General features: G+C 71.5%; 48 protein-coding genes and 2 pseudogenes (2 of these 50 running past the window's edge). 23 read left to right on the top strand and 27 right to left on the bottom strand.

Translation table 11 applies throughout. The annotated features are described in order from the left end of the window. The 3 genes in view from ACIBN2_RS31105 to ACIBN2_RS31095 are tightly spaced (at most 38 nt apart) and all read left to right on the top strand, a layout consistent with a single transcriptional unit that may run on beyond the window. Positions 1 to 1,082 carry the 3' portion of a Gfo/Idh/MocA family protein gene (locus ACIBN2_RS31105; RefSeq protein ID WP_399139306.1) on the top strand. 70 nt of this gene lie to the left of the window's left edge, so the window shows 1,082 of its 1,152 coding nt (coding positions 71-1,152); the start codon falls outside the window, past its left edge; the stop codon is at positions 1,080 to 1,082. After that, positions 1,079 to 2,245, top strand: coding sequence for a dihydrodipicolinate synthase family protein (locus ACIBN2_RS31100; RefSeq protein ID WP_399139304.1), 1,167 nt, complete (start codon positions 1,079 to 1,081; stop codon positions 2,243 to 2,245). The genes ACIBN2_RS31105 and ACIBN2_RS31100 overlap by 4 nt, the downstream gene beginning before the upstream one ends. A gap of 38 nt (positions 2,246 to 2,283) precedes the next feature. Continuing rightward, a complete protein-coding gene (locus tag ACIBN2_RS31095) occupies positions 2,284 to 3,078 on the top strand; it encodes a sugar phosphate isomerase/epimerase family protein (protein ID WP_399139594.1) in 795 nt (264 codons plus the stop codon). Positions 3,079 to 3,291: 213 nt separating this feature from the next. Here the strand turns inward: ACIBN2_RS31095 and rbsD are convergent, their stop codons facing one another. The 7 genes and pseudogenes from rbsD to ACIBN2_RS31060 all read right to left on the bottom strand — a co-directional run bounded on the left by rbsD (position 3,292) and on the right by ACIBN2_RS31060 (position 10,245). Further along, positions 3,292 to 3,681: a D-ribose pyranase gene (gene rbsD / locus ACIBN2_RS31090; RefSeq protein ID WP_399139302.1), complete on the bottom strand. Its 390-nt coding sequence runs from the start codon at positions 3,679 to 3,681 to the stop codon at positions 3,292 to 3,294. Continuing rightward, entirely contained in the window at positions 3,678 to 4,673 is a 996-nt protein-coding gene (locus tag ACIBN2_RS31085; RefSeq protein ID WP_399139300.1) for a ribokinase, read from the bottom strand. Before ACIBN2_RS31085 ends, rbsD begins: the two co-directional genes overlap by 4 nt. Before the next feature lie 88 nt (positions 4,674 to 4,761). Continuing rightward, entirely contained in the window at positions 4,762 to 6,708 is a 1,947-nt protein-coding gene (locus ACIBN2_RS31080) for a substrate-binding domain-containing protein (protein WP_399139298.1), read from the bottom strand. Next, positions 6,698 to 8,218: a sugar ABC transporter ATP-binding protein gene (locus ACIBN2_RS31075; RefSeq protein ID WP_399139297.1), complete on the bottom strand. Its 1,521-nt coding sequence runs from the start codon at positions 8,216 to 8,218 to the stop codon at positions 6,698 to 6,700. The genes ACIBN2_RS31080 and ACIBN2_RS31075 overlap by 11 nt, the downstream gene beginning before the upstream one ends. Then, complete coding sequence (locus ACIBN2_RS31070; RefSeq protein ID WP_399139296.1) at positions 8,215 to 9,243, bottom strand: LacI family DNA-binding transcriptional regulator; 1,029 nt, start codon at positions 9,241 to 9,243, stop codon at positions 8,215 to 8,217. Before ACIBN2_RS31070 ends, ACIBN2_RS31075 begins: the two co-directional genes overlap by 4 nt. 252 nt (positions 9,244 to 9,495) lie before the next feature. After that, positions 9,496 to 9,806 (bottom strand): annotated as a pseudogene (locus ACIBN2_RS31065) (hypothetical protein); the annotation flags it as partial. A 22-nt stretch (positions 9,807 to 9,828) separates the two neighbouring features. Then, the gene (locus ACIBN2_RS31060) at positions 9,829 to 10,245 is read right to left on the bottom strand and encodes an ATP-binding protein (RefSeq protein WP_399139294.1); all 417 of its coding nucleotides are present in this window, start codon (positions 10,243 to 10,245) and stop codon (positions 9,829 to 9,831) included. 202 nt (positions 10,246 to 10,447) lie between these two features. Here ACIBN2_RS31060 and ACIBN2_RS31055 point away from each other — a divergent pair, with 202 nt between their 5' ends. The 4 genes from ACIBN2_RS31055 (at position 10,448) to ACIBN2_RS31040 (ending at position 15,277) form a co-directional block, all read left to right on the top strand. Then, entirely contained in the window at positions 10,448 to 11,284 is an 837-nt protein-coding gene (locus tag ACIBN2_RS31055) for a DUF5753 domain-containing protein (protein ID WP_399139292.1), read from the top strand. Positions 11,285 to 11,292: 8 nt separating this feature from the next. Further along, positions 11,293 to 11,478 (top strand): DUF397 domain-containing protein, encoded by a 186-nt coding sequence (locus tag ACIBN2_RS31050; protein WP_399139290.1) that lies wholly within the window; start codon positions 11,293 to 11,295, stop codon positions 11,476 to 11,478. Positions 11,479 to 11,507: 29 nt separating this feature from the next. Continuing rightward, the gene (locus ACIBN2_RS31045; protein ID WP_399139288.1) at positions 11,508 to 13,736 is read left to right on the top strand and encodes an ATP-dependent RecD-like DNA helicase; all 2,229 of its coding nucleotides are present in this window, start codon (positions 11,508 to 11,510) and stop codon (positions 13,734 to 13,736) included. A 251-nt stretch (positions 13,737 to 13,987) separates the two neighbouring features. Further along, positions 13,988 to 15,277, top strand: a complete 1,290-nt coding sequence (locus tag ACIBN2_RS31040) for a citrate synthase (RefSeq protein WP_399139286.1) — start codon at positions 13,988 to 13,990, stop codon at positions 15,275 to 15,277. Positions 15,278 to 15,862: 585 nt separating this feature from the next. On the opposite strand, the gene ACIBN2_RS31035 is transcribed toward ACIBN2_RS31040, so the two are convergent. The 3 genes from ACIBN2_RS31035 to ACIBN2_RS31025 form a co-directional block, all read right to left on the bottom strand. Then, positions 15,863 to 18,124 (bottom strand): heavy metal translocating P-type ATPase, encoded by a 2,262-nt coding sequence (locus tag ACIBN2_RS31035; protein WP_399139285.1) that lies wholly within the window; start codon positions 18,122 to 18,124, stop codon positions 15,863 to 15,865. 23 nt (positions 18,125 to 18,147) lie between these two features. Continuing rightward, a complete protein-coding gene (locus ACIBN2_RS31030; protein ID WP_399139283.1) occupies positions 18,148 to 18,387 on the bottom strand; it encodes a heavy-metal-associated domain-containing protein in 240 nt (79 codons plus the stop codon). Positions 18,388 to 18,521: 134 nt separating this feature from the next. Continuing rightward, positions 18,522 to 19,199 carry a TetR family transcriptional regulator gene (locus ACIBN2_RS31025; protein ID WP_399139281.1) on the bottom strand — a complete coding sequence of 226 codons (678 nt, stop codon included), beginning with the start codon at positions 19,197 to 19,199 and terminating at the stop codon, positions 18,522 to 18,524. A 124-nt stretch (positions 19,200 to 19,323) separates the two neighbouring features. On the opposite strand from ACIBN2_RS31025, the gene ACIBN2_RS31020 reads away from it, so the two are divergent. Next, positions 19,324 to 21,615: an MMPL family transporter gene (locus ACIBN2_RS31020; RefSeq protein WP_399139279.1), complete on the top strand. Its 2,292-nt coding sequence runs from the start codon at positions 19,324 to 19,326 to the stop codon at positions 21,613 to 21,615. Then, entirely contained in the window at positions 21,566 to 22,609 is a 1,044-nt protein-coding gene (locus ACIBN2_RS31015; protein WP_399139278.1) for a zinc-dependent alcohol dehydrogenase family protein, read from the top strand. Before ACIBN2_RS31020 ends, ACIBN2_RS31015 begins: the two co-directional genes overlap by 50 nt. Here ACIBN2_RS31015 and ACIBN2_RS31010 read toward each other — a convergent pair. From ACIBN2_RS31010 to ACIBN2_RS30995, 4 genes are all read right to left on the bottom strand, one after another. Further along, positions 22,590 to 23,156: a GNAT family N-acetyltransferase gene (locus ACIBN2_RS31010; RefSeq protein WP_399139276.1), complete on the bottom strand. Its 567-nt coding sequence runs from the start codon at positions 23,154 to 23,156 to the stop codon at positions 22,590 to 22,592. The two genes, ACIBN2_RS31015 and ACIBN2_RS31010, sit on opposite strands and share 20 nt — an antisense overlap. A 76-nt stretch (positions 23,157 to 23,232) precedes the next feature. Continuing rightward, the gene (locus tag ACIBN2_RS31005) at positions 23,233 to 23,442 is read right to left on the bottom strand and encodes a helix-turn-helix transcriptional regulator (RefSeq protein ID WP_399139274.1); all 210 of its coding nucleotides are present in this window, start codon (positions 23,440 to 23,442) and stop codon (positions 23,233 to 23,235) included. Between the two features lie 427 nt (positions 23,443 to 23,869). Continuing rightward, entirely contained in the window at positions 23,870 to 24,841 is a 972-nt protein-coding gene (locus ACIBN2_RS31000) for a helix-turn-helix domain-containing protein (RefSeq protein WP_399139272.1), read from the bottom strand. Positions 24,842 to 24,974: 133 nt separating this feature from the next. Further along, positions 24,975 to 25,895, bottom strand: a complete 921-nt coding sequence (locus tag ACIBN2_RS30995; RefSeq protein ID WP_399139271.1) for a sugar phosphate isomerase/epimerase family protein — start codon at positions 25,893 to 25,895, stop codon at positions 24,975 to 24,977. Between the two features lie 124 nt (positions 25,896 to 26,019). On the opposite strand from ACIBN2_RS30995, the gene iolC reads away from it, so the two are divergent. The 5 genes and pseudogenes from iolC to mmsA all read left to right on the top strand — a co-directional run bounded on the left by iolC (position 26,020) and on the right by mmsA (position 31,735). After that, positions 26,020 to 26,973, top strand: coding sequence for a 5-dehydro-2-deoxygluconokinase (gene iolC, locus ACIBN2_RS30990; protein WP_399139270.1), 954 nt, complete (start codon positions 26,020 to 26,022; stop codon positions 26,971 to 26,973). An 83-nt stretch (positions 26,974 to 27,056) separates the two neighbouring features. Beyond that, positions 27,057 to 27,932 (top strand): deoxyribose-phosphate aldolase, encoded by an 876-nt coding sequence (locus tag ACIBN2_RS30985; protein WP_399139592.1) that lies wholly within the window; start codon positions 27,057 to 27,059, stop codon positions 27,930 to 27,932. A 28-nt stretch (positions 27,933 to 27,960) separates the two neighbouring features. Then, positions 27,961 to 28,203, top strand: a pseudogene (locus tag ACIBN2_RS30980) (5-deoxy-glucuronate isomerase); the annotation flags it as partial. Between the two features lie 116 nt (positions 28,204 to 28,319). Next, positions 28,320 to 30,212, top strand: coding sequence for a 3D-(3,5/4)-trihydroxycyclohexane-1,2-dione acylhydrolase (decyclizing) (gene iolD / locus ACIBN2_RS30975; protein WP_399139268.1), 1,893 nt, complete (start codon positions 28,320 to 28,322; stop codon positions 30,210 to 30,212). Between the two features lie 14 nt (positions 30,213 to 30,226). Further along, positions 30,227 to 31,735, top strand: a complete 1,509-nt coding sequence (mmsA, locus tag ACIBN2_RS30970) for a CoA-acylating methylmalonate-semialdehyde dehydrogenase (protein ID WP_399139266.1) — start codon at positions 30,227 to 30,229, stop codon at positions 31,733 to 31,735. Between the two features lie 52 nt (positions 31,736 to 31,787). Here the strand turns inward: mmsA and ACIBN2_RS30965 are convergent, their stop codons facing one another. After that, positions 31,788 to 32,627, bottom strand: coding sequence for a hypothetical protein (locus ACIBN2_RS30965; protein ID WP_399139265.1), 840 nt, complete (start codon positions 32,625 to 32,627; stop codon positions 31,788 to 31,790). A 299-nt stretch (positions 32,628 to 32,926) separates the two neighbouring features. Between ACIBN2_RS30965 and ACIBN2_RS30960 the strand changes: the two genes are divergently transcribed. The 6 genes from ACIBN2_RS30960 (at position 32,927) to ACIBN2_RS30935 (ending at position 43,234) form a co-directional block, all read left to right on the top strand. Then, positions 32,927 to 34,330: an APC family permease gene (locus ACIBN2_RS30960; protein ID WP_399139263.1), complete on the top strand. Its 1,404-nt coding sequence runs from the start codon at positions 32,927 to 32,929 to the stop codon at positions 34,328 to 34,330. Positions 34,331 to 34,528: 198 nt separating this feature from the next. Beyond that, positions 34,529 to 37,258: a CocE/NonD family hydrolase gene (locus ACIBN2_RS30955; RefSeq protein WP_399139262.1), complete on the top strand. Its 2,730-nt coding sequence runs from the start codon at positions 34,529 to 34,531 to the stop codon at positions 37,256 to 37,258. Further along, positions 37,255 to 38,118, top strand: a complete 864-nt coding sequence (locus tag ACIBN2_RS30950; RefSeq protein ID WP_399139260.1) for an ABC transporter permease — start codon at positions 37,255 to 37,257, stop codon at positions 38,116 to 38,118. Before ACIBN2_RS30955 ends, ACIBN2_RS30950 begins: the two co-directional genes overlap by 4 nt. A 147-nt stretch (positions 38,119 to 38,265) precedes the next feature. Beyond that, positions 38,266 to 39,858: a von Willebrand factor type A domain-containing protein gene (locus ACIBN2_RS30945; protein WP_399139259.1), complete on the top strand. Its 1,593-nt coding sequence runs from the start codon at positions 38,266 to 38,268 to the stop codon at positions 39,856 to 39,858. An 86-nt stretch (positions 39,859 to 39,944) separates the two neighbouring features. Next, positions 39,945 to 41,864 (top strand): AMP-dependent synthetase/ligase, encoded by a 1,920-nt coding sequence (locus tag ACIBN2_RS30940; protein WP_399139257.1) that lies wholly within the window; start codon positions 39,945 to 39,947, stop codon positions 41,862 to 41,864. Between the two features lie 119 nt (positions 41,865 to 41,983). Then, positions 41,984 to 43,234 (top strand): glycoside hydrolase family 26 protein, encoded by a 1,251-nt coding sequence (locus tag ACIBN2_RS30935; RefSeq protein WP_399139255.1) that lies wholly within the window; start codon positions 41,984 to 41,986, stop codon positions 43,232 to 43,234. 3 nt (positions 43,235 to 43,237) lie between these two features. On the opposite strand, the gene ACIBN2_RS30930 is transcribed toward ACIBN2_RS30935, so the two are convergent. From ACIBN2_RS30930 to ACIBN2_RS30895, 8 genes are all read right to left on the bottom strand, one after another. Continuing rightward, a complete protein-coding gene (locus ACIBN2_RS30930) occupies positions 43,238 to 44,347 on the bottom strand; it encodes a GNAT family N-acetyltransferase (RefSeq protein ID WP_399139253.1) in 1,110 nt (369 codons plus the stop codon). After that, positions 44,344 to 45,012 carry a lipopolysaccharide biosynthesis protein gene (locus ACIBN2_RS30925; protein WP_399139252.1) on the bottom strand — a complete coding sequence of 223 codons (669 nt, stop codon included), beginning with the start codon at positions 45,010 to 45,012 and terminating at the stop codon, positions 44,344 to 44,346. Before ACIBN2_RS30925 ends, ACIBN2_RS30930 begins: the two co-directional genes overlap by 4 nt. Then, entirely contained in the window at positions 45,009 to 46,151 is a 1,143-nt protein-coding gene (locus ACIBN2_RS30920; protein WP_399139250.1) for a glycosyltransferase, read from the bottom strand. The genes ACIBN2_RS30925 and ACIBN2_RS30920 overlap by 4 nt, the downstream gene beginning before the upstream one ends. Next, complete coding sequence (locus tag ACIBN2_RS30915; RefSeq protein ID WP_399139249.1) at positions 46,148 to 46,939, bottom strand: polysaccharide deacetylase family protein; 792 nt, start codon at positions 46,937 to 46,939, stop codon at positions 46,148 to 46,150. The genes ACIBN2_RS30920 and ACIBN2_RS30915 overlap by 4 nt, the downstream gene beginning before the upstream one ends. Continuing rightward, a complete protein-coding gene (gene murJ / locus ACIBN2_RS30910) occupies positions 46,929 to 48,620 on the bottom strand; it encodes a murein biosynthesis integral membrane protein MurJ (protein WP_399139247.1) in 1,692 nt (563 codons plus the stop codon). The genes ACIBN2_RS30915 and murJ overlap by 11 nt, the downstream gene beginning before the upstream one ends. Next, the gene (locus ACIBN2_RS30905) at positions 48,617 to 49,846 is read right to left on the bottom strand and encodes an O-antigen ligase family protein (protein ID WP_399139590.1); all 1,230 of its coding nucleotides are present in this window, start codon (positions 49,844 to 49,846) and stop codon (positions 48,617 to 48,619) included. The genes murJ and ACIBN2_RS30905 overlap by 4 nt, the downstream gene beginning before the upstream one ends. A gap of 105 nt (positions 49,847 to 49,951) precedes the next feature. Continuing rightward, positions 49,952 to 51,412, bottom strand: coding sequence for an exopolysaccharide biosynthesis polyprenyl glycosylphosphotransferase (locus ACIBN2_RS30900; RefSeq protein ID WP_399139245.1), 1,461 nt, complete (start codon positions 51,410 to 51,412; stop codon positions 49,952 to 49,954). Between the two features lie 20 nt (positions 51,413 to 51,432). Beyond that, positions 51,433 to 52,557, bottom strand: a complete 1,125-nt coding sequence (locus ACIBN2_RS30895) for a glycosyltransferase (protein ID WP_399139244.1) — start codon at positions 52,555 to 52,557, stop codon at positions 51,433 to 51,435. 359 nt (positions 52,558 to 52,916) lie between these two features. On the opposite strand from ACIBN2_RS30895, the gene ACIBN2_RS30890 reads away from it, so the two are divergent. Further along, complete coding sequence (locus tag ACIBN2_RS30890; protein WP_399139243.1) at positions 52,917 to 53,246, top strand: hypothetical protein; 330 nt, start codon at positions 52,917 to 52,919, stop codon at positions 53,244 to 53,246. Between the two features lie 431 nt (positions 53,247 to 53,677). On the opposite strand, the gene ACIBN2_RS30885 is transcribed toward ACIBN2_RS30890, so the two are convergent. From ACIBN2_RS30885 to ACIBN2_RS30870, 4 genes are all read right to left on the bottom strand, one after another. Beyond that, positions 53,678 to 53,998: a hypothetical protein gene (locus ACIBN2_RS30885; RefSeq protein WP_399139242.1), complete on the bottom strand. Its 321-nt coding sequence runs from the start codon at positions 53,996 to 53,998 to the stop codon at positions 53,678 to 53,680. A gap of 59 nt (positions 53,999 to 54,057) precedes the next feature. Continuing rightward, a complete protein-coding gene (locus tag ACIBN2_RS30880) occupies positions 54,058 to 54,375 on the bottom strand; it encodes a hypothetical protein (RefSeq protein ID WP_399139241.1) in 318 nt (105 codons plus the stop codon). A gap of 62 nt (positions 54,376 to 54,437) precedes the next feature. After that, positions 54,438 to 54,758, bottom strand: a complete 321-nt coding sequence (locus ACIBN2_RS30875) for a hypothetical protein (RefSeq protein WP_399139240.1) — start codon at positions 54,756 to 54,758, stop codon at positions 54,438 to 54,440. Positions 54,759 to 55,213: 455 nt separating this feature from the next. Next, on the bottom strand, positions 55,214 to 55,600 hold the full coding sequence (locus ACIBN2_RS30870; RefSeq protein WP_399139238.1) for a hypothetical protein: 387 nt from the start codon (positions 55,598 to 55,600) through the stop codon (positions 55,214 to 55,216). A gap of 276 nt (positions 55,601 to 55,876) precedes the next feature. Between ACIBN2_RS30870 and ACIBN2_RS30865 the strand changes: the two genes are divergently transcribed. Both ACIBN2_RS30865 and ACIBN2_RS30860 read left to right on the top strand, forming a co-directional pair. Further along, positions 55,877 to 56,632 (top strand): beta-glucanase, encoded by a 756-nt coding sequence (locus ACIBN2_RS30865; protein WP_399139237.1) that lies wholly within the window; start codon positions 55,877 to 55,879, stop codon positions 56,630 to 56,632. Positions 56,633 to 56,738: 106 nt separating this feature from the next. Beyond that, positions 56,739 to 56,830, top strand: the beginning of a protein-coding gene (locus tag ACIBN2_RS30860) for a hypothetical protein (RefSeq protein ID WP_399139235.1). The gene runs 568 nt beyond the window's last position; only the first 92 of its 660 coding nucleotides appear in the window; it begins with the start codon at positions 56,739 to 56,741; the stop codon falls past the right edge of the window.

The following is a 56,830-nucleotide window of genomic DNA, read 5'->3' as shown; positions in this document are numbered from 1 at the left end:
TCCGCTCCATCCTGGCCATCCGCGAACAGGGCGGCCTGGACCTCGGTGACGGCGAGGTGCTGTGGCCGGAACCGGTCCTCGTCGGCCGCCGGGAGCACGCGCTGCGCGCGCTCGCCGAGCGGCACGGCCTGGAGCACTTCACGACCGACGTGGACACCGTCCTCGCCGACCCGTCCGTGGACATCTACTTCGACGCCCAGGTGACCTCGGCCCGCGAGGAGGCCCTCACGAAGGCGATCGCCGCGGGCAAGCACATCTACACCGAGAAGCCCACCGCCACCGGGCTGGCCGGTGCCCTCGAACTCGCCCGGCTCGCGCACGAGAAGGGCATCAAGCACGGCGTCGTCCAGGACAAGCTCTTCCTGCCGGGCCTGCTCAAGCTCAAGCGCCTCATCGACGGCGGCTTCTTCGGCCGGATCCTGTCGGTCCGCGGCGAGTTCGGCTACTGGGTCTTCGAGGGCGACTGGCAGTCCTCCCAGCGCCCCTCCTGGAACTACCGCGCCGAGGACGGCGGCGGCATCGTCGTCGACATGTTCCCGCACTGGGAGTACGTCCTGCACGAGCTGTTCGGCCGCGTGAAGTCCGTCCAGGCGATCGCCACCACCCATGTCCCGCAGCGCTGGGACGAGGACGGCAAGCCCTACGACGCCACGGCCGACGACGCCGCGTACGGGATCTTCGAACTCGACGGCGGCGCCATCGCCCAGATCAACTCCTCCTGGGCCGTGCGCGTCAACCGCGACGAACTCGTCGAGTTCCAGGTCGACGGCACGGAGGGCTCGGCGGTCGCGGGCCTGCGCAACTGCCGTGTCCAGCACCGCAGCATGACCCCGAAGCCGGTGTGGAACCCGGATATCCCGGCCACCTACTCCTTCCGCGACCAGTGGCAGGAGATCCCGGACAACGAGGAGTTCGACAACGGCTTCAAGGCCCAGTGGGAGCTGTTCCTGCGGCACGTGTACGCCGACGCCCCCTACCGCTGGGACCTGCTCGCCGGCGCCCGCGGCGTCCAGCTCGCCGAGCTGGGCCTGCGGTCCTCGGCCGAGGGCGCCCGTCTCGACGTACCGGAGATCTCGCTGTGACCATCCGACTCCCGGAGTTCAAGGACGGGTCCTTCCAGGGCGGGTTCAGGGCCTACGAGCCGCGCAGCGAGCCCCTGGTGGTGACCCCCGGGGCCCCCTTCGCCTCCCGCACGGTCTTCTCGGCGGCGCACGTCGTCGCCGACCCGTACGCGGACGGGTCGCCCGACGCGCCCGCCGCCGTCGACTGGGACGCCACCCTCGCCTTCCGCCGTCACCTGTGGTCCCACGGGCTCGGCGTCGCCGAGGCCATGGACACCGCCCAGCGCGGGATGGGCCTGGACTGGGCGGGCGCGGCCGAGCTGATCCGGCGTTCGGCCGCCGAGGCCAAGGCGGTCGGCGGCCGTATCGCCTGCGGCGTCGGCACAGACCAGCTCACCGCCGGGTCCCTCGCCGAGGTCCGCGCCGCCTACGAGGAACAGCTCGCCCTCGTCGAGGCGTCCGGCGCGCAGGCCATCCTGATGGCCTCCCGGGCCCTCGCCGCGGCCGCCTCCGGCCCCGAGGACTACCTGGAGGTCTACGGCCACCTCCTCCGCCAGGCCACCGAGCCGGTGATCCTGCACTGGCTCGGCCCGATGTTCGACCCGGCGCTGGAGGGCTACTGGGGGTCGGGCGACCTCGACGCGGCCACGGACACGTTCCTCGACGTCATCGCCGCGCACCCCGACAAGGTGGAGGGCATCAAGGTCTCCCTGCTGGACGCCGGGCGGGAGATCGGCGTCCGCCGCCGGCTCCCGCAGGGCGTGCGCTGCTACACGGGCGACGACTTCAACTACCCCGAGCTGATCGCCGGCGACGGGCAGGGCTTCAGCCACGCCCTGCTCGGCATCTTCGACCCGCTGGGCCCGCTGGCGGCCGAGGCGGTGCGCGTCCTCGACACGGGGAACGTGACCGGATTCCGCGAGCTGCTCGACCCGACGGTCGAACTCTCCCGGCACCTCTTCCAGGCCCCGACCCGCTTCTACAAGACGGGCGTCGTCCTCCTTGCCTGGCTGGCCGGCCACCAGTCGCACTTCACCATGGTCGGCGGCCTGCAGTCGGCCCGGTCGCTGCCGCACTTCGTCCGCGCCTACGAACTCGCCGACGGCCTGGGCCTGTTCCCCGACCCGAAGCTGGCCGAGGAACGGATGAAGAACCTGCTGTCCCTGTACGGAGTGAACCAGTGAGCGCTCTCGGTGACCTGTCCCGCTTCTCCGTCAACCAGATGACGGTGAAGCAGCTGTCGATGCCCGAACTGGTGTCTGCCTGCGTCGAGTTGGGTGTCCCGGGCGTGGGCCTGTGGCGCGAGCCGGTCCAGTCCTACGGCGTCGACGCGACGGCGAAACTGATCCGCGGCGCGGGCCTGGCCGTCACGACCCTGTGCCGCGGCGGCTTCTTCACGGCGATCGACCCGCAGGAGCGTGCCAGGGCGCTGGACGACAACCGGCGGGCCGTCGACGAGGCCGCGGCGCTCGGCACGGACACCCTCGTCCTGGTCTCGGGCGGCCTCCCGGCCGGTTCCAAGGACCTGCACGGTGCGCGGGAGCGCATCGCGGACGCGCTGGCGGTGCTGGGCCCGTACGCCGAGGAGCGCGGGGTGAGGCTGGCCATCGAGCCGCTCCACCCCATGTACGCCGCCGACCGCTGCGTGGTCTCCACCCTCACCCAGGCCCTCGACCTCGCCGAACGGTTTCCCGCCCACCAGGTCGGCGTCACCGTCGACACGTACCACATCTGGTGGGACGACACCGCGCCCGCACAGATCGCCCGCGCGGGCGCCGGCGGCCGCATCCACACCTTCCAGCTCGCCGACTGGACGACCCCCCTCCCGCAGGGCGTCCTCAACGGCCGCGGCCAGATCGGCGACGGCTCGATCGACATGCGCGAGTGGAAGGGCTACGTCGAGGCCGCCGGCTACACCGGCCCCATCGAGGTCGAGCTGTTCAACGACGGCCTGTGGGCCCGCGACGGCCGCGAGGTTCTGAGGGAGACGGCCCGGCGGTTCGTGGAGCACACATGAGCGGACGGGGGGCCGCGAAAAAGTTCTGAAGAATCTGAGGAAGCCGTACAACCCTTCCCCCACCTAGCGGGTCGTAATTGGCATCAGGACTTCTCGGAGGGGGATCTGGGGGGATCGCGGGGGTTCTGATGTTGGAGGGGAAAAGCCGAGGGGGCCCGGTCGACGGATCGGGCCCCCTCGAATTTGTGCCCCGCCGTCCGGCGGGGTCCGTCGTCAGAAGAAGACGCCGCAGCGCAGGAGCACGTTGGCGTACGGCTGCGCCTCTCCCGTCCGGACGATCAGACGCGCGCCGGCCGACAGCTCCTTGAGCCGCTCGTGCGACACCAGGCCGAGCCCGGGGAAGTGGCCGCCGAGCAGGGCCGCGGCCGGCGGGTTGGCGTCGTGGATCTCCGTCGCCGCCGTGGCGCCCTCCACCACCAGCTCGGCCAGCAGCCCGTCCAGCACCTCGGCGAAGGACGGCACCCCGGCGCGGAAGGCGAGGTCGACCACGCGCGGGCCCTTCGGGATCGGCATGCCCGCGTCGCAGACCAGGACGCCGTCGCCGTGGCCCAGCTCGGCCAGCGCGCCGGCGAGATGACGGTTCAGGATTCCCGCCCGCTTCACTGCACCCCACCCCGCTGAGGAGTTCCGGATGCGCTGCCCGGCCCGCTCTTCCTGTCGGGGGCCCGGGAGTTGTCCCCCGGGATGGCACAGCACAGCGCGTCGACCTCCTCGGCCGTCGGGAAGGACACCTGCGCCCCCTCCTTGGTGACGGCGGCGGCGCCGACCCGCGCCGCGTACCCGGCCGCCTCCGTCAGGGTCGAACCCGTCCCGAGCCGGTACGCCAGCGCCGCCGTGAACGCGTCGCCCGCACCCGTCGTGTCCACCGCGCCGACCTTCACCGAGGGCACCCGCGCGACCCCGTCCGCCCCGGCCACCAGCGCGCCCTCCGCGCCCAGGGTGACCACGACCGAACGCGGGCCCTTGGCCAGCAGCAGCCGGGCCCAGTCCTCCGGGCGGTCCGAGACGCACGCCTCGCCCAGGATCACCTTCGCCTCGTGCTCGTTGACGATCAGCGGGTCGCAGGCCGCCAGCACCTGAGACGGCAGCGGTCGCGGCGGGGACGGGTTCAGGACGAAACGGCTGCCCGGCGAGAGACAGCGGACGACCTCGGCCACCGTCTCCAGCGGGATCTCCAGCTGCACCGAGACCACGTGCGCGGCCTGGAACAGGCACGCGGCGGCCCGGACGTCGGCCGGCGTGAGCCTGCCGTTCGCGCCCGGTGACACCACGATGCTGTTGTCGCCCGAGGGGTCGACGGTGATCAGCGCGACGCCGGTCGGCGCCCCGCCCACCAGCACGCCCACCGTGTCGACGCCGGCCTCGCGCTGCGAGTCGAGCAGCAGCCTGCCGTACGCGTCGTCGCCGACCCGGGCCAGCAGGGCCGTACGGGCGCCGAGCCGGGCGGCCGCGACCGCCTGGTTCGCGCCCTTGCCGCCCGGGTGGACGGCCAGGTCGGAGCCGAGCACGGTCTCACCGGCGTCCGGCCGGCGCTCGACTCCGATCACCAGGTCGGCGTTGGCCGACCCCACGACCAGCAGGTCGTAGTCGTACATCAGAAGGACTCCCCGTACATCAACAAGACTCCCTGAGAGATCACCTGGGGCGGGCGGTCCCCCTGACCGCCCGCCCGTTTCCCCGTCGTCAGCCGCTGAAGCCGGCCACGTTGGCCTTCGTGACCACCTTCACCGGCACCTTCACCGTCTCCTCGACCTTCTTGCCCTGCTGGGCCTTCAGCGCGTTGTCCACGGCGATCCTGCCCAGCTGCGAGGGCTGTTGTGCCACAGATGCGTACAGAGTGCCCCCTTCGACCGCCTTGAGCCCGTCCGGGGTGCCGTCGAATCCGACGACCTGGACCGACTTCCCGGCCTTGGAGCCGAGCGCCTTGATCGCGCCGAGGGCCATCTCGTCGTTGGCGGCGATGACGCCCTGGACGTCCGGGTGCGCCTGGAGCAGGTTCGACATCACGTCGAGGCCCTTGGTGCGGTCGAAGTCTGCCGGCTGCTGCGCGACGACCTTCAGACCCGGGTAGGCCTTGAGACCGGCCGCGAAGCCCGCCGCGCGCTCACGGGCCGCGGACGTGCCCGCCTGGCCCTGAAGGATCACGATCTTGCCCTTGCCGCCGAGCTTGTCCCCGATCGTCTTCGCCGCCAGCTCGCCGCCCCTGACGTTGTCGGAGGCCACGAGGGCGTCCACGGCCGCCTTGTTGACGCCGCGGTCGACCGCGATGACCGGGATCTTCGCCTTGTCGGCCGCCTTCACGGAGTTGCTCGCCGCGTCCGAGTCCACCGGGTTGACGATGATCGCGCCGAGGCCCGAACTGGTGAAGTTCTGCAGCTGGTTGGCCTGCTGCGAGGCGTCGTTCTGCGCGTCGGTGACGGTCAGGTCCACGCCCAGCTTCTTCGCCTCGGCCTGGGCGCCCGCCCGGATCTGCACGAAGAAGGGGTTGTTGAGGGTGGACAGGGACAGGCCCATCTTCGGGTCGGTGGAGTTCGAGCCGCCGTGCAGGAACGAGGTCGCGCCCACCAGCGCCACGGTCACGACCGCGGCCAGTGCGTACGTCCCCGCCTGCTTGCCCTTGTTCCCGCCCGCGCCCGCGGCCACCGGGGTCGCCCCGGCCTTGCGCCGCAGCGTGTCCAGGAGCACCGCCAGCGCGATGACGACGCCGATGACGACCTGCTGCCAGAAGGCGGAGACGTTCAGCAGGTTGAGGCCGTTGCGCAGCACCGCCAGGATGAGCGCGCCGATCAGGGTGCCGGACGCCTTGCCGGTGCCGCCCGCGAGCGAGGCGCCGCCGATGACGACCGCGGCGATCGCGTCCAGCTCGTAGCCGTCGGCGGCCTGCGGCTGCGCGGAGGACAGGCGTGAGGCGAGCACGATGCCCGCGACCGCGGCGAACAGACCGGAGAAGGCGTAGATGGCGAGCTTCTGCTTCTTCACCCGCAGACCGGACAGGCGCGCCGCTTCCTCGTTGCCGCCGATCGCGTACATGGAGCGGCCGATGTAGGTCCGGCCGAGCACGAACGCGGCGATCAGCCCCATCACGATCATGACCAGCACCGGCACGGGCAGCCAGCCGCCGAGCGTGTCGCCGAGGTGCGAGACCGAGTCCGGGAAGGGGATCGGGGAACCCTCGGAGATCACCAGCGACAGACCGCGGGCCACCGACAGCATGGCGAGCGTCGCGATGAACGGCGGCAGCTTCCCGTACGCGATCAGGAAGCCGTTGACGAGGCCGGCCGCGATGCCGGTGAGGACGGACAGCACGACGGCCAGGACGACCGGTACGCCGTGCGAAGTGGCGCTCCAGGCGAGGACGGTGGCCGACAGGGCCGCCACCGAGCCGACCGACAGGTCGATGCCCGCCGAGACGATCACGAAGGTGACGCCGAAGGCGAGCACGGCGGTCACGGCCGCCTGCACGCCCACGTTGAGCAGGTTGTCCGTCGTCAGGAAGTCCCCGGACAGCGCCGACAGGGCGATGAGGAGGACGATCAGCGCGGTGAGCGCGCCGTTGTCGAGCAGCAGTCGGCGCAGGCCGCTGGTGGCGCCACCGGCGCCCGCCCGGCTCTTGAGCGTGTCAGTGGCCACGGCTGGCCTCCGTTCCGGTCGTGGGGTTGGTCACGGCGAGTGCCATCACGGCGTCCTGCGTGGCCTCGCCGGCCGCGAGTTCGCCCGCGATCCGGCCCTGGGCCATCACCAGCACGCGGTCGCTCATGCCGAGCACCTCGGGCAGATCGCTGGAGATCATGAGGACGGCCGCGCCCTGGGCGGTGAGTTCGTTGACGAGCTGGTAGATCTCGACCTTGGCGCCGACGTCGATGCCGCGCGTCGGCTCGTCGAGGATCAGCACCTTGGTGTCGGCGAGGAGCCACTTGCCGATGACGACCTTCTGCTGGTTGCCGCCCGACAGCGTCCGAACGTGCTGGCCGAGTCCGGCCATCCGCACGCCGAGCTGCCGCGCGATCCGCTCGGCCGCCCCGTGCTGCGCCCTGCGGTCGACGAGCCCCGCGCGCGTGGCGGCCCGCATCGTCACCAGGCCGAGGTTCTCCTCCACGGAAGCGTCCAGCACCAGCCCCTGGCCCTTGCGGTCCTCGGGCACCAGCCCGATGCCGGCCGCCATCGCGGCGTTGACGTCCCCGCGCCGCACCGCGGAACCGGAGACCTTCACGGCCCCCTTGTCGTACGGGTCCGCGCCGAACACCGCCCGGACGACCTCCGTACGGCCCGCCCCGACGAGCCCGGCGATGCCGACCACCTCGCCGGCGTGCACCTCGAAGCTGACGTCGTGGAAGACGCCGTCGCGGGTCAGGCCCTCGACGGTGAGCAACGCGGCGCCGGTGTCGGCCCGTTCGCGCGGGTACTGCTGCTCGATCGAGCGGCCCACCATGAGGCGTACGAGCTCGTCCTCGGGCGTGGCGGCGGGCACCTGCCCGACGGACTTCCCGTCCCGGATGACCGTGACCCGGTCGCCCAGGGCGGCGATCTCGTCCAGGTGATGGGTGATGAAGACGACGCCCACGCCGTCCTCGCGCAGCGTGCGCACGATCGCGAAGAGCTTCTCCACCTCCTCGGAGGTGAGCACGGCGGTCGGCTCGTCCATGATGAGCACGCGCGCGTTCAGGCTGAGCGCCTTGGCGATCTCGACCATCTGCAGGCGCGCGATGCCGAGTTCACGCACGCGCGCGCGTGGCGAGACGTTCACGCCGACCCGCTTCAGCAGGACCTCGGCGTCCGCCTCCATCCTCTTCCGGTCGATCATCCCGAAGCGGCGCGGCTGGCGCCCCAGGAAGATGTTCTCGGCGACCGTGAGGTCCGGTACGAGGTTGAACTCCTGGTAGATGGTGGCGATCCCGAGGCGCTCGGAGTCCTGCGCACCATGGATGCGCACCTCCTCGCCGCCCACGAGGATCCGGCCGGCGTCGGGCGTGTACGCACCCGAGAGCATCTTGATGAGCGTGCTCTTGCCCGCGCCGTTCTCGCCGAGGAGCACATGCACCTCGCCGCGGCGCAGACCGAAGTCGACGCCGTCGAGCGCGACCACTCCGGGGAAGCTCTTCCGTATGCCCTCGATGCGCAGCAACTCGTCCGCGTTGCTCACGACTGGCTCCTGTTCCTTGCGGGGTTCTCGGCGGGGTCCTCGCCGCAGGAGCGGCGTACGACGAGACGGGCGGGGAGGGTGACGGACTGCGGGGTCCGTCCCTCGATGCGGTCCACCAGGGCCCTTACGGCGGCCCGGCCCAGCTCGCCCGTGGGCTGGGCGACCGCGGTGATCGGCGGATCGGTGTGCACGAACCAGCGGATGTCGTCGAAGGCGGCCAGGGCCATGTCGTGCGGCACCCGCAGCCCGCGCGCGCGGAGCGCGTCCAGCGCGCCGAGCGCCATCAGGTTGTCGGCGGCGAAGACGACCTCGGGCGGCTCGGGCAGGTCGAGGAAGCCCTCGGTGACCCGCCGCCCGCTCTCGGCCTGGAAGTCGCCCTGCCCGATGTAGGCGTCGGGCAGTTCGAGGCCGTACGCGCCGAGCGCCTCCCGGAAGGCGTCCACCCGCTCCCGGCCGGTCGTGGTGGCGGCCGGGCCCGCGATGATCGCGAGCCGCCGGTGCCCCAGCCGGTGCAGATGCGCGACGAGGTCCCGTACGGCGGCCCGTCCGTCCGAGCGCACCACCGGCACGTCGACGCCCGGGATCCACCGGTCGACGAAGACCATCGGCGTCCCCGCGCGCGCGGCGTCCAGCATCAGCGGCGAGCCGCCGTCGGTGGGGGAGACGAGCAGGCCGTCGATACGGCGGTCCAGCAGGTTCCGTACGTGATGGTCCTGCAGATCGGGCCGCTCGTCGGCGTTGCCGATGATGACGCTGTAGCCGAGCGCGCGGGCCTCCTCCTCGACGGAGCGGGCCAGCTCGGTGAAGTAGGGGTTCAGCACGTCGCTGATGACCAGGCCCAGGGTGTGGGTCTGGTCGGTGCGCAGTGAACGGGCGACGGCGTTCGGGCGGTAGCCCAGCGCCTCGACGGCGGCCAGCACCCGCGTGCGTGCCGCCGCGCTCACCGACGGATGGTCGTTCAGCACCCGCGAGACCGTCGCGACGGACACACCGGCCTCGGCGGCAACGTCCTTGATGCCCGCCATCGACGCCCACCTCCTCGTGGAATCGTTTACAACGATGCGTCACGGAGGATTGGAATCGATTACACGGCGACAGTGCAAGACCCTGATACCGGATCGTGATGAACGTGCCCGGAGGGGCGGCGGGCCATCTCGTCATGGGGAGGTGCCGCCGGTCGCCGCGGCCCGGCACGGTGCCGGCGCCGTCCAGGGCCGGTCGCCGGCCTCACCGATGAGGCCGGGTGAGCGGCCGCGCGACATCGCACCGCGGGTTGCTCACTCCTCGGCGAACAACTCCGCCCCGTGCGTGGCACGTACGGCGCGCTGGGCCCACACCTCCAGCTGCGCCAGGTCCGTGCAGGCCATCACGCGCTCACGGACGGAGTCGGGCACCGGGATGACGCGCCACTCCAGGATGCGCAGTGTCATCTCCTGGCGGTCCTGAATCCGGCCTTATTCCAGGCCTTGTTCCCTGCCTTCCGCGCGTACTTGCTCCGCGAGAGGGTGTCGCCAGAAGTACTGGATCGCCGTCATCAGATCCTCCACATCTGCTTTGCCTGGGGATCGGCCAGGCAGGAGTCGACGAAAACCGCCTTTGTCGGCGACGACCTACGCCACCGCAAGTTCGCACCACACGTACTTGCCCCGGCTGCCGTGTCGCGACAGCGGGTGCCAGCCCCACAGGTCGGAGCAGGCCCGTACCAGCACCAGTCCCCGTCCTTCCTCCGCCTCGCCGAGGCGCGCCAACGGCACGGGCGGCTCGGGCGGTTCGGGGTCCGCGTCCCACGCCCCGATCCGCAGCGTGCCGGGCGGCGCCCAGCGGACCCGCAGGGCGGCCGGCCCCTTCGTGTGCCGTACGGCGTTGGTGACCAGCTCGGTGGCGAGGAGTTCGGCGACGTCCACGAGGCCGATCAGTCCGTGTGCGGTGAGGATCAGCCGGAGGGTGCGGCGACTGACGGTGACGGCGCGGAGGTCGTTGGGGATGGAGAGGCAGTACTCCCAAGGTTCGGTGGTGCTTTCGGGCATGCGTCAACTCCGGTTCGGTGGTGGGGGGTTGGCGGTGGCATCGCCGCGACCGTCCGGGCGAGCAGGACGGAGCGGTGCACTTCCGCAGCGTGTGCGTTGCGTCACCGACGGTAGGGGTTTCATGTAATCCAAGGCAAGCCGATCGCGTAATCTGACCCCGAACGAGCCTCAGTTCCGGACGGGTTGAACCAAGGAGCAGTCGATGGTCCTCAGGCGCGAACCAACCGCTCGCCAGATGCGCCTGGGAGCCGAACTGCGCAGGCTTCGCGAGGCGGCGGCGCTCACCGCCATCGAGGCGGCGGCCCTGCTCGGGGCGAACCGGGTCCAGATCAGTCAGATCGAGTCTGGGCTCGTGGGTGTGAGCGAGCAACGGGTGCGGCGCCTTGCATCCCATTACGCCTGTACGGACCAGGAGTTCGTCGACGCCCTGGCGGTGATGGCCGTCGATCGCACACGCGGTTGGTGGGAGAAGTACCGGGGTCAACTGCCCACATCGTTCCTGGACCTCTCCGAGCTGAACCACCATGCGTCGTTTCGGCGCGACGTCGCGATCCTGTACGTGCCAGGCCTGCTCCAGACAGAGGAGTACGCCCGGGCCGTCTTCTCCGGCAGGGTCCCCGAGCTCACCCACGAGGAACTCGAGTTGCGTGTCCGCCACCGCATGGCGGGCCAGGAGATCACCATCCCGTACGAGCTGGTGATCCACGAGTCGGCCCTACGGATCAGGGTCGGCGACCGCCCTGCCTCGCGCGCCCAACTCGGCAAGCTCCTGGAGCTCTCGGAAGCGGAGAACGTCACCGTGCGAGTCATCCCGTTCGACCTGGACGGCTTCTCCCGAGCCTCCAGCACGATGACGTACGTGGGCGGTCCCGTGCCCAAGCTGGACACGGTGGTCCGTGATGTGCCCCACGGCTCGGCCTTGATCGACTCTGCTTCACAGCTCGGCGCCTTTCGAACGCGCTTCCGTAAGGTGGAAGCCGTATCGCTCGACCCCGAGCGGTCACGCGACTTCATCAACCGGCTGGCGAAAGAGCTGTGAGGCACCCCATGGACAACTGGCGCAAGTCGTCCTACTCGGGCCCGGACGACGGCAACGAGTGCGTAGAGATAGCCACCACCCCCACCCGCACAGCCGTCCGCGACTCGAAGACCCCCACCCGAGCCACCCTCACCTTCCCCGCCCCCACCTTCACCACCTTCCTCGAAGCCCTGAAATCCGCTCGTCTCCGCTGAGTGTCAGTCCTCACCGGTACGGTCGGATCATGTCCAATCAGGCGGTGGTCGAGGGGGTCCTCGAACGCATCACGTACGCCAACGAGGAGAACGGCTACACCGTCGCCCGCGTCGACACCGGCAGAGGCGCGGGCGATCTCCTCACGGTCGTCGGCGCGCTGCTCGGCGCCCAGGTCGGCGAGTCCCTGCGCATGGAAGGGCGTTGGGGTTCACACCCCCAGTACGGCAAGCAGTTCACCGTCGAGAACTACACGACACTGCTGCCGGCCACCGTCCAGGGCATCCGGCGCTACCTCGGCTCCGGCCTGGTCAAGGGCATCGGACCGGTCTTCGCCGACCGCATCACCCAGCACTTCGGCCTGGACACCCTGCAGATCATCGAGGAGGAGCCGAAGCGGCTCATCGAGGTCCCCGGTCTCGGCCCCAAGCGCACCAAGAAGATCGCCGACGCCTGGGAGGAGCAGAAGGCGATCAAGGAGGTCATGCTCTTCCTCCAGACCGTCGAGGTGTCCACCTCCATCGCCGTGCGGATCTACAAGAAGTACGGCGACGCCTCGATCTCCGTGGTGAAGAACCAGCCGTACCGCCTCGCGGCCGACGTCTGGGGCATCGGCTTCCTGACCGCCGACAAGATCGCCCAGTCCGTCGGCATCCCGCACGACAGCCCGGAGCGCGTGAAGGCGGGCCTGCAGTACGCGCTGTCGCAGGCCACCGACCAGGGCAACTGCTACCTCCCGGAGGAGCAGTTGATCGCCGACGCGGTGAAGCTGCTCCAGGTCGACACCGGCCTGGTCATCGAGTGCCTCGCCGAGCTCGCGCGGGAGCCCGAGGAAGGCGAGGACCCCGGGGTCGTACGGGAGAAGGTGCCGGGCCCGGACGGCGGCGACCCGGTGACGGCCGTCTTTCTCGTGCCCTTCCACCGTGCCGAACTCTCCCTCTCCGCCCAGCTGTTGCGCCTCCTGCGCACGGAGGAGGACCGGATGCCCGGCTTCCACGACGTGGCCTGGGACAAGGCGCTGGGCTGGCTGAAGGACCGCACGGGCGCGGACCTCGCCCCGGAGCAGGAGGCCGCGGTCAAGCTCGCGTTGACCAAGAAGGTCGCCGTACTGACCGGCGGCCCCGGCTGCGGCAAGTCCTTCACCGTCCGCTCGGTCGTGGAGCTGGCCCGCGCCAAGAACGCGAAGGTCGTCCTCGCGGCCCCCACCGGCCGCGCCGCCAAGCGCCTGTCCGAGCTCACCGGCGCCGAAGCCTCCACCGTCCACCGCCTGCTGGAGCTGAAGCCCGGCGGCGACGCGGCGTACGACAGGGAGCGCCCGCTCCAGGCCGACCTGGTGGTCGTCGACGAGGCGTCCATGCTGGACCTGCTGCTCGCGAACAAGCTGGTCAAGGCGGTCCCGCCGGGCGCCCACCTGCTCTTCGTCGGGGACGTCGACCAACTGCCCAGCGTGGGGGCCGGCGAGGTCCTGCGTGACCTGCTCGCCGACGGCAGCCCGATCCCCTCCGTGCGCCTCACGCGCGTGTTCCGCCAGGCCCAGCAGTCCGGCGTGGTGACGAACGCCCACCGGATCAACTCCGGCCACCACCCGGTCACCGACGGAATGAAGGACTTCTTCCTCTTCGTCGAGGACGACACCGAGGAGGCCGGGCGGCTCACCGTGGACGTGGCCTCCCGCCGTGTCCCGGCCAGGTTCGGCCTCGACCCGCGGCGCGATGTCCAGGTCCTCGCCCCCATGCACCGCGGCCCCGCCGGCGCCGGCACGCTCAACGGCCTGCTCCAGCAGGCGATCACCCCGGGCCGGCCCGACCTTCCGGAGAAGCGGTTCGGGGGCCGCGTCTTCCGCGTCGGCGACAAGGTCACCCAGATTCGCAACAATTACGAGAAGGGCAAGAACGGTGTCTTCAACGGCACCGTCGGCGTTGTCACCTCGCTCGACCCGGTCGACCAGCGCCTGACGGTGCTGACGGACGAGGACGAGGAGGTTCCGTACGAATTCGACGAACTGGACGAGCTGGCCCACGCGTACGCGGTGACCATTCACCGCTCGCAGGGGAGTGAATATCCGGCGGTGGTGATCCCGGTCACCACCGGTGCCTGGATGATGCTTCAGCGCAACCTGCTCTACACGGCGGTCACCCGGGCCAAGAAGCTGGTGGTCCTCGTCGGTTCACGCAAGGCGATCGGTCAGGCGGTGCGTACGGTGTCCGCGGGGCGGCGATGCACGGCGCTCGACTTCCGGCTTTCTCCCAGACCTCTGTGAGAGCGCTTGCGACCTCCGTGGCGCCTTCGTGCGGCAGGCATCACAAAAAATGATCGATCAAATGAGTCGCGAAGGTCACAGAGCACTTCCGGATGGAGAAACAAGGGGGCAGGATGTGCAAGTTGGCGGCACTCAGTGCCGCCGATAGACCCGATGGTCGGCCCCGAGTGCACTCTCCTGAGCCAATTGGGGGATGGTAGAGACAGTCAGGGCAACCTCGAAGATGAGGCACTACGTCGGTGAGGGAAGACGTGAGCGACAACTCTGTAGTACTGCGGTACGGCGACGGCGAGTACACCTACCCGGTGATCGACAGCACCGTCGGCGACAAGGGCTTCGACATCGGGAAGCTCCGCGCCCAGACCGGTCTGGTGACGCTGGACAGCGGTTACGGCAACACCGCCGCCTATAAATCCGCCGTCACCTACCTCGACGGCGAGGCGGGCATCCTCCGGTACCGCGGCTACCCGATCGAGCAGCTGGCGGAGCGCTCCACCTTCCTGGAGGTCGCCTACCTGCTGATCAACGGTGAGCTTCCGACCGTGGACGAGCTCACCTCGTTCCAGAACGAGATCACGCAGCACACCCTGCTGCACGAGGACGTCAAGAACTTCTACAAGGGCTTCCCGCGCGACGCCCACCCGATGGCCATGCTGTCCTCGGTGGTCTCGGCGCTGTCCACGTTCTACCAGGACAGCCACAACCCCTTCGACGAGCGGCAGCGCAACCTCTCCACGATCCGCCTGCTCGCCAAGCTCCCGACGATCGCGGCGTACGCGTACAAGAAGTCGATCGGCCACCCGTTCGTCTACCCGCGCAACGACCTCGGCTACGTCGAGAACTTCCTGCGCATGACCTTCTCGGTCCCGGCCCAGGAGTACGACCTCGACCCGGTCGTCGTCTCCGCGCTCGACAAGCTGCTGATCCTGCACGCGGACCACGAGCAGAACTGCTCGACCTCCACGGTCCGTCTGGTCGGCTCCTCGCAGGCCAACATGTTCGCGTCGATCTCGGCCGGCATCAACGCCCTCTGGGGCCCGCTGCACGGCGGCGCCAACCAGTCCGTGCTGGAGATGCTCGAGGGCATCCAGACCAGCGGCGGCGACGTCGACTCCTTCATCCGCAAGGTGAAGAACAAGGAGGACGGCGTCCGGCTGATGGGCTTCGGCCACCGGGTCTACAAGAACTTCGACCCGCGCGCGAAGATCATCAAGGCGGCGGCGCACGACGTCCTGTCCGCGCTCGGCAAGTCCGACGAGCTGCTGGACATCGCGCTGAAGCTGGAGGAGCACGCGCTCTCCGACGACTACTTCGTCTCGCGCAGCCTCTACCCGAACGTCGACTTCTACACCGGCCTGATCTACCGCGCCATGGGTTTCCCGACCGAGATGTTCACGGTCCTGTTCGCCCTCGGCCGCCTGCCCGGCTGGATCGCCCAGTGGCACGAGATGATCAAGGAGCCCGGCTCCCGCATCGGCCGCCCGCGCCAGATCTACACGGGCGTCGTCGAGCGCGATTTCATCCCGGTCGAGGAGCGCTGACACCTGTCGTCGTGGGGCGCCGGCCGGCCGGTGCCCCGTCGCCGCCGGGTTGTTCCCTCCGCAGTGCCGCCCGATGGCGGCGAACAGGCAAAACAGAAGGCGCCCTGGCGCCGGTCCCCCCACGGGCCGACGTCCAGGGCGCCTTCCCATGTCCCGGTGCGGATTCCCCCCACGGGATCCGGCCGGGCGTCTGCGAGGACAGCGCCTGAATCGCTGTTGTGTGCGGTCTGCCGGGACAACGCACGCTCGGGAGGGCCGCTCAAAGCTCCCCGGTGTACGTGCCCCGGCAACGCACCTCTGAGGAAGTCCCCCAAGACATCCTCAGATGCCAGGAAACGCCCCCCAAGACGCTGCCTGACATCGTCAACTTAGACCTTCGTACCCCTTCAATGGTTACGTTCACATCACTGTGATCTGCGTCTCTTGCATATGTCCGTTAGATGCGCAAGAGCCCCGATACGCCGATCGGGACCCAAGCGTAAGGATGATGCGCGAGCCTTGTGAAGAGCTTATGTGAGCCTGGCCCCGGACTCCAGAGGTGCTCTTGCCTCGAGTTCGCCTAACCGCCGGTAACTTTGCCGCAGTTCAGTAGAACGTCCGCAGCCGGAGGCTGTTGGTCACCACGAACACGGACGAGAAGGCCATGGCGGCCCCGGCGATCATCGGGTTGAGCAGCCCGGCGGCGGCCAGCGGCAGCGCCGCGACGTTGTACCCGAAGGCCCATACGAGATTGCCCCTGATCGTGGACAGCGTCCTGCGGGAGAGCCGGATCGCGTCCGCGGCCACCCGCAGATCCCCGCGTACCAACGTCAGATCGGCGGCCTCGATCGCCGCGTCCGTCCCGGTCCCCATCGCCAGCCCCAGATCGGCCGTGGCCAGCGCGGCCGCGTCGTTGACGCCGTCGCCGACCATCGCGACGCGACGGCCCTCGGCCTGCAGCCGCCGTACGGCCTCGACCTTCTCCTCGGGCAGGACCTCCGCGATCACCTGCTCGATGCCGACCGAGCGCGCCACCGCCTCGGCCACCGCCCGGTTGTCCCCGGTCAGCAGCACCGGCGTGAGCCCCAGCGCGCGCAGCTCGCGCACCGCCTCGGCACTGGTCTCCTTGACCGCGTCGGCGACGGCGACGACACCGCGTGCCACGCCGTCCCAGCCGATCACCACGGCCGTACGTCCGCCGCGCTCGGCCTCGGCCTTCGCGCGGGCCAGTTCCTCCGGCAGTTCCGCGGCGTACTCGGCGAGCCGCCCCACGGACACCTCGCGGCCCTCCACACGCCCACGTACGCCCCGACCGGGCACGTTCTCGAACTCCTCGACCTCCGGGAGCCGTCCGGCATGCTCAGTGGCGCCCAAGGCGATCGCCCGGGCGACAGGATGCTCGGAGGCGTGCTCGACGGCGCCCGCGAGCCGCAGCACCTCCCTCTCGTCGGTTCCGGTGGCGGCGTACACCTCGTGGAGGGTCATCCGGCCGGTGGTGACCGTGCCGGTCTTGTCGAGCACGACGGTGTCCACGCGGCGCGTGGACTCCAGGACCTCGGGGCCCTTGATGAGGATGCCGAGCTGGGCGCCGCGCCCCGTGCCGACCATCAGCGCGGTGGGCGTCGCCAGGCCCAGTGCGCACGGGCAGGCGATGATCAGGACCGCCACGGCGGCGGTGAAGGCGGCGACCGCGTCACCGGTGGCGCCGAGCCAGGCGCCGAACGTCGCGACCGCGAAGAGCATGACGACGGGCACGAAGACCGCCGAGATCCGGTCGGCGAGTCGCTGCACCTCGGCCTTGCCGTTCTGCGCGTCCTCCACCAGCTTCGCCATCCGCGCGAGCTGCGTGTCGGCACCCACGCGCGTGGCTTCGACGACGAGCCGGCCCCCGGCGTTGACCGTGGCCCCGGTGACGGCGTCGCCCGTGGTCACGTCCGCCGGCACCGACTCGCCCGTCAGCATCGAGGCGTCCACGGCGGACGTGCCCTCGACGACGGTGCCGTCGGTCGCGATCTTCTCCCCGGGGCGTACGACGAAACGGTCCCCGACGGCCAGCCGGGACACGGGGACGCGGATCTCACGGCCGTCGCGCAGCACGGCCACGTCCTTGGCGCCCAGCTCCATCAGCGCCCTGAGTGCGGCACCCGCCCGCCGCTTGGAGCGGGCCTCCAGGTAGCGGCCGAGCAGGATGAAGGCGACGACGCCCGCGGCGACCTCGAGATAGATCGTGGAAGCCCCGTCCGTACGGGAGACGGTGAAGCTGAACTCGTCGCGCATGCCGGGCATGCCCGCGTCGCCGAGGAACAGCGCCCACAGCGACCAGCCGAACGCCGCCAGCGTGCCGACGGAGACCAGCGTGTCCATGGTGGCCGCGCCGTGCCGGGCATTCGTCCAGGCCGCCCGGTGGAAGGGCAGCCCGCCCCAGACGACGACCGGCGCGGCGAGGGTGAGCGCCAGCCACTGCCAGTCGTCGAACTGAAGGGCGGGGACCATCGACAACAGCACCACGGGGAGCGCGAGCAGGGCGGAGACCGTGAACCGCCTGCGCCAGGAGGCGAGTTCCGGGTCCTGCGGGGTCTCTTGAACGGCGGCGGGCTCCGCCTGCGGCGGAGGCGGCTCCTCCGCGGAGTACCCCGTCTTCACCACGGTGGCGATCAGATCGGCGACCTGGATGCCGGCGGGGTAGGTGATCCGCGCCTTCTCCGTGGCGTAGTTCACCGTGGCGGTGACGCCGTCCATGCGGTTGAGCTTCTTCTCGACGCGGGCCGCGCAGGAGGCGCAGGTCATCCCGCCGATGAGCAGCTCGACCTCGGAGCCGTCCGCGGCCGTGCGTATCGGTGCCGGTGTCGCTGCGGTGGTGCTGGTCATCTGGGGTACCCGGCCTCCTGTGGTCAGACCTGGCCGACGAGCTCGAAGCCGGCCTCGTCGACCGCCGCGCGTACGGCGGCCTCGTCGAGCGGGGCCGCGGAGACGACGGTGACCTCGCCGGACGCGGCGACCGCCGTCACGGAGGTGACACCGGGGAGCTCGGAGATCTCGCCGGAGACGGCACCCTCGCAGTGGCCGCAGCTCATCCCGCTCACCTTGTAGACGGCGGTGACGGTACCCGGGGTGTCGGTCTGCGCGGTCATGTCGTTCTCCTCGTCGAGGCTTGTGCGGCTTGCGGAACATGGGGGCCCACGGGGGCCCACCGCTTTCAGACTATACCCCTAGGGGGTACTTTTCCATCGTGGCGGCCGTGCTTCGGGGCGGGAGGGGCGACGAGTCAGGCGGGCCGGGTCGCGGTGGTTCCGGTGATGCCGAGCCGGTCGCCGACCAGGGGGCCGAGGTAGCCGATCAGAACCTTCTTGATCTCCTCGATGTACGCGTCGCGCTCGGCGCCCTCGTGGGAGAGGACCAGCTCCAGACCCGCCTTGTACACCCCGAGGCACACGTGCGCGGTCCGTGTGACGTCGGCCGGCCGGGCGTCCGGCAGCAGCGAGAGGAGCAGGTCCTCGACCCGGGAGATCAGCGTCGCGTGCAGGGCGTCGTGCTCCTCGGCGATCCGGCCCGGGATGTCGGGGCCGTGCATCAGCGCGAAGAACACCGGGTGGTCGCAGTTGAAGGCGATGAACCGGTCGACGGCGGCGCCGACCGCCTCCTCCAGCGGGGTCGCCGGCGCGACCGGGGCGAGCGCCTCGCCGTACGCCTCCCGCATCTCGTGCATCAGCCGGTCGCCCAGCTCGATCGCGATCGCTTCCTTGTTCGGGAAGAACTGGTAGAGCGTGCCGGGTGAGACGCCGGCCTCGCGGGCGATGGCGCTGGTGCTGGCGGCCGTGTAGCCCGTGGTGCAGAAGACCGAGGCCGCGGCCTCGAGGAGCTGGGTGATGCGGCGCTCGCCCCGGGCCTGGCGGCGGCGCGGCTGTTCCTTCTGCGGACTGTCCTTCTGTGAGTTGTCGGGCACGCGTTATCCCCAGATCTCCGTACGCCGTTGACAAACGCGAGCGGTCGCTCGCATTCTGGAGAAACACGAGTGATCTCTCGTGTTTCCAGTCTATGGTTTTCCTCGCTGAAGGGGACACCGCACGATGACCGAAGTCAACAAGCCACCACACCTGGGCGGCTGGACCCGCTTCGTCACCGCCCGCCCGCGGTTGTCGCTGCTCGTCGCCCTCGTGATCACCGCCCTCGCTGTGCTGGCCGGCAGCGGAGTCGCCGACCGCCTGGGCAGCGGCGGCTGGGAGGACCCGGACGCCCAGTCGACGTACGCGACCAAGGCGCTGGAGCGGGAGTTCCCCGCCTCCCAGCCCAACCTCCTGCTGCTCGTCGACTCCGGCCGCTCGTCGGTGGACGACCCGGCGGTGGCGGCCGAAGCCCGGCACCTCACCGAGCGCCTGGCAGGCGAGAAGGGCGTCACGGGCGTCGGTTCCTACTGGCAGGCCGACGCCTCGACGGCACCGTCCCTGCGCGCCGAGGACGGCCACGAAGCGCTGATCGCCGCGCACATCACGGGCGACGAGAACGCGATGGGCAGGACCCTGGACCGCATCGCGCCTGCCTTCCGGGGCGCCCATGGCCCGGTGGAGGTCAAGGTCGGCGGCATCGTCGCGGTGCGGCACGAGATGCAGACGACCATCAAGGAGGACCTGACCCGCGCCGAGCTGATCGCCCTGCCGGTCACGCTCGTGCTGCTGGTGATGGTCTTCGGCAGTGCCGTCGCCGCGCTGCTGCCGCTGGGCATCGGCATCGTCGCGATCCTGGGCACGAACGCGGTGCTGCGCGGGCTGACGGAGTTCACCGACGTCTCCGTCTTCGCGCTGAACCTCACCACGGCCCTCGGTCTCGGACTGGCCATCGACTACGCCCTGTTCATCGTCCGGCGCTTCCGCGAGGAGCTGTCCACCGGCGCCGAACCGCTGACCGCCGTGGCGACCACCCTGCGCACCGCCGGACGCACGGTCCTCTTCTCTGCGCTCACGGTGGCCGTCTCCCTGGCCGCGATGCTGCTCTTCCCGCAGTACTTCCTGCGGTCCTTCGCCTACGCCGGCATCGCCGTGGTGCTGCTGGCCGCCACGGCCGCGCTGATCCTGCTCCCGGCGGCCCTGATCCTGCTGGGACACCGGGTCAACTCCTTGGACCTGCGGCGTCTGCTGCGGCGTGGGGACCCGGCGCGGACCTCCGGCGAGGAGGGCACGGCCTGGGCGCGGGCGGCGACGCTGGTCATGCGCCGGGCCCCGCTCTTCGCCGTGGCGACCACCGCCGTCCTGATCGTCCTCGGACTGCCCTTCCTGGGCGTGAAGTTCGGCACCGCGGACGACCGCCAGCTGCCCTCGGGCGCCGAGTCCCACGTCGTGCAGCAGCACATCCGCGACGGCTTCCCGGGCAGCCCCGGCGGCGGCCTGGAGGTGCTCGCGGAGGGGAAGGCGACACCGGCGCAGTACGCGGCGTACAAGGCGCGTATGGCGGAGCTGCCCGGTGCGCTGCGGGTCGACGGCCCGCTGGTGAAGGGACGGTCGGCGTACTTCACCGTGCAGCCGAAGGGCGAGGCCGTCGACGACACGGCCCAGCGCCTGGTGGGCGAACTGCGCGCCGCGAAGGCCCCGTTCGACACCAAGGTGACCGGCACGGCCGCCGTCCTGGTCGACTCCAAGCACGCGATAGCCGAGCGCCTGCCCTGGGCGGCCGTCTTCATCGCCGTCGTCACCCTGCTCCTGGTGTTCCTGCTGACGGGCAGCGTGCTGATCCCGGTCCAGGCGGTGGTGCTCAACGCACTCAGCCTGAGCGCCATGTTCGGTGCGGTGGTCTGGGTCTTCCAGGACGGCCACCTCTCCGGCCTGCTCGGTTTCACCAGCCCCGGCTCCATCGAGACCACGCTGCCGGTCCTGATGTTCTGCGTGGCCTTCGGGCTCTCCATGGACTACGGCGTCTTCCTGCTCTCCCGCATCAAGGAGGAGTACGACAGGACGGGCGACCACAACACCTCGGTCCGGCACGGCCTCCAGCGCACGGGCGGCCTGATCACGGCGGCGGCGGTGATCCTGGCCGTGGTGATGGTCGCGATAGGCACCTCGCGGGTGACCAACACCAAGATGCTCGGGCTCGGTATCGCCCTGGCGGTCCTGATGGACGCGATGATCGTGCGCAGCCTGCTGGTCCCGGCCGTGATGAAGCTGACGGGCAGGGCCACCTGGTGGGCCCCGGCCCCCTTGCGGAGACTGCACGAGCGGTTCGGTCTGAGCGAAGGTGGGGACGAGCGCCCCTCCAGGGACGCGGGGAACTGCGCGACCGGCCACGATGGACCCGCGGACGAAAGCGGCGATGGGAGCGCAGATGCGGGCAGTGGTGTTCGAGCAGTACGGGAGCCGGCTCGACGTACGTGAGGTGCCCGACCCTCGGCCGGCCCACCACGGAGTGGTCGTACGCGTAGAAGCCACCGGCCTCTGCCGCAGCGACTGGCACGGCTGGCAGGGCCACGACCCCGACATCACGCTCCCGCACGTACCCGGACATGAACTCGCCGGTGTGGTGGAGGCGGTCGGAGCCGGCGTGAGCAACTGGCACCCCGGTGACCGCGTCACCGTCCCCTTCGTCTGCGCCTGCGGAACCTGCGGAGCATGCGCGGCCGGGGACCAGCAGGTGTGCGAGCGGCAGACCCAGCCCGGGTTCACCCACTGGGGCTCGTTCGCGCAGTACGTGGCGCTGGACCACGCCGACGTCAACCTGGTGGCGATTCCGGAGGGCCTGTCGTTCGCCACAGCGGCGGCGCTGGGCTGCCGGTTCGCCACGGCGTTCCGGGCGGTGGTGCAGCAGGGCCGGGTGGCGGCGGGGGAGTGGGTCGCGGTGCAAGGCTGCGGGGGAGTGGGCCTGTCCGCGGTGATGATCGCGGCGGCGTCGGGGGCGCGGGTGATCGCGGTGGACGTGTCACCGCGGGCCCTGGACCTGGCGCGGAAGTTCGGCGCGGCGGAGTGCGTGGACGGGGCGGCGACGCCGGACACGGCCGCGGCGGTCCGCGAGCTGACGGGCGGCGGCGCCCAGTTGTCTCTCGACGCCCTGGGCTCGCCCGTGACCTGTGCCGCCTCCGTGAACGGCCTGCGCCGCCGGGGCCGCCATGTCCAGGTGGGTCTGCTCCCGTCGCCGGCCGGCACGACCCCCGTCCCGATGGCCCGCGCGATCTCCCTGGAGCTCGAACTCCTCGGCAGCCACGGGATGGCGGCGCACACCTACCCGCCGATGCTGGAGCTGGTGCGGGCGGGTGTCCTCCGTCCCGATCTGCTGGTGACCTCGGCCATCACCCTGGACGCGACGCCCGCGGCGCTGGCGGCGATGGGGACGGCGCCGGGAGCGGGGGTGACGGTCATCGAGCCGTGGAGTTGAGGGCCGCCCACTCGCGGTCGAGGATGCCCATGATCACCTCGTCGGCCCACTCGCCGTCCCGGAGCTGCACCTCGCGTCGGACGCCCTCCACCGCGAAGCCGACCTTCTCGTAGACGCGCAGGGCGCGACGGTTGGTGCCGTAGGCCTGCAACTCGATGCGGTGCAGGCCGAGTTGCTCGAAACCGTATCCGACTATGAGGCGTGTCGCCTCGGTGCCGATGCCGCGGCCGCGGCCCCGGGGGCCGATGAGGGTGCGGAACGTGCAGCTGCGGGCCCGCGGGTCCCATTCGTTCAGCACGACCTCGCCGAGGAGTTCGCCGGTGACGGGGTCGGTGACGGCGAGGTCGAGCCGGTCGGGGACGGTGGCGCGGGTGCCGTAGAAGGAGCGCACCCGTTCAGGCGTCAGCTCTGTGGACGGCTCGAAGGTGAAGCGGACGACGTCGGGATCCTGGAGGATCTCCCACATCGCTTCGGCGTCGGCCGCGGTGAAGGGCCGCAGTACGGTTTTCGCGCCGGTCAGGACGGGTTTCACGGAGAAGTCGCTCATGGAGCAACCGTGCCCCACGCGCGGGGTGGGGCACAGGTGCTTTTTCAGGAGGCCGGACGGCCGGACGTCCGGAGGGTCAGGAGATCTCGTCCTCTCTGCGGCCGCGGTTGCCGGGCCTCGAGGCGACCCAGGCGCGGACCGTGTCGGCGAACCAGAAGGGCTTGCCGCCCTCGACATGGTCGGGCGGGGGCAGCAGCCCGTGCTTGCGGTAGGACCGCACGGTGTCCGGCTGCACCTTGATGTGCGCGGCGATCTCCTTGTACGACCAGAGCCTTCGGTCGGTCATGGGTAGCACCTCCCTGCGCGCGCCGCGGGGTCGGCCGGGGGGCGGCCGTCGGGGGAGCCGGGCGCTGCGCTGGCGATCACAAAGCCTGTGCCCCGTCAACGAGGGGCGGCCAAAGGAGGGCAGGGCCTGTGGGGCGGGTGTGACGCGGAGCCCGCGTACACGGGACATGTGTGACACGAAGGGGGCGTTTGTGACACGAGTGCTGCAAAGGCGTGCGCGGGCTCGAAGGCGCGGCGCGTTGACAACGGGGGTCCGGCAATGGCGCGTTGACGCCGCCCGAGTGCCGTGGCGAGGTGGGCCGGACCCGCTGCGCCGGGCCCGGCCCACCGGCTCCCCCGGTTTCCGTCCCGAGGACGTGCCGTCGTCCTCGAGGACGTGCGGTCGGTGACCTCCCCCCGGGATCACCGGCCGGAAGATCAGCGTGCATTCAGCGGACCCCGCCGGTCTTGGAGAAAACCGAACTTCGTGCGGATGTGAGCAACAGGCTCGTCGCCTCGCCGGTCATCCGGTCGGCGGCCGGCACCATGGGCTGCGCCACGGGCGGGATCACCCGCGCCATGGTGAACTCGCGGGGCGTGCACCCCGTCATCGCCCTGAACTCCCCGCTCAGATGGGCCTGGTCGTAGAAACCGCAGATCGCCGCGGTCTCCGCCTGCCCGCGTCCCTGCGCCAGCAGCCGCCGTGCCCGCTGCAGCCGCAGCACCCGGGCGGCGACCTTCGGTCCGAGCCCGATCTGCTCCCGGAACCGGTTCTCCAGGTGCCGTACGCTCCAGCCGACCTCCTCGGCCAGCAGCCGTACCGGCACCGAGCCCCAGGTCCGCACCAGCTCCGACCAGGCCCGCACGACCCTCGCGGAACTCGGCGTCCCGGCCTGCGACCAGCGCGTCAACTCGTCGTCCAGCAGCCCGAAACGGTCCTGCCAGGTGGGCAGCGCGGCCAGCGCGGCGGACAGCTCACCGATGCTGCGCCGGCGGCCGGCGTCCGGGCGGGTGCCGAGGACGTGCGGCAGGTCGTCGGGGTCGACGGTGCGGTCGGCGAGCTCGTACTGCGGGGTGCCGAACAACGTGAACGCCGCCCACGGCATGAGCAGCACCTCGACGCCGGACAGCCGCCCGCCGTGCTCGCCGACGGCCGGCGTGGTCGTCGGCCCCGAGAACACCGAGACGAGCGTCGCGGGGGGCCGCCCCGTGCGCGTGATGCGGAGCGGTTCCCCGAAGCCGAGCAGCAGCGTCGCCGCCCCGATGGGCGCCTCCAGCCGCCGCCGCGGCCGGTCAAGCGCCAGCCGCACCCCGCGATAACTGATCACCCCGGGCCGCAGCCGAGGATGCGGCCGAGCCAGCACGGTCTCCCAGGAACCCCAGGGCCCGGCCCCGGCCCGACTCCGCACCCCGTCCGCCATCGACACATGGTCCTACGCCCCCTGCACCCTGCCTAGGGGCGCGGGGAACTGCGTGACCAGCCCCACTCAGGCCGCACCCGCCCACGCACAGAACCCGGCAGAGGAGTAGGCACCCGGCCCCACCTCCGGAGGGCTACGCCCCACAGGACCGCAAGAACGCCCGAGTCCGCCGGGCAATGGGCAACGGAGTGTCCGGCTCGCACGGATACATGTCCTGCTCGACGATCGCGAACAACTCCACCCCCAAAGCCTGCGCGGCATCCAGCACCGGCCCCAGCTCGGGCACCCCCGCAGGGGGCTCGCACATGACCCCCTGCGCGACCGCCGGCCCGAACGGCGTCCCCTTCGACCGCACGTCCGCCAGGATCTCCGGGTCCACCTGCTTGAGATGCAGATACCCGATCCGCTCGCCGTAGGTCTCGATCAGCTTGACGCTGTCGCCGCCGCAGTACGCGTAGTGCCCCGTGTCCAGGCAGAGCGACACCACGTCGGAGTCGGTCCCGTCGAGGAACCGTACGACGTTCTCCTCGCTGTCGATGTGCGTGTCGGCGTGCGGATGCACCACGATCCGCAGCCCGTACTCCTCCCGCACCTGGCGCCCCAGCCGCTCCGTCAGGGAGTTCAGGTTGCGCCACTGACCGGGCGTCAGCGTGTCCGGCTCCAGCACCTCGCCGGTCTTGTCGTCCCGCCAGAAGGACGGGATGACCACCAGGTGGGACGCCCCCATCGCCTGCGCGAGGGCCGCGTTGTCCGCGACGTGCGCCCAGGTCTTCTCCCATACGGCCTCGCCGTGGTGCAGGCCCGTGAACACCGTGCCTGCCGACACCTTCAGACCGCGCCGGGCCGTCTCCTCGGTGAGGACGGCCGGATCGGTCGGCAGGTACCCGTACGGCCCCAGTTCGATCCACTCGTAGCCCGAGTCCGCGACCTCGTCGAGGAAGCGCTGCCAGGGAACCTGGCGGGGATCGTCCGGGAACCAGACGCCCCAGGAGTCGGGCGCCGAACCGACGCGGATACGGGAAAGGCCGGAAGATTGAGGAGACAACGACGTCATGGCCGCCAGAGTGCGGGCCCCGGCAGGGGGTGTCAAGGTCTGGTCCGAATGTCTGGACAAAACATTGACAGGGCTCCGTGTGCCCGGCTAGAAACCGGGGAGGACGCGCAACGAAGGGAAGCCGATGGCGTACGACCTGATCACCATGGGGCGGATCGGGGTGGACCTCTATCCGCTCCAGACCGGCGTGCCGCTGCCGCAGGTGACGAGCTTCGGCAAGTTCCTGGGCGGCTCGGCGAGCAACGTCGCGGTGGCCGCGGCCCGTCTCGGGCACCGCACCGCGGTGATCACACGCACCGGCGACGACCCCTTCGGCACGTATCTGCACGAGGCCCTGCGCGGCTTCGGCGTCGACGACCGGTGGGTCACCCCGGTCCCGGGCCTGCCCACCCCGGTCACCTTCTGCGAGATCTTCCCGCCGGACGACTTCCCGCTGTACTTCTACCGGCAGCCCAAGGCCCCCGACCTGGAGATCGACGCCCACGAGCTCGACCTCGACGCCATCCGCGACACCCGCGTCTTCTGGGTCACCGGCACCGGGCTGAGCGAGGAGCCCAGCCGTACGGCGACGCTGGCGGCCCTTGCCCACCGGGCCAAGGCCGGCACCACGGTCTTCGACCTCGACTGGCGCCCCATGTTCTGGAACAGCGACATCAGCGGCGCCCGCCCCTTCTACGCGGAGGCCCTGCGCCACACCACCGTCGCCGTCGGCAACCTCGACGAGGTGGAGGTCGCCACCGGGGTGCGCGAACCGCGGGCCGCCGCCCAGGCGTTGCTGGACGCGGGCTGCGAACTCGCCGTCGTCAAACAGGGCCCCAAGGGTGTCCTCGCGGTCAACAGCGAGGGCGAGTCCGCCGAGGTGCCGCCGCTGCCGGTCAGCGTCCTCAACGGCCTCGGGGCCGGCGACGCCTTCGGCGGCGCCCTCTGCGACGGCCTGCTGGCGGGCCGGGACCTGGAGACGATCATGCGGCACGCCAACGCGGCCGGCGCGATCGTCGCCTCCCGCCTGGAGTGCTCCTCCGCCATGCCGACCGCCGACGAGATCGCGGCCGCGCTCGAAGCCGGAGCGGTGCTGTGAGGGCGGGCCGGGTCTCGGGCGCCCACCACGACGACACCCACCACGAAGGTGCCCACGGCGGCGACGGCGTCGCGCACGCGCGCGTGGACGTCTCCGAACTCGTCCGCCTGCGTACGCACCACCCCGAAGCCGTGGCGGAGGCCGCCGCCCGCCGTGCCCGCCGCCCGCTCGTCGGCGACTCCGGCCGGCTGATGATCGTGGCCGCCGACCACCCGGCCCGCGGCGCGCTCGGCGTCGGCAACCGCAGGTTCGCCATGGCCAACCGCGCCGGTCTGCTCGAACGCCTCTGCCTCGCGCTCTCCCGCCCCGGCGTCGACGGCGTCCTCGCCACCGCCGACATCCTCGACGACCTGCTCCTGCTCGGCGCGCTGGAGAACAAGGTCGTCATGGGCTCCATGAACCGCGGCGGCCTCCAGGGCGCGAGCTTCGAGCTCGACGACCGCTTCACCGGCCACCGCGCCGAGGACATCGAGCGGTTCGGCTTCGACGCGGGCAAGCTGCTGCTGCGCATCGACTACGCCGACCCGGGCTCCCTCACCACGCTGGAGTCCACGGCCCGCGCCGTCGACGACATGGCCGCGCGCCGCCTCCCCGTCTTCGTCGAGCCCTTCCTCAGCCACCGCACGGACGAGGGGAAGCTGAAGAACGACCTGTCCGCAGAGGCCGTCACCAAGTCCATCGCGATCGCCTCGGGCCTGGGCGGCACCTCGGCGTACACCTGGCTCAAGCTGCCCGTCACCGAGAACCCGGACGACATGGCCGAGGTCATGGAGACCTCCACGCTGCCCGCCGTGCTGCTCGGCGGCGAGGTGGGGGACGATCAGGACGGGGCGTACGAGAAGTGGCGCGGCGCCCTCCAACTCCCCACCGTGCGGGGCCTGGTGGTCGGCCGCTCGCTGCTGTATCCACCGGACGGCGACGTGGCCGCCGCCGTCGACACCGCCGTAGGACTGCTGTGAGGAGCTGATGGCCGCGGTCGAGCTGTACACCGAGAGGACCGTGCTTCCGCCGCCGGGCGGATGTACGGTACGGCCGGCCGGTGACATGACGGACGAAGAGTTTCAACTCCCGGGCGGGGAAAGCGCATTCGCGTCGGTCTCCGACTTCGCGTACGTTCCCCGTGACGCCCGGACCCAGATCGCCTCCGGCGCGGGAGGCCGCTTCGCCCTGGCAGGAGCGAAGTGCGAGCGACGACTCCCCGCCCGCTACGGCCCCGCGCCGGAGGTCCCGAACGGTTTCGGCCGTCAGCGCGTATCTCCCTCCCGTGAGGGCGGATCCGGCGTCCGGAGACGGGAGCCGCGGATCTGCTTCCATCCGGCCCACGCACAAGGCACTGGGGGTTACCGATGACTCCGACCACCTCGACGGCGAGGCTGACGGTCGCACAGGCGCTGGTGCGCTTCCTGTCCGTCCAGTACACCGAGCGGGACGGCGTACGGCAGCGGCTGATCGGCGCGACCTGGGGCATCTTCGGCCACGGCAACGTGGCGGGGATCGGCCAGGCACTCGTCGAGTACGCGGACGACATGCCGTACCACCAGGGCCGCAACGAACAGGCCATGGTGCACGCGGCGGTCGGCTACGCCCGGCAGTCGGGCCGCCTGTCCACGCACGCCGTGACGACCTCCATCGGACCGGGCGCGACCAACCTCGTGACGGGCGCCGCCCTCGCCACCGTCAACCATCTGCCGGTCCTGCTCCTGCCGGGCGACGTCTTCGCGGCCCGGCCCGCCGACCCCGTCCTCCAGCAGCTCGAAGTCCCGTACGCGGGCGACGTGTCGGTCAACGACAGCCTGCGCCCGGTCTCCCGGTACTTCGACCGGATCACCCGCCCCGAACAGCTCGTTCCGGCGGCGCTGCAGGCCATGCGGGTGCTCACCGACCCCGTGGAGACCGGCGCCGTGACGCTCGCGCTCCCGCAGGACGTCCAGGCGGAGGCGTACGACTGGCCCGAGGAGTTCTTCGCCGAGCGCACCTGGGTGGTCCGCCGCCCGGGCGCCGACCCGACCGAACTCGCCGAGGCCGTCACGGCGGTCAGGTCCGCGCGCAGGCCGCTGGTCGTCGCGGGCGGCGGTGTCCACCACAGCCGCGCCGAGGAGGCCCTCGCGGAGTTCGCGGCGGTCACCGGCATACCGGTCGCCTCCACGCAGGCCGGCAAGGGCTCGCTGCGCTGGGACCACCCCCAGGACGTCGGCGGCATCGGCCACACCGGCACGGCGACGGCCGACGAACTCGCCCGCACCGCCGACCTGGTGATCGGCGTCGGCACCCGCTGGACCGACTTCACCACCGCCTCCGGCACCCTCTTCACCGGCGAGGGCGTCCGCTTCCTCAACCTCAACATCGCGCCCTACGACGGCCACAAGCTCGCCGGCCTGCCGCTGATCGCGGACGCCCGCAGCGGCCTCCAGGAGCTGACCGCGGGTCTGGACACGCACGCGTACCGGGTCGCGGCCTCCTACGTCACCGAGTACACCGAGGACAAGGAGCGCTGGGAGCAACGCGTCGACGCCTGCTACGAGGCCGAGGAGCCGGACGTGCGGCCGACGCAGCCGCAGGTCCTCGGCGCGCTCGACGCTCTGGTCGACGAGACGGACGTGATCGTCAACGCGGCCGGCTCCCTCCCCGGCGACCTGCACAAACTGTGGCGGGCGCGCTCGCGGGACCAGTACCACCTGGAGTACGGCTACTCCTGCATGGGCTACGAGATCCCGGCCGCGATCGGCGTGAAGCTGGCCGCGCCCGGCCGGCCGGTGTGGGCGCTGGTCGGCGACGGCACGTATCTGATGATGCCGACGGAGATCGTGACCGCCGTGCAGGAGGGCGTCGCGATCAAGGTCCTGCTGATCCAGAACCACGGGTACGCGTCCATCGGCGGTCTGTCGGAGTCGGTGGGCGGCGAGCGGTTCGGCACCGCGTACCGGTTCCCGTCGGACGACGGCAGGTACACGGGGGCGCCGCTGCCCGTGGATCTCGCCGCCAACGCGGCCAGCCTGGGCATGCGCGTGCTGCGCGCCAAGACCGTCGGTGATCTGCACGCGGCGCTCGCCGAGGCCCGCGCCGCCGACACTCCCACATGTGTCTACGTCGAGACCGAAACGGCCGACACTGTGTCGGGCCCGCCGCCCGCCCAGGCCTGGTGGGATGTACCCGTGGCCGAGACCGCGACCCGACCGTCGGCGGTCAAGGCACGAGAGCTGTACGAACGGCACGTCTCCACCCGACGCCGCCATCTGTGAAGGAGAAACCGGGCATGACGAAGATCGTCAACCACTGGATCGGCGGCAAGACCGTCGAAGGCGCGTCGGGTACGTACGGGCCGGTCACCGACCCGGCGACCGGCGCGGTCACCACGAAGGTCGCGTTCGCGACGGTCGACGAGGTGGACGCCGCGGTCGCCGCCGCGAAGGACGCCTTCGTCACCTGGGGCCAGTCCTCCCTGGCCAGGCGGACCGAGATCCTGTTCCGCTTCCGCGCGCTGCTGGACGCCAACCGGGACGCGATCGCCGAGCTGATCACCGCCGAGCACGGCAAGGTCCACTCCGACGCGCTGGGCGAGGTGGCCCGCGGCCTGGAGATCGTCGACCTGGCCTGCGGCATCAACGTCCAGCTCAAGGGCGAGCTGTCCACCCAGGTCGCCAGCCGCGTCGACGTGGCCTCGATCCGCCAGCCGCTCGGCGTGGTCGCGGGCATCACCCCGTTCAACTTCCCGGCCATGGTGCCGATGTGGATGTTCCCGATCGCCATCGCGACCGGCAACACCTTCGTCCTCAAGCCCTCCGAGAAGGACCCGTCCGCCTCTCTCAAGATCGCCGAGCTGCTGTCGGAGGCCGGCCTGCCCGACGGCGTCTTCAACGTCGTGCACGGCGACAAGGTGGCCGTCGACCGCCTGCTGGAGCACCCGGACGTCAAGGCCGTCTCCTTCGTCGGCTCCACCCCCATCGCCCGCTACATCCACACCACCGCCGCCGCCAACGGCAAGCGCGTGCAGGCCCTGGGCGGCGCCAAGAACCACATGCTGGTGCTGCCCGACGCCGATCTGGACGCGGCCGCCGACGCCGCGGTGAGTGCGGCCTACGGCTCCGCCGGTGAGCGCTGCATGGCGATCTCCGCCGTCGTCGCCGTCGGCGCGGTCGGCGACACCCTGGTGGAGAAGATCCGCGAGCGCGCCGAGAAGATCAAGATCGGTCCCGGCGACGACCCGGCCTCCGAGATGGGCCCGCTCATCACGAAGGTGCACCGCGACAAGGTCGCCTCCTACGTGGACGGTGCCGCCGCCGAGGGCTGCGAGGTGGTCCTGGACGGTTCGGCGTACACCTATGAAGGAGCGGGCTACGAGGACGGCCACTGGATCGGCCTGTCCCTGCTCGACAAGGTCCCCACGTCGGCGAAGGCGTACCAGGACGAGATCTTCGGCCCGGTGCTGTGCGTGCTGCGCGTGGACACCTACGAGGAGGGTGTCGCGCTGATCAACAACTCGCCGTTCGGCAACGGCACCGCGATCTTCACCCGGGACGGCGGCGCCGCCCGCCGCTTCCAGCTGGAGATCGAGGCCGGCATGGTCGGCGTGAACGTGCCCATCCCGGTCCCCGTCGGCTACCACAGCTTCGGCGGCTGGAAGGACTCCCTCTTCGGAGACCACCACATCTACGGCAACGACGGCACGCACTTCTACACCCGCGGCAAGGTCGTCACCACCCGCTGGCCGGACCCCGCCGACGCCCCCGCGGGCGTCGACCTCGGCTTCCCGCGCAACCACTGAGGCCGCACGGTGCCCCGTTTCCGAGGGAGCGGGGCACCGCCGTGTCCGGAGCTCAGCCCTGCTGCTCCTGGGCCTTCTTGACCTGGTCGGTGAGGTCGCCGGTCTGTGCGGCAGGCGGAGCCTTGACCGGGGCCGTGGCGCCGAACTTCTGGAAGTCCATGGTCACCTCGACCGTGCCGATCTGCTCCTCCAATCGGACCGGGAGGTCCTTGGAGTCGACCCAGATGTCCATGGTCAGCGAGTCGGCGCCGCCGGTCACCGAGCGCATGAGGTTGTCACCGGTGTAGGCGTCCTTGAACTTGCCCATGTGCGCCTTGTCGACGACGGCCCGGTAGTGGGTCGTGCTCCGGCCGCCGACGGTCGCCCTGCCCAGGTCCTTGACGTCGTTCGCGTACTTCAGGACGCGCATAGAGGCCACGGGGTTGCCACTCCCGCTGCTGCCGCTGAACGCCTGCGAGCCCTTGTCGCCGAAGATCGCCGAAGAGTCGATCTTCATCCACTCCTTGCCCTTGAGCGGGCCGGAGGGCTGCGGGTCGACGTCGTAGTAGTAGGCGCCGTCCACGAACAGCATCCGGATCTTCGGGCTGTCCTGCAGTCGCTGCATCTGCGCGGCCGCCGTGTCCATCTCGGCGTCGATCGCCAGCCCGTCGCCCCAGGAGTACGTCCCGTCCATGGTGACCGGGGTGCCCGTGCCCAGGTCGGTGCTGATCTTGACCTGGGCGGAGCCGAGTTGCTCGGTGCGGTCGGTCGCCCGCGACAGGACGGCCATGATCTTGTCCGCGTTGTCCACGGCCTTGGCCGCCGTCTTCGCGCCGTCCGCGCCGCACGCGGACACCGCGAGTGTCGCCGCCGCCGTGATCCCCACCCAGGCAGCGGTGTGCTTCAGCTTCATGAGTCCCCACCCATTGCTGTGATTCGGTTGTGAAGTTCTGTGGTCGCTGACTCTAGCGGGACACTCTGACAGGTCCGGATACCGGACGTCCTCACGTTTTTTTGACGCCCGCCCTGCGGTTCCCGTACGGCTCAAGCGCCCGGAACGGTCTGCGCCGAACTGCTGTTTACGCTCTCTTAAGGGCCCTTGTCCTACTGATTTCGTAGCCAGACACCTATTGACGCGTCGGTTTTCGTCGGGGTTCTATGCATCCCACCCAGCCGCCGGAGGCATCCGCACCAGTCGATCGGAACCGCTGCATGACCGACACGCTCCGCCCCGTCGACACCGCCGCTCCCGAGGCAGCGGCCACCGCCGGTCCCGCCACGCTCAAGCGCTCCATCGGAGTCGTCGGCGGCACCCTGCTCACGCTCTCCTGCGTGACCCCCGCCTCCACGCTGTTCGTGGTCGTGCCGGACCTGTTCGGCTCCCTCGGCACCGCCACCGCCCTGACGATCGCGATCGGCTCCCTCCTGTGCATCGCCGTGGCGTTCTGCTACTCGGAGCTGGGCACCCTCATCCCCAGCGCGGGCGGTGAGTACGCGATGGTCTCGACGATGGCCGGACGGCTCGCGGGCTGGCTGGTGTTCGTCCTCTCCCTGCTGGTCGTCATGATCGTGCCGCCGGTGATCGCGATGGGCACCGCGGACTACCTGACGCCGATCGTGCACCTCGATCCGGCGGTCGCCGGTGCCGGCGTAATGCTGCTCGCCACCCTGGCCGGCCTGCTCGACCTGCGCGCCAACGCCTGGATCACCGGCATCTTCCTGGTCCTTGAGGTCATCGCGGCGGCCGTGGTCGCCCTCCTCGGCTTCGCGCACAGCCAGCGGGGCCTGGGCAGTCTGGTGTCGATGAAGGTGGCCGGCACCCACGGCCACACGGACACGGTGACGGCGATGCTGGTGGTCTCGGGCCTCGCGATCGCCCTCTTCGTCACCCAGGGCTTCTCGACCGCCGTCTACCTCTCCGAGGAACTGGAGAACCCGCGCCGCAACGTCGCCCGTACGGTCCTGGTCACCCTCGCCATCTCGACGGTGATCATCCTGGTGCCGGTGGCGGCGATCACCATGGGCGCCTCCGACATCTCCCAGCTGACCGGCGGCGACATCAGTGGCATGGTCACCGCCTGGTCCAACTCCGCGGTCGGCACCTTCGTCAGCCTCTGCGTGGCCCTCGCGATCATCAACGCGGGCATCGTCATGGTCATCCAGAACTCCCGCGTCCTGTTCGCCTCGGCCCGCGACAAGGCCTGGCCCGGCCCGGTCAACACCGTCTTCGCCAAGCTCGGCCGCTTCGGCTCCCCGTGGGTCGCGACCCTCGCCGTCGGCGTCCCCGGCGCCCTCCTGTGCTTCGTGAACCTGGACACGCTCTACGGCGTCACGGGCGTCTCGGTGACCGGCATGTACCTCCTCGTCGCCGTCGCCGCCCTCCTGGCCCGCCGCGGCTCCCACAAGCACAGGCCCGCCTGGCGCATGCCCCTGTGGCCCGCGATGCCGGTCCTCCTGATCGCGGTCCTGGCCTACATCCTCAGTCAGCAGGAGACGAGCTACCTCCTGTGGACGGGCGGCATCACAGCCGTGGCAACCCTCTACTGGGTCCTGTACCTCCGCCCCCGCAGGGACACGAGGTGGCTGGTGTCCATCCCGGAGGACGTCGAAGCCTGAGCTGCAGAGTTCTTGGGGGCGCGAGGAACTGCGCGAGCAACCACGACGAACCCGCAGCCGTCCGACCACGGAACCGCCCGAGCTCGTGGACGTACCACAACCGCGGTACGGCGAAGCAAATCCGTACTCCCGGGGAAGGGGCACCTGTTCACCCCGGAGGCTGCCCCAACTGTCAGAGACCCCCCGTACCGTTGAAGCATGGATCTTCGACCGTCCCGCCTGCGAGGGCTGCTGCGAACCCCCCGGAGGGCACTCGCCGCCGGTGCCGCCGTCGTGGTGCTCGCGGGCGCGGGCACCTGGACGGCCGTCGCCTCGGACGAAAAGCCTGCCGTGCACCGGACCGACCGCCTCATGTCGATGGACGGGGTGAAGATCGACACCTCGTACTTCACACCCCCCTCGACCGGCGGACGCCACCCCGCCGTGCTGCTCGCCCACGGCTTCGGCGGCAGCAAGCAGGACGTGCGTCAGCAGGCGCAGGACCTCGCCAGGGACGGCTACGCGGTCCTGACCTGGTCCGCACGCGGCTTCGGCAGGTCCACCGGCAGGATCGGGCTGAACGACCCGAAGGGAGAGGTCGCCGACGTCTCCCGTCTGATCGACTGGCTGGCGAAACAGCCCCAGGTCCAGCTCGACAAGCCCGGCGACCCGCGCGTGGGCGTGGCCGGCGCCTCGTACGGCGGCGCGATCTCGCTGCTGGCCGCGGGGTACGACCACCGGGTGGACGCCATCGCCCCGGCGATCACGTACTGGAACCTGGCGGACGCCCTGTTCCCGGACGGCGTGTTCAAGAAGCTGTGGGCCGGGATCTTCGTCAACTCCGGCGGCGGGTGCGCGAAGTTCGAGCCCCAGCTGTGCCGCATGTACGAGCGGGTCGCGGAGTCGGGCAAGCCCGACGCGCAGGCGCGCGAGCTGCTGGAAGCCCGCTCCCCGTCCGCCGTCGCCGGCCGCATCAAGGTGCCGACGCTCCTGGTGCAGGGCCAGACCGACTCCCTCTTCCCGCTCGGCCAGGCCGACGCGGCGGCGAAGGCCGTCCGTGCGGGCGGCGCCCCGGTCGACGTCGACTGGATCGCCGGCGGCCACGACGGCGGCGACCTGGAGTCGAGCCGCGTGCAGGCACGCGTGCGTACGTGGTTCGACCGCTACCTCAAGAACGACAAGGGCACGGACACCGGCCCGGCCTTCCGCATCAGCCGCAGCGGCGGCGTCGACTCCACGAGCGGCGCGGCGGTGCTGCGGGGCGCGAGCGCCGACGCGTACCCCGGCCTGGAGAGCGGGCAGCGCCCGCTGCGGCTGCGGGGCACCGAGCAGAGCTTCGCCAACCCGGCCGGCGGCAGCCCGCCCGGCGTCTCCGCACTGCCCGGCCTCGGCGGCTCCGGCGGACTCGCCCAGCTGTCCTCGCTCGGCGTCGGGGTGTCGCTGGACTTCCCCGGCCAGTACGCGCAGTTCGAGTCGGCGCCGCTCACCGGCGGCCTGCGGATCACCGGATCGCCGACGGTCACCGTCCACGTGAAGTCGACGAGCGACGACGCCGTGCTCTTCGGGAAGGTGTACGACGTCTCTCCCGGAGGTGGCACACCCCAGCTGCCCGCGCAGTTGGTGACCCCCGTCCGCGTCGAGGGCGCCAAGGCCGGCAAGGACGTCACGATCACCCTCCCGGCCGTCGACCACCAGGTCGAGCAGGGCCACCGGCTGCGCCTGGTCCTCGCCTCCACCGACCTGGGCTACGCCTCCCCGGTGAACCCGGCGACGTACACCGTCTCCCTGAAGAGCGACCTGAAGGTGCCGACGGCGCCCGGCGTGAGCACGGCGGCCGCCCCGCTGCCGTCCTGGGTGTGGTGGCTCCCGATGGCGGGCGCGGTGATCGCCCTGGCGCTGCTGCTGGCCGGCCGCCGCCGTACGACCGCGGCGCCTCCGGACCCGGCACTCGCCGAAGTCCCGCTCCAGATCACGGACTTGAGCAAGCGGTACGCCCGGTCGGCGGACCGTTACGCGGTGCGGGATCTGTCCTTCCGCGTGGAGAAGGGCCAGGTCCTCGGCCTCCTCGGGCCGAACGGCGCGGGCAAGACCACCACCCTGCGCATGCTGATGGGCCTCATCAAGCCGGACTCCGGCGAGATCCGGGTCTTCGGGCACGGGATCCGCCCCGGTGCTCCGGTCCTGTCGCGGGTCGGCGCGTTCGTGGAGGGCTCGGGCTTCCTGCCGCACCTGTCCGGCCGCGAGAACCTGGAGCTGTACTGGCGGGCGACGGGCCGGCCGCCCGAGGACGCCCATCTGGACGAGGCCCTGGAGATCGCCGGTCTCGGCGACGCGCTCGCCCGCGCGGTGCGCACGTACTCCCAGGGGATGCGCCAGCGCCTCGCGATCGCGCAGGCCATGCTCGGCCTCCCGGACCTGCTCATCCTCGACGAGCCGACCAACGGCCTCGACCCGCCGCAGATCCGCGAGATGCGCGAGGTGCTCATCCGGTACGCGGCGGCCGGCCGCACGGTCATCGTCTCCAGCCACCTCCTGGCGGAGGTCGAGCAGTCCTGCACCCACCTCGTCGTCATGGACCGCGGCCGTCTCGTCCAGGCGGGCCCGGTGTCCGAGATCATCGGCTCCGGCGACACCCTCCTCGTCGGCCTCGCGACCGACATCCCGGACCCGCTGGTCGAGAAGGTGGCGGCGCTGCCGGGCGTCGAGTCGGCGGTACGGACGGCCGGCGGCCTGCTGGTGCGCCTGGCAAGCTCCGGTCCGGCAGCGCCCCCAAGGGGCACGGGGAACGGCGCGACCAGCCACGACCAAGCCGCAGACGAACAACCGCCCCGCACAGGTTCCGCCGAACTCCTCGTGGACCTCGTACGCCTGGAGATCCCCGTCTCCTCCCTCGGCCCCCACCGCCGGCTCGAGGACGCCTTCCTCACCCTGATCGGAGGTTCCGCATGAGCACGCTCGTCGAGCGCACCGGGACCGCCTCCGGGTACAAGGCGGGCCGCACGCTGCCCCTGCGGGTCGAGCTGGTCCGCCAGCTCAAGCGGCGCCGGACGCTGATCATGGGCGGGATCCTCGCGCTGCTGCCGTTCGTGCTGCTGATCGCGTTCGCGATCGGCGGCGACCCGGGCGGCCGCAACGACAGGGTGACGCTGATGGACACGGCCACCGCGTCGGGAGCCAACTTCGCCGCCGTCAACCTCTTCGTCTCCGCGGGCTTCCTGCTCGTCATCCCCGTGGCCCTGTTCTGCGGGGACACCGTCGCCTCGGAGGCCAGCTGGTCCTCCCTGCGCTATCTGCTGGCCGCACCCGTGCCGCGGGCCCGTCTGCTGTGGTCCAAGCTCCTCGTCGCCCTGGGCCTCAGCCTGGCCGCGATGATCCTGCTGCCGGTGGTGGCGCTCGCCGTCGGCACGGCCGCGTACGGCTGGGGCCCGCTCCAGATCCCCACCGGCGGCGCGCTGGACACGGGCACGGCGACGCAGCGCCTGCTGGTGGTCGTGGCGTACATCTTCGTGTCACAACTGGTCACCGCGGGGCTCGCGTTCTGGCTCTCGACGAAGACCGACGCGCCCCTCGGCGCGGTCGGCGGCGCGGTCGGTCTGACGATCGTCGGCAACGTCCTGGACGCCGTCACCGCCCTCGGCCACTGGCGCGACTTCCTGCCCGCGCACTGGCAGTTCGCCTGGGCGGACGCCGTCCAGCCGCATCCCGAGTGGTCCGGCATGATCGAGGGCACGGCGATTTCGATAACGTACGCGCTCGTCCTGTTCGCCCTGGCCTTCCGGGGTTTCGCCCGCAAGGACATCGTGTCCTAGGTCAACGGAGGATCACCCACCGGTCTCGGCGGCCCATGATCGTGGCCCGTTTGAGATCCATCCGCAACGCCCCGTGCCGCACGTCCGGCCCCCTTGCGCCGTCACAGTCACAGACATCGGCGTCAACTCACCAAGGGGGCACGGAAGATGGAGCGGTACCGAACACCCCGGCCGGGCACGCCACACCGCCGCACCGGCCGGCAGCGCACCGGCCGGCGGCGCACCCGCACGCTGCGCACCGCCGTCCTCGCGCTCACGGCGGCGGGTGGCCTGCTGCTCACGGCCTGCAGCGCGGGCGGCGGCTCCGACAGCAGCAGCAAGAGCTCGGACGGCTCGTACCGGCACGGTTTCCCGGCCCCGGCCGCCCCGACGGCCGGTGACCAGAAGGGCGGGGACAGGTTCGCGAGCCCCTCCCCGTCCCCCGGACGCCTCTCCACCTTCGCCCTCGACGTCGACACCGCCTCCTACGAGTACGCCCGCCGCACCCTCGCCCAGGGAGGGCGCCCCGACCCCGCCACCATCCGCCCCGAGGAGTTCGTGAACAGCTTCCGCCAGGACTACGAACGCCCCGACGGCAACGGCTTCTCGGTCACCGTCGACGGCGCCCGTACCGACGAGCGGAACTGGTCCCTCGTCCGGGTCGGCCTGGCCACCCGTCCCGCCGGCGATTCCGGAGAACGCCCGCCCGCCGCCCTCACCTTCGTCATCGACATCTCCGGCTCCATGTCCGAGCCGGGCCGGCTCGACCTCGCCCAGAAGTCCCTCGACACGATGACGAACCGGCTGCGCGACGACGACTCGGTCGCCCTCGTCACCTTCAGCGAGCAGGCCGAGACCGTCCTGCCGATGACCCGCCTCGGCGGCCACCGCGGCGAGATCCGCGACGCGATCGACAGCCTGGAGCCGACGTACTCCACCAATCTCGGCGCGGGCGTCGAGACCGGCTACGCCACGGCCGTGAAGGGCCGCCGCGCGCACGCCACCAACCGCGTGGTCCTGATCTCCGACGCCCTCGCCAACGACGGCGACACCGACCCGGACTCCATCCTCGACCGCATCTCCACGGCCCGCCGCGAGTACGGCATCACCCTCTTCGGGGTCGGTGTCGGCAGCGACTACGGCGACGCCCTCATGGAGCGCCTCGCCGACAAGGGCGACGGCCACACCGTGTACGTGTCGGGGGAGGACGACGCCCGCAAGGTCTTCTGCGACGAACTCCCGCAGAACATCGACCTGACCGCCCGCGACGCCAAGGCCCAGGTCGCCTTCGACCCCGCCACGGTCGCCGACTTCCGCCTGGTCGGCTACGACGACCGCCAGGTCGCGAACGACGACTTCCGCGACGACCGCGTCGACGGCGGCGAGGTCGGCCCCGGCCACACGGTCACCGCTCTCTACGCGGTCCGCACCCGGCCCGGCGCCGAAGGCCACCTCGCCACGGCGACCGTCCGCTGGCTCGACCCCGACACCCGCGCGCCGCACGAGCGGTCCGGCGAGGTGGAGACCACCGGCCTGGGGGACTCCGTCTGGGAGGCGGCCCCCCGCTTCCAGGTGACCGCCGTGGCCGCCTACTTCGCCGACGCCCTGCGCCTGGGCGACGACCGCTGGTCCACCCTCCCCGGCGACCCCGGACTCGGCGAACTCAAAGATCGCGCGGACGGGTTGGCGAAGCGGACCGAGGACCGGGACGTACGCCGCCTCGCGGACGCGATCGGGGAGGCCGGCCGAGGTCAGGGCTAGGACACCAGTTCAGTCGCGAGGCCCCATTGACCTTTTCTTACTTGCGAGTAAGTTGACCCCCCAGTCAGAGCCGACCGGGAGCCTTCATGGGTGTACGCAGGGATCTGAAGAGGGCAAAGCAGCGCACGGACCTGGCGGCCCGCACCAGGGTCGAGGTCACCAGGGACGAGAACGGCGTCGTACGCGAGGCCCGCACGCCGGCCCTCGCGCCCCGCACCACCTCCGGCAGTACCGCCGATCTCCCCTACATCAACGCGGCCGAGGCGCCCGACGCCGTGGTCCTGCGCCGCAGACGGAGCGGCAGCTGGCGGCCGGTGACCGCGGCGGCCTTCGCCCGCGACGTCACGGCCGTGGCCAAGGGGCTGATCGCGGCGGGCCTCGAGCCGGGCGGCCGGGTCGCGGTGATGTCCCGCACCCGCTACGAGTGGACGGTCCTGGACTTCGCGATCTGGGCGGCGGGCGGCCAGACCGTCCCCGTCTACGCCACGTCCTCGGCCGACCAGGTCGAGTGGATCGTCCGCGACTCCGGGGCCCGGCTCGTCGTCGCCGAGACCGCCGAGAACGCGGCCACGGTGGCGACGGGCACGGCCCGCCACGAACACCCGCCCCGCGTCTGGCAGTTGGACGAAAGTGCCCTCGCCGACCTCACGGCGCTCGGCCGCGACCTGCCCGACGAGGAGGTCACCAAGCGCCGTGCCGCACTCACCCCCGACACGACCGCGACCATCTGCTACACCTCCGGCACCACCGGAAAACCCAAGGGCTGCGTCCTCACCCACGCCAATCTGCACGCCGAGGCCGCCAACACGGTCGAGATGCTGCACCCCATCTTCAAGGAGGTCACGGGCCAGGTCGCCTCGACCCTGCTCTTCCTCCCGCTCGCCCACATCCTCGGCCGCACCCTCCAGATCGCGTGCCTGATGGCCCGTATCGAGATCGGCCACTGCCCGAGCATCAAACCCGCCGAACTCAGGCCCGCCCTCAAGGAGTTCCGCCCCACCTTCCTCGTCGGCGTCCCGTACCTCTTCGAAAAGATTCACGACACCGGCCGCGCGACCGCCGAGAAGATCGGCCGCGGTGCCTCCTTCGACCGCGCGGACCGCGTCGGCGTCCGCTTCGGGGAGGCGTACCTGAACAAGTTCCTGGAGACGGGCAAGGGCCCCGGCCCCGGTCTGTACGCCGCCTGGGCCCTGTACGACCTGCTGGTCTACCGCCGCGTCCGCAAGGAGCTCGGCGGCCGCATGCGCTACGCCATCAGCGGCGGCTCCCCCCTCGACCGCAACCTCAACCTGTTCTTCTACGCCGCCGGAATCATCGTCTACGAGGGCTACGGCCTGACCGAGACCAGTGCCGCCGCCACCATCGTCCCGCCCCTCAAGCCCCGCCCCGGCACCGTCGGCGTCCCGGTCCCCGGCACCGCGGTGCGCATCGCCGAGGACGGCGAGGTGCTCATCAAGGGCGGCGTCGTCTTCGGCGCGTACTGGAACAACCCGGCCGCCACCGACGCGGTGCTCCAGGACGAGTGGTTCGCCACCGGCGACCTCGGCGCCCTCGACGAGGACGGCTACCTCACCATCACCGGCCGCAAGAAGGACATCCTCGTCACCTCCGGCGGCAAGAACGTCTCCCCGGCCGTCCTGGAGGACCGGCTGCGCAGCCGCCCGCCGGTCGGCCAGTGCATCGTCGTGGGCGACAACCGTCCCTTCGTCGCCGCCGTCATCACCCTCGAACCGGAGGCCGTGGAGCACTGGCTGACGGTCCGTAAGCTGCCCGCGGACACCCCGATGTCCGAGGTGGTGCGGGACGCGCGCATGCGCGCCGACGTCCAGAAGGCCGTGGACTACGCCAACGAGGCCGTCTCCCGGGCCGAGTCGATCCGCGCGTTCACCCTGGTCGAGGGTGAATTCACGGAGGACAACGGTCTGCTCACGCCGTCGCTGAAGGTCAAGCGCCATGCGGTCACGGGGGCGTACGCCGAGGAGATAGAGGCGCTGTACGCCCGCTGACGTCACAGCTCCGGTCACTCGCGCGGGTGACTCATGCCCAGCCGACCACTCAAGTGGGGCAATAAAGTGATATATGACTAAGTGTCACTGAACGTAGGATCTGCGGCGAAGGAGGACGAATGATCCCTCGCCGCCGGTCCGCCCTCGTACGGCTGGCACTCGCCACCGCCGGAGTGCTCACGCTGGCCTCGCTCGTCTGGGGCCCGGTGTCCGCGCCCGACGACGACCAGAACCCCGACCCGCCGCCGGTGGTGCCCACCGCGCCGGGTCCCACCCCCGCCCCGCCCGAGGCGCCCTTCCCCGCGGGCGCGGACAGCGAGCGGCCCGCGTTCGGCGCCTTTCTCGACTCCGAGGCCGTGGGACTGGCGCGGATGCGGAAGTTCAGCAGCTGGCTCGGCGGCACCGAACTGCGCGTCGGGCATACGTATCTGCCGGGCGACGTGTGGAGCAACATCGAGGGCGGCAGCGGCTTCCTCGACAGCTGGGCCCGGTGGCGGCAGGCCAAGCCCGACCGGATGCTCGTGCTCAACGTCCCGCTGATGGAGCACAACGAGGCGGAGGTCTCCGACACGGCCGTCAGGCGTCTGCTCCGGCGTGCCGCGGCCGGCGCCTACGACGAGCACTTCCGGGTCCTGGCGCAGCGGCTGGTCGACCTGGGTGCGACGGACACCGTCCTCGTCCTCGGCTGGGAGATGAACGGCACGACGTACACGCACCGTTGCGGCCCCGACCCCGAGGACTGGAAGGAGTACTGGCGACGCATCGTCACCGTCATGCGCTCGGTGCCGGGCCAGAAGTTCAGGTTCGACTTCGCCCCCAGCCGCGGCCGGGACGCGATCCCGTGGCCGGAGTGCTACCCCGGTGACGACGTCGTCGACATCGTCGGCATGGACTCCTACGACCAGCCCCACGGGATGTCCTTCGACGAGCAGATCTCCGAGCCCTACGGTCTCCAGTTCCACGTGGACTTCGCGCGCGAGCACCACAAGCCGTTCTCGTACCCGGAGTGGGGCCTGTTCCGCAACGGCGACGACAGCATGTACATGCTGCGGATGCTGGCCTGGATGGACGAGCAGAAGCCGCTGTACAACACCCTCACCGACTACTGCCCGCACGGCGTCTGGCAGTGCGGCGGCAACCCCCGGGCCTCCGCCCTGTACCGCGCGTCGCTGTCCAGCGCCCCCGTGCCCAGGCCGGCACCGGGGCCGTCCTTCCCCGCCCCGCCCGCGCTGCCCGTGCCCGCGCCGCCCGCACCGCCCACGCGACCCGCGGTGACGCCTCCGACGCCGACACCGGTGCCGCGACCGACACCCGTGCCGACGCCGGCTGCGACGCCACCGTCCCCGGCCGCCGGCCGGCCCCCGAGATGAGCGCTACCCGTGCGCCTGGAGCTCGGGCTTCCTGCGCAGGACCTTCTTGGCCGCACGCCGGGCCGTGGCGTGCGAGACGGAGGCCGCGAGCAGCGGCGCGGCGAGCGGACCGGCCATCAGGAGGCGCTCGTTGTGGACCGTCTCGGGACACCAGCGGTACTTGTACGGCTCGTCACCGCGCAGCAGGCTCAGCACCCGGCCCTCGCCGCCGCAGGCGAGCTCGCTGGACGCGCGCAGCAGCATCGTCGCCACGTCCAGCTTGCTGTCCCGCAGCCGCGGGTGGAAGCCGTACAGATACTCGCCGGTCAACCCCCCTGACAGCAGATGCAGGTCGACCGCGACCACCGAGCCCTCCAGCAGGAACTCGGTCACCGCGGCCTGCCCCGACCGGGCCATCGGGACCACCGAGCGGGTCAGGTGCTCCATGAACCGCGGCCGGGTGTGCTCCGGTGTGACCTTCTTGCCCTCCCACTGGAGCCGGTGCAGCTCGATCAGCCGCCGCACCGCGTTCTCCGTCTCGTCGTGGCCCACCACACGCCACTCGACGCCGAGCCGGCCGAGCCGGTTCACCTTGTTGCGGATGCGCTGGGCGCGCGTCGTCGGCAGCCGCTTGATCAGGTCGCTCATGGGCAGGGCGGGCAGCTCCAGGCACGTCGAGTCGCGCAGGCGGCAGCGCGGACCGCGCCAGTGCCGGTAGACCTGTTCCACCGCGCTGCCCGGCCGGACGTCGCGGAAGTCGACCAGCGCGGTGCGGGCCGCGCCGGCCAGGGCGTCCGCCAGCGCCTGACCGCCCTCCTCGGCGTCCGCCTCGTCGAGCAGCACGTCGCGGAAGTCGGAGATGGCGCCGCCGATCGGCACCAGCCGGGGCACGGGGCGCCACTCGATCGTCAGCGGTGCGGCGCCCACGAGCCGGCCGTCCCGCCGGACCAGGAAGAGCCGCAGCCCGCCGGGTGTGCCGTACGACAGCCACCAGGAGTGCAGCCAGGCGTGGGTCTGGAACGGCGTCGCCGACGGGCAGGACGCGTGCAACCGTCCCCACTCCTCGGCCAGCGCGGCGAACTCCGCCTCATCCGTGCACAGTTCGACCGACAGCGCGCGGCCGGCCGCGGTCACCCGAGCTTCCCGTGGGCGTCCACGGCGTGGGTCGGGGCGGGCACCGTCGCCTGCTCCCGGACGGCGTCCGCGGACCGCCGCGGCCGCGCCAGCAGCGCGAGGCCGCCGAGCAGACCTCCGGCGCTCGCGCCCACCAGTCCGGTCAGTTTCCAGGACGGCGACGAAGGCTCGGTGGGCTTCAGGGCAGGGGAGAGCCGCTCCAGGCGGATGCCGGTGGCCTTCTGGGTGTGTCCCGCCTGCGTGACGAGCGCGCCGGACACTGCGTTGGCGATGGCGGCGGCCTGCGCGGGGCTCGATCCGGTCGCCGAGACCGAGACCATCGGCGCGTCCGGCGAGGACGCGACCTGCACGCTGTCGCGCAGCGCCGCGGCCGGCACGCCCGCCGCCCCCTGCGCGTCCCCGAGCGCCGCGAGCTGCGGGGCCACCCGGCCGTACGCCTGCGCGAAGCCGAGCGCGTCGGCGCAGTCGACGTCCGACCGGCCGGCCGCCACCGCGACGACGGAACTCGTCGCCGTGTACTGCGGCGGCTTCGCCAGCCCGTACGCGCCGCCGGCCACGGCGCCGAGCAGCGCGCCGGCCGGCAGCGCCCACCACGCGGGCAGCCGCCTCGCGCGAGTGCGCGCACGGCGCGGCAGCCGGGCGGGCTGAACGGGGTTGTCGGTCATGAGGAACTCACTTCCAGGGTCGAGCCGTACAGAGCGGCCGTGTACACATCCATCAACTGCCGGGCGCTGCACGCGATGTCGTAGCGGCGCACGGCGTCCGGCGCGGTGCGCCCGCCGGGGCCCGCCGCGCGCAGCCGCTGCAGTTCCCGCGCGTACGCGCCGGATGCGCCGGTGACCCGCCGGGCCTCCGGCACCGCGTCCGGCGGCAGGTCCTCCACGGCGGGGCAGCTCGCGTACAACACGGGCAGCCCGGCCGCCAGCGCCTCCACCACGGCCAGCCCGAAGGCCTCCTCGGCCGACGGCGAGGCGAGCACGTCCATCGCGGACAGCAGCGCCACGACGCCGGGCGCGTCGTCGCCGGGGCCCGGCAGATACGGCCGCTCACCGGCCAGCACCAGCCGGTCTGCGACCCCGAGCCCCCGGGCGAGGCGCCGCAGCGCCTCCTCTTCGGGACCGCCGCCGACCAGCAGCAGCCGTACGTCACCGGGCAGCCGGGCCAGCGCGCGCACGAGCAGGTCGAAGCGTTTGCCCGGGGCGAGCCGCCCCACCCCGCCGATGACGTACGCGTCCTCGGGCAGCCCGTGGAACGCCCGAGCCTCCTTGCGCCGGACCTCGTCGAAGGTGAACCGGGAGGCGTCGATGCCGTTCGGGATGACGTGGAGGCGCGACGCCGGTACGCCCCACTGCCGCAGCCGCTCGGCCACCGCCGGGGAGACGGCGACCGTGGCACGGCCGAGCCGCTCACCGGCCAGGTACAGCGCCCGCACGCCCGCGGTCAGCGGCCGGCCCTCCAGCCGGGTGTCGCCGATCGAGTGCTCGGTGGCGACGACGGCCCGAACTCCCGCGAGGCGCGCGGCGATCCGGCCGTAGAGGCAGGCCCGGTACAGGTGGGTGTGGACGACGTCGTAGCCGCCGGCGCGGATCAGCCGGGTGAGGCGGGGGAGCGCGCCGAGGTCGCGGTTGCCGCCCATCCCGAGGTGGGTGACGCGGACACCGTCGGCCGCCAGGCCCGCGGCGACCGGGCCGGGGTTGGTCAGCGCCACCACGTCGCACTGCGCGGGAAGATGCCGGAGCAGCAGCCGCAGTTGCTGCTCCGCACCCCCCACACCGAGACCGGTGATGACGTGCAGCGCCCTCACACGGCCCCCACGGCGCGGCCGAAGCGCCGGGCCAGGCGCCGCTTCAGCTCCAGCCGGGGCGCGGTGTCGGCCCGCCCGAGGTGGATGCGCGGCAGCGCGAAGTCGCCGCAGCACTCCGGGCCGGGGGAGATCGCGCAGGCGTAGCGGTAACCGGCCCGGCGCACCGCGGCCGCGACGCGCTCGTCCATGTAGCCGTACGGGTAGCAGAAGCCCTCGACGTCCCGCCCGATGATCCCGGCGAGCAGCCGGCGGCTGTCGTCGATCTCGGAGTGCAGCACCTCGTCCGAGGCCTTGGTCAGGTCGAGGTGGGTCAGGCCGTGCGAGGCGACCTCCATCCCCGCCGCCACGACCCGGCGGATGCCGCCCGTGTCGAGCAGCGGCTTGCGCGGTCCGTGCGGCTCCCAGCCGTTCTCGCCGCCGAGCCGCCCGGGCAGCACGAACACGGTCGCCGTGCAGCCCCAGCGGTGCAGCACGGGCAGCGCGGTGCTCGCGAAGTCGGCGAACCCGTCGTCGAAGGTGAGCCCGACCAGGCCGCGCTCCGCGCCGCGGGCGCGTGCCGCGAGCAGCTCCCGCATGCTCACGCCGCGCAGACCGCGGCCGGTCATCCAGGCGAGCTGGCGGCCGAGGCGTTCGGGGGTGACGGTGACGTTGTACGGGTCGTCCGGGCAGTCCGAGACGGAGTGATACATGGCCACCCAGGCGGCCGGTCCTCTCCGGCCGAGGTCTCGCGCGGGCGGCCGTGGGTCGGGTCCAGCCGTGGGCGATGCGGAGGAAACGTCAGCGACCATGGCCCACCTTTCGTGTGACGGGGCTACGGAGGTACTGCGCGACAGGAAGCAGGAGGGACCGGGCGCCGGCGGCGTCGAGAAGCCAGGCCAGCGACAGGAAGACGGTGGTCACGCAGGTGCAGCAGACGGCGACGGCGGCCGCCGGGGAGGTGAACAGCCCGGAGCAGAACAGGCCCGCCCCGGTGGCGCACACCGCCGCGAACAGCGGCCGGGCCAGCTCGGCCAGCAACCGGCGCACGCGCACGGGCACGCTGCCCGGGCCCAGGCCGTGCAGCAGGAGCAGCGCGGTGGCGGTGATGCCGGTCGCGTTGGCCGCGGCGATGCCGCACGCACCCCAGGGCCCGACGGCCCAGGCGCCGACGGCGACGGTGGCCAGCGCGCCCACGCCCATCGCGCCCAGCGGGAACCAGGTGGTGCGGCCGGCCGCGAAGTACGACCGCACGAACGCCCCCACCAGCGTCTGCCCGAGCAGCCCGGTCGCGTACACCCGCATCACGGACGCGGTCGCGGCGGTGTCCTGCGCGGTGAACGCGCCTCGCTGGAAAAGGAGTTGGACGATCTGCGGTGCGCAGGCCAGCACCACCGCGGCGCCGAGCAGGACCAGAGAACCCATCAGCACCAGGTCCCGCTCGACACGGTCCCGGGCCCGCCGGGTGTCGCCCTCGGCGATCGCCTGCGCCACCACCGGGAAGGTGACGACGCACACCATGCTCGACAGCGACATCGGCAACTGGGCCACCTTCTGCGCGTAGTTGAGGTGCGAGATGGCGCCCGCGGGCAGCCCGGAGGCGAGATAGCGCTCGATCAGCACCTGCGACTGCCGGCACAGGGCGAACAGCAGCACCGCGCAGACCAGGCCGGGCGCGAGCGGCCGGCCACCGTCCCCGTCGTAGGCGAGGGCCCGGCGCCGGGGCCTGCGGGCGAGCCGCCGGGCCAGGGACGGCGCCTGTACGGCCACCATGAGGCACCCGCCGAGGGCGACGCCGAGCGCCGCGGACCGCACGCCCCAGCGCGCACCGAGGACGAACATCGAGGTGATGATCGCGATGTTGTACGCGATGTAGATCGCGCCGGGCGCTAGATACGCACGGTGGGCGCGCAGCGCCGCGCTGCAGTACCCGGCGAGACCGAAGCTCAGTACGCAGGTCGCGGTCAGCCGGGTGCAGGCGACGGCGAGCGACGCGTCGCGCAGACCGGGCGCGAGGACGGACACCACCAGCGGCGCCCCGGCCACCAGCGCGGCGGCCGTGGCGGCGAAGGCCAGGCACAGCCGGGGCAGGGAGGCCGCGACCAGGGCGCGCACGGGGTCCGGCGTGCCCCTCCCGCGCGCCCGCAGCGCCAGCGCCGCGCTGAACGCGGGCACCAGCACGAACGACAGGCCGTCCTCGATCAGCAGGGTCGCCGCCAGTTCGGGCACCGTCCAGGCGACCAGGAACGCGTCGGTCTCCGCACCGGCACCGAAGAGGTGCGCGAGCGACTGGTCCCGGCCGAGCCCGAGGACCGCCCCGGCGATGGAGAGCGCGGCGCTGAGCAGGGTCGCCCGGGCGAGGAAGCGGCGCGAGGGCGCGCCGTCCGCCGCGCGGGCGGCAGCCGGGCCGGGGCCACCGCCCGCCGGGAGCGGGCCGTACGTACCGGTGGTCCGGTCCGGTGCGCCCGCCGTCCTCGCGGCTCCGGGCCTCACAGGGCGCCCGATTCCGCGGCCGGATCCGTCGCCGGCGCGCCCGCCAGCGCCCACCAGGCGACGAAGCCGAAGCAGACGGCCGTCATCGTGGTGGAGGGGCCGCCGATGTCGGCGTAGAGGAAGTTGACGAGCTGCCACAGCAGCAGGCCCGAGCCCGCGAGGGCGCAGTCCAGGGCGCGCCCCGCGCGCCGCAGCCGGCGCAGCGAGCAGACCAGGAGAGCCAGCCAGCTGCCGGCCACGGTGAGCAGGCCCAGCAGGCCCTGCTCGCTCAGCAGCAGCATGTACATGTTGTGCGGAGAGAGCAGGGGCTGGCGCTTGTAGGCCTGGCCGGCGCCCTCGGTGTCGCTGCCCGACGACAGCGCGAGCGAGGCGTGGGCGTCCCGGTAGGCGGGGAAGGCCTTCAGGCCCACTCCGGTCACCGGGTGCTCGCGCCACATGTCGGTGGCCGCCGCCCACATGGTGTACCGGTCGACGACCGACTGGTCCGGCGCGTCGGTGACCTGGGTGATGCTGGTCAGCCGCTCCTGAAGCGCCGCGGCGCCCACGCCGAACCCGCCCACGAGCACCACCGCGGCCGCGGCCGCCACCGCGAGCACCGCCAGCGCCCGCCGCACCCCGGCCAGCAGCAGCTGCGTCCCGCAGGCCACGGCCGTGGCGATCCAGGCGCCCCGGCTGAAGGACAGCGCGAGCGGCACGAGCAGCGCCAGCGCGCATCCCGCGGCCACGATCCGCTGCCGCCGCGCGGGCGCCCCGAGCGCGAGCGCGGTCAGGGCCACCACTCCGCAGGCCACCACGCTCGCCATCCCCATCACGTCGGACGGCCCGAAGGTGCCCACCGCCCGGATGTCGGCGCCCTGGTAGGAGGCGCCGGTCCCGGTGAGGTACTGGTGCACCCCGACCGCCCCCTGCCACAGCGCGAGCCCGGCCAGCGACCACAGCACCAGCCGCGCGTCGCGCCGGTCGCGCACCAGCAGCAAGACCGCGAGCGGGACGAGCACGAACACCTGGAGATAGCGGGCCAGTCCCGTGATCCCGTCGCCGGGCGTCACCGCCCCGGTCGCGGCAACCGCGATGCCCACCACGGGCAGCCCGAGCACCACCGCGGCGGTCCGGCTCAGCGGACGCCGTGCCTCCCGCACGGTTCGCACGGCGGCCCAGAGCACGGCCAGTCCGCAGGCCGCGTCGGCGGGCGAGGCACCGCTGTCGGACGCGGACGGCAGCCCCATCAGGGCGATCACCGCCACGACGGGCAGCACGGGAGCGACCCGGCCGAGCGCCGCCGGCGACGGCACGAACGGGACGGAGGCCGCCGGGGGAGAGCTCACCCGCGCTCAGCTCCCCGTCGGCCGCACGAACAGCACCGCCGTGCGCACCAGGATGCAGATGTCCTGCCACAGCGACCAGTTGTCGATGTAGGCGTTGTCGAAGCGGCACCGGTCCTCGATCGAGGTGTCGCCGCGCAGCCCGTGGATCTGGGCGAGCCCGGTGATCCCGGTCCGCATCCGGTGCCGCTCCCGGTAGCCCGGATGGGTCTGGCTGAACACGGCGACGAAGTAAGGCCGTTCGGGCCTCGGCCCGACCAGGCTCATGTCGCCGCGGCACACGTTCCACAGCTGCGGCAGCTCGTCCAGCGAGGTGCGGCGCAGGAACTGGCAGAAGCGGCTCATCTCCTGCTCGTTCGCCACGCTCCAGCGGGTCGCCGCCTCGTGCGCGCTGGCGGGCCGGTGGGTGCGGAACTTCAGCAGGGTGAACGGCCGCCCGTCCTTGCCGATCCGTTCCTGCCGGAAGACCACGCCGGGCCCGTCCATGACCCGCAGCACGACCGCGCACACCAGCAGCACCGGGCAGACGAGCAGCAGCAGCGAGCCCGACAGCACCAGGTCCAGCACCCGCTTGCCCAGGCCACCGCGCCTCGGTCCGCCCGCCGGCCACAGCAGCCTTCGCGAGAAGCCCGCCAGCTGCCCGGCACTCTCCCGCCGCCCGCCGAAGCCGTACGACGGCGAACCGGCGTCCAGCTCCCACAGCGCGCAGCCGTACGCGGCCAGATCCCGCAGCAGAGCGGTCCGTTCCACCCGGGTGGCGGGCCCCACGACCAGCACCGTCTCCACACCGTTCTGGATGACCGCGCGGTGCGTCTCCTGGTCCGTGGTGAGCACCGGCAGCTTGGGTCCCTCGCCCGAGTCGGTGAGGACGTCGAGAGGGTTGGCGACCAGGCCCACCGGCCTTACGCCGCAGCCCGGTTGGCGCAGCAGCGCCGCCGCGACCGGCCGGGCCGCCGCGACCGGTCCGACGACCAGTGCGGGCTCGGGCCGGCGCCGCGCGGCCCGGCGTCCGAGCGCCGCGCGGCCCGCGCAGGCCGTCGCGCAGTGCACGGCGAACGCGCCGGCCAGCACGGTCAGCGGCAGCGGCCGCAGCGGGGACAACGCCGCCACCGCCGTCCAGCCGACGGCGATCCGCCCGCAGACGGCGGGCAGTTCGTCGAGCACACCGCGCACGAAGGCGGTGTCGTACAGACGGGCGCGCCGGTTCAGCGTCATCACGCCGAGCGCCAGCAGGGCGATGACCAAGGGGTACGCGAGGGCCCCGGGCACGACGAGCGCCCCCAGCAGCGCGGCGGCGGAGTCGACGAGGGGCAAGAAGATCCGGGAGGCACGCCGCGGACGGCGGCGGCTGCGTCCGGCTGGCAGTCGGCGTCCGGCCACGGGGCCGCGCGGCGCGAGGACGGAGACAGCGCGCGCTGCCGCCCGCGGATGCTGCCCCGCAGGAGGGGGAACGGTACTTTCCGCAGTCATCAGGTGATGCACTTCCTGCTCTAGTTGGATACGACGGCCGGCGTGACGACGACGCCGGGCAAGGCGCGGTACACGTCGATCACGGCGTCCGTCGCGTGTCGTAGATCGTGAGCGGCGAGCACGTGCCGGCGGCCCTGTGCGCCCAGCGCCGCGCGCAGCGGCTCGTCCCGCAACAGCGCCGTCGTCGCCCGCGCCAGCGCGCCGGGGTCCTCCGGCTGCACCAGGCAGTGCTGCACGAACTCCGGCGGAAGGCTCTCGCGCGCTCCGTCGACGTCCGTGACGACGACCGGCCGGGCGCAGGCCATGGCCTCCAGCGGGGCGAGGGCCATGCCCTCCCAGCGGGACGGCAGCACCACGACGTCGGCGGCGCGGTACCAGGGGGCGGCGTCGGCCGCGGCACCGGCGAAGGTCACCGAAGCGGGCGCGGAAGCGCGCAGGCGGTCCGCGTCGGGACCGTCGCCGACCAGCACCAACCGCGCGCCGGGCAGCCGCCGCACCACCTCGGGCCAGGCCCGAAGCAGCACGTCCTGCCCCTTCTGACGGCACAGCCGGCCCACGCACACGACGAGCGGCCCCGTCCCGGACCCGGCGCGGTCACCCTCCGGACGGAACCTGAGGGTGTCGACCCCGTTGGGGACCACCTCCCAGGCCGCGCCGATCCCGCACCGCTCCCCGGTGCGCCGCTCGGCCTCGCTCACGCACAGCACGCGCGTCGCCCATCGTGCCCCCCACCGCTCCCAGCTCAGCGCCACACGCGCGACGACACCGCCCGCGGCCTCGAACGACCAGGCGTGCGGCTGGAAGACGGTGGGGATACGGCCGCGTACGGCGAGCCGGGCCGCGAGCCCCGCCTTGGCGCTGTGCGCGTGCACCAGATGCGGCCGCACCGCGCGCAGGATCCCCGTCAACTGCCGTACCTCACCGGGCAGCCGGTGCCCCGGCGAGCGGGTCGCGTCCCAGCGCAGCACCGTGCAGCTCTGTGCGCGCAGCGCGTCCGACAGCGTGCCACCCACCGGACAGGCGACGGTCACCCGCAGCCCCGCGGCGAGCTGAGCCGCCACCAGGTCCGTCACGACCCGTGCGACTCCGCCCTCGACGGGCTGGGCGACATGCAGGACGTGAGGGACGCGTGGGGAATTACTCATGAGCGACGCTGCCCTTCCGAACAAAAGAGTCCGAGCCGGGGGCCAAGACGTGCGGCTCGTGTTCTTGATATAAAATCCCGCACTCGTTCGAGAGCGTGCGTTCCGTTGTTCAACCGGCATCGCTGAAATCACGAGGTGAGCCACTCTAGCCGCTCAACCCTATTTATCCGCGAACCCGCCAACTGTGTCGGAATGGTGGCGTTTCCATGGGCTATTTGTCATCTTCGGCCACCCGTTTGGAGCAGCGTCCGCCGCAGGTCCGTTCGTATGAGTTCCTCGAACTGCAGGCGACAGGGTTTCCAGGACGTCCGCCCCTCGTTAGGCGGGGGGAAGTAGGGCTTACAAAAGAAAGGCACACGATGAAGACTCTGAAGGCTGCCGCCGTCGTCGCAGGCTCCCTTGCCGTGGCCGGCGTAGCCGTGCCGGCTGTCGCGCTGGACATGCCGGCGCAGGGCCTGGTGGACAGCGGAAAGAGCGTCGCGAGCGGCGTCCCCGCGGCAGCCAAGGTGTCGACGAACTACGTGGGCAAGGACGTCGAGCAGGTGGCGCAGAACGTGAAGGACGGCGTGAAGTCCAGCGTGAAGGGTGCAGGAGTGAAGACCCCCGTCGTCGGCGGCGCCCTGCCGCAGCCCGCTCTGCCGGGTTCCGTCGACGGGCAGCTGCTCGGCGGCCTTCCGCTCGGCAAGTAGCCGACAGGGGGCGGTACTTCCCGCCCTCGGGTTCGACGATCAGGGCCGGCTCCATTTCCGGGAGCCGGCCCTTCGGTATTTCCCGGGGGAGCGCGATCTCAGTGCGCTGGGCCAAACGAAGGACAGGGAGTGACCGCCGGCAGCACGGTTCCGTTGGTCTTGTTGGAACAGCCCGGCGTGGACCGCATTGCGGAGCGCCGGCAGGAATGTCGTGGCGGACGGGCGCCTTTCCTCCTTGTTGGCCGCCCCTTCCGAGCGACGAACCTGCCGGACTTCGCCGGCCGCCTCCTGACCGCGGGGCCTGTCAGCGTCATACTCAGCAGACGCAGACAGGCCCCGCGGCCTTTTTCCGTCCGTGCGACCAGGGCACGGAAAAGCCGATGGCGGCCCACCGGAGAGTTCCGGCGGACCGCCATCGGGCGAAAGGCAGATCAGAGAATCAGGCCACCCACGTACGGGGCGTTCTGCGACTGGTCGACCTTGGCGGTGTTGCACGCGGCGTAGTGCGAGTTCGGGGCCAGGATGACACCCAGAACGGCACCGTTGGACCACGGAGCGATGCAACGACCATCGACAACCGTGCCGTTGACGACGGCAACGCCCTGCTGGGGAGCGTTCACGACGACCGGCGACGACGAGAAGCCGTTGCCACCGGTGACGTCGGTGTTGTTGTCGCTGGCCGCGGCAGCCCCACCGGTCGCGAGGACGATGCCGGCGGCGAGGGCGGAAATGGCCGTAACCTTGTTACGCATAAGATGCGCCTTTCGGTGGGCAGTTGGGGATTTCCGTGTTCCGAATGGCTCGGAACAGGTCAGAGGAGCAGGCCGCCCTTGTAGGCGGCGTTCTGCGACTGGTCGATGTCCGCCGTGTTGCAGGCGGCGTAGTGCGAGTTCGTGGCGAGGACGCCGCCGAGGACGGCTCCGTTGGACCACGGCGCTACGCAACGCAGGTCGGCAACCGTGCCGTTGACGACGGCGACACCCTGCTGGGGGGCGTTCACGACGACCGGGGACGACGAGAAGCCGCCACCACCCTTGACGGTGGTGCAGTTGTCGGCCGCGGCGGTGCCTGCCGCAGCGAGGACGACGCCCGCGGCGAGGGCGGAAATGGCCGTAACCTTGTTACGCATGAGTTGCGCCTTTCAGGGCTGAATGTGGGTGTTGCACCTGATCCGATGTGCTCGGGCAGGGGTCAGAGGAGCAGGCCACCCGCGTACGGGGCGTTCTGCGACTGGTCGATCTGGTCCGTGTTGCACGCGGCGTAGTGCGAGTTCGGGGCGATGACGCCCGCGAGAACCGCTCCGTTGGACCACGGCGCGATGCAACGGCCGTCGACGACCGTGCCGTTGACGATGAGAACACCCTGCTGCGGGGCGTTCACGACGACCGGGGACGACGAGAAACCGCCACCACCCTTGATTTCGGTGTTGTTGTCGTGAGCCGAAGCAACGCCGACGCTGCTGACCACAGCGCCGAGGGTGAGGGCAGTGATGACCGCGAACTTCCTGGGCAACTCAGTTCCTTCCTCAATTCACGGTTGCGCACGCTTGCATACCAGGAAACCTTGATATGCGCGCATAAGTCACGGGAAGAGCGGCTAAACAGGGCTGATTCCATCGGATGGCGCAATGTAAGGCGCCCCGGAGGTGTCAACGAGGAATGCAGAGGGAATCCTTGCGGCCCATATGAACGACAATCCGAATGGCGAGCGCGGCGGCCGACGGGGAAAGGGCCGTGGCGCTCCGGGCCGGGACGAACTGCGCGCGGGGTCGTACGAACCGGAGGCCGACGCGTCTCCGGCCCACCGGAAGGGAGAGGGCCGGTGGGCCGGAGAGATGCTGCGTGGGATCCGGGGTTTCGGTCCGCCGGGTCCTGGGCGCGGTGTCGGTCTTGGGTCACGGCCGCGAAAGCGTCGTGAAGCCGTGAGGGCTTTCGCCGGTGCTGCCGACTCCTACGGTCTGCGTGGTGTCACTTGCCGAGCAGGCTGCCGAGGCCGGCGGCCGTCGGTGCCTGCAGCGGGTGGACCTGGACGGAACCCCGGCCGGCCGGGTTGTGCACGGGGATGGTGGGCTTCTTGGCGGCGTTCGGGTCCATGCCGTCCAGGTAGACGCCGGAGGCGCCGCCCGACGGCTTCTCGTCGAACGCGCTGCCGTTGGTGATCTTGCCGTCGCGGGCGATGCGCGTGACGACGTCGGCGGCAGGAACGACCGCCGGAGTGACCTTGGTCGGCGACATGACACCGAGCAGACCGGCCGAGGGGGCGGGCGCGGCGGCGGCCGATGCCGCGGCGGCGGAGCCACCCACGAGCCCCGCGCCGATGGCCAATGCAGCAGTGGTGAAAACTGCCTTCTTCATGATTCACCTCGGTTGAAAGTTACCTCTGATCCGACGGCTGGAGAACATAGCAGTGGATGCGCTGCGCAAATCGACGCGTTACTCCATACGCATGAAATTCGGAGGAGTGAGAATGCTTTCCGGCGGCGCCTTGCCGAGGGATTCACATCGTCGGTGAATCGATTGATCGTATGGTGCGCCGGATGTCGGCCGGACGGGTAGTCCGGAGGGGGAATTCCAGCGGGGTCTCCGGTACTTCGGCGGGGCCGGCCGCCGAACGGCCCTACCCTCGCGGCCATGACCGCCGACAGCAGCAAATACACGCCGGCCGCGTCCTCCGCAGGAGCCGCCGGGTTCACCGGATCGGCCCTCGGGAAGTCGCTCGTCTGGTCGGAGGAGTTCGACATCCCGATCGCCTGGGGCGCGAGGTGGGTCGGCGACAGGACCAGCGCCTATCGCTACGCGAACCACAACCCGGACGACAACAAGCTCGACTGGCTCGACCCGGGCTGCGTGAAGGTGTCGGGCAGCGTGGCCACCTTCACCGCCACCCCGGCCCACCACACCCTCGAGAACGGCCGGCAGGCCTGGCGCACCGGCCTGCTCACCACCGAGTACTCCGACGAGGGCTTCCAGGTGCGTACCGGCGACTACGCGGAGGTCCGCGTCAGGCTGCCGCACCGGGCGGGCGCCTGGCCGGCGCTGTGGACCTGGAAGGACGGCGGGAACGAGGTCGACACCTTCGAGTACCACCCGGACAACCCGCATCTGCTGGAGCTGTCCAACCACGTCAACGACGCCTGCACGTACTACACCGACGCCGACGCGGTCGTCCCGGACCGGTGGGTGACCCTCGGCAGTCACTACGGCGCGCGTTCCGTCGACTGGTACGTGGGCGGCGAGCGGGTCTTCCGGGACGGCACCGGAGTGGGCCACGGCTGGTCGGCGTACCTGATCCTGAACCTCTCGCTGTGCGCGGGCGATTACCACCCGGCTCCCTCCGGCACGGGGCCGGTCACCTTCGCCGTGGACCATCTGCGCGTGTACCGCTGAGGGGTTCGGCCGACGGCCGTCCCTCCAACGGGGCGTCAGCGGTTGCAGGCCGCGACGGGCGATCTCACCGTGGGTTCAAGATCCGACGCATTCGAAAGGAACACCCATGCGTGGTCTGTCCGCACGGCGTATCGCGGCCACCGCCGTCTGCGCCACCCTTCTGGTCGGCATCACCGGCCCGGCCGCCGTCGCGGCCGA

The sequence above is a fragment of the Streptomyces sp. NPDC050534 genome, from assembly GCF_044457745.1.
GTDB lineage: Bacteria > Actinomycetota > Actinomycetes > Streptomycetales > Streptomycetaceae > Streptomyces.
Note: the sequence above shows the minus strand (reverse complement) of the source record. Positions and strands in the feature narration are given on the sequence as shown.

Excerpts from the sequence above, each read along its gene's own strand:
- ACIBN2_RS31095 (WP_399139594.1), top strand. The coding sequence starts at position 2,284 with ATGACGGTGAAGCAGCTGTCGATGCCCGAACTGGTGTCTGCCTGCGTC.
- ACIBN2_RS31085 (WP_399139300.1), bottom strand. The coding sequence starts at position 4,673 with ATGTACGACTACGACCTGCTGGTCGTGGGGTCGGCCAACGCCGACCTG.
- ACIBN2_RS31070 (WP_399139296.1), bottom strand. The coding sequence starts at position 9,243 with ATGGCGGGCATCAAGGACGTTGCCGCCGAGGCCGGTGTGTCCGTCGCG.
- ACIBN2_RS31060 (WP_399139294.1), bottom strand. The coding sequence starts at position 10,245 with ATGCCCGAAAGCACCACCGAACCTTGGGAGTACTGCCTCTCCATCCCC.
- ACIBN2_RS31055 (WP_399139292.1), top strand. The coding sequence starts at position 10,448 with ATGGTCCTCAGGCGCGAACCAACCGCTCGCCAGATGCGCCTGGGAGCC.
- ACIBN2_RS31050 (WP_399139290.1), top strand. The coding sequence starts at position 11,293 with ATGGACAACTGGCGCAAGTCGTCCTACTCGGGCCCGGACGACGGCAAC.
- ACIBN2_RS31045 (WP_399139288.1), top strand. The coding sequence starts at position 11,508 with ATGTCCAATCAGGCGGTGGTCGAGGGGGTCCTCGAACGCATCACGTAC.
- ACIBN2_RS31035 (WP_399139285.1), bottom strand. The coding sequence starts at position 18,124 with ATGACCAGCACCACCGCAGCGACACCGGCACCGATACGCACGGCCGCG.
- ACIBN2_RS31030 (WP_399139283.1), bottom strand. The coding sequence starts at position 18,387 with ATGACCGCGCAGACCGACACCCCGGGTACCGTCACCGCCGTCTACAAG.
- ACIBN2_RS31020 (WP_399139279.1), top strand. The coding sequence starts at position 19,324 with ATGACCGAAGTCAACAAGCCACCACACCTGGGCGGCTGGACCCGCTTC.
- ACIBN2_RS31015 (WP_399139278.1), top strand. The coding sequence starts at position 21,566 with ATGCGGGCAGTGGTGTTCGAGCAGTACGGGAGCCGGCTCGACGTACGT.
- ACIBN2_RS31010 (WP_399139276.1), bottom strand. The coding sequence starts at position 23,156 with ATGAGCGACTTCTCCGTGAAACCCGTCCTGACCGGCGCGAAAACCGTA.
- ACIBN2_RS31005 (WP_399139274.1), bottom strand. The coding sequence starts at position 23,442 with ATGACCGACCGAAGGCTCTGGTCGTACAAGGAGATCGCCGCGCACATC.
- ACIBN2_RS31000 (WP_399139272.1), bottom strand. The coding sequence starts at position 24,841 with ATGGCGGACGGGGTGCGGAGTCGGGCCGGGGCCGGGCCCTGGGGTTCC.
- ACIBN2_RS30995 (WP_399139271.1), bottom strand. The coding sequence starts at position 25,895 with ATGACGTCGTTGTCTCCTCAATCTTCCGGCCTTTCCCGTATCCGCGTC.
- iolC (WP_399139270.1), top strand. The coding sequence starts at position 26,020 with ATGGCGTACGACCTGATCACCATGGGGCGGATCGGGGTGGACCTCTAT.
- iolD (WP_399139268.1), top strand. The coding sequence starts at position 28,320 with ATGACTCCGACCACCTCGACGGCGAGGCTGACGGTCGCACAGGCGCTG.
- mmsA (WP_399139266.1), top strand. The coding sequence starts at position 30,227 with ATGACGAAGATCGTCAACCACTGGATCGGCGGCAAGACCGTCGAAGGC.
- ACIBN2_RS30965 (WP_399139265.1), bottom strand. The coding sequence starts at position 32,627 with ATGAAGCTGAAGCACACCGCTGCCTGGGTGGGGATCACGGCGGCGGCG.
- ACIBN2_RS30960 (WP_399139263.1), top strand. The coding sequence starts at position 32,927 with ATGACCGACACGCTCCGCCCCGTCGACACCGCCGCTCCCGAGGCAGCG.
- ACIBN2_RS30955 (WP_399139262.1), top strand. The coding sequence starts at position 34,529 with ATGGATCTTCGACCGTCCCGCCTGCGAGGGCTGCTGCGAACCCCCCGG.
- ACIBN2_RS30950 (WP_399139260.1), top strand. The coding sequence starts at position 37,255 with ATGAGCACGCTCGTCGAGCGCACCGGGACCGCCTCCGGGTACAAGGCG.
- ACIBN2_RS30945 (WP_399139259.1), top strand. The coding sequence starts at position 38,266 with ATGGAGCGGTACCGAACACCCCGGCCGGGCACGCCACACCGCCGCACC.
- ACIBN2_RS30940 (WP_399139257.1), top strand. The coding sequence starts at position 39,945 with ATGGGTGTACGCAGGGATCTGAAGAGGGCAAAGCAGCGCACGGACCTG.
- ACIBN2_RS30935 (WP_399139255.1), top strand. The coding sequence starts at position 41,984 with ATGATCCCTCGCCGCCGGTCCGCCCTCGTACGGCTGGCACTCGCCACC.
- ACIBN2_RS30925 (WP_399139252.1), bottom strand. The coding sequence starts at position 45,012 with ATGACCGACAACCCCGTTCAGCCCGCCCGGCTGCCGCGCCGTGCGCGC.
- ACIBN2_RS30915 (WP_399139249.1), bottom strand. The coding sequence starts at position 46,939 with ATGGTCGCTGACGTTTCCTCCGCATCGCCCACGGCTGGACCCGACCCA.
- ACIBN2_RS30905 (WP_399139590.1), bottom strand. The coding sequence starts at position 49,846 with ATGGGGCTGCCGTCCGCGTCCGACAGCGGTGCCTCGCCCGCCGACGCG.
- ACIBN2_RS30900 (WP_399139245.1), bottom strand. The coding sequence starts at position 51,412 with ATGACTGCGGAAAGTACCGTTCCCCCTCCTGCGGGGCAGCATCCGCGG.
- ACIBN2_RS30895 (WP_399139244.1), bottom strand. The coding sequence starts at position 52,557 with ATGAGTAATTCCCCACGCGTCCCTCACGTCCTGCATGTCGCCCAGCCC.
- ACIBN2_RS30890 (WP_399139243.1), top strand. The coding sequence starts at position 52,917 with ATGAAGACTCTGAAGGCTGCCGCCGTCGTCGCAGGCTCCCTTGCCGTG.
- ACIBN2_RS30885 (WP_399139242.1), bottom strand. The coding sequence starts at position 53,998 with ATGCGTAACAAGGTTACGGCCATTTCCGCCCTCGCCGCCGGCATCGTC.
- ACIBN2_RS30880 (WP_399139241.1), bottom strand. The coding sequence starts at position 54,375 with ATGCGTAACAAGGTTACGGCCATTTCCGCCCTCGCCGCGGGCGTCGTC.
- ACIBN2_RS30870 (WP_399139238.1), bottom strand. The coding sequence starts at position 55,600 with ATGAAGAAGGCAGTTTTCACCACTGCTGCATTGGCCATCGGCGCGGGG.
- ACIBN2_RS30865 (WP_399139237.1), top strand. The coding sequence starts at position 55,877 with ATGACCGCCGACAGCAGCAAATACACGCCGGCCGCGTCCTCCGCAGGA.